This is a genomic window from Formivibrio sp. oc-25 (assembly GCF_055810895.1).
Map to the genome: position 1 here is coordinate 1 of NZ_JBVVOL010000024.1, position 41,592 is coordinate 41,592.

Consider the following 41,592-nt stretch of genomic DNA (forward strand, 5'->3'; position numbering starts at 1 on the left):
CGCATGGAAGCAGACAACCTGAAGGAGATCTTCCAGAAGGGTCGTGGCGAGCAGTATGAGTTCTGCCCGAGAATGGATCACTGCCATATCTTTGATGCAGAGTCCGGTAACAACGTTTCGTTGTAAGTAGCGGTACCAATCATAACCAAGGAGAAGGACTGATGAAACCCATGATGAAAAAGCTGACTGGTGTTGCACTGGCCATCGGCCTGATTGCGCAGGGCGCAATGGCTGCTGACGTTACGCTGCGTTTCGGCTGGTGGGGCGGTGGCGAGCGCCACGAAGCTACGCTGAAGGCGATCAAGGCATTCGAGGCCAAGAATCCGGGCGTGAACATCAAGGCTGAATATGGTGGTTTTGGTGGTTACGCTGAAAAGCTTACTACCCAGATTGCCGGTGGCAACGAGCCAGACATCATGCAGATCAACTGGGCCTGGATTTCCCAGTTTTCCAAGACTGGTGATGGCTTCTATGACCTGAAGAAGAGCAAGGATGTGAAGCTGGATGATTTCAGCGGCGAATCCTGGAAATCCGGTATGGTCAACGGCAAGCTCAATGCGTTGCCGATTTCCTATACCGCCCGTGTCTATCTGTGGAACAAGTCCATGTGGGACAAGGCTGGTCTGCCGTTGCCGAAGACCTGGGACGATTTCCTTGCAGCAGGCAAGGTATTCGAACAGAAGCTGGGCAAGGGTTTCCATCCGCTCGATGGCCAACTGTATGACCGTATCCTGATTTCTCATGCCTACATCCAGCAGAAAACCGGCAAGCCTTGGATCTATCCGAACCAGCCTAAGGTTGCCCTGACTGAAGCTGAAGCACTGGATTGGGTCAAGTTCTTCAACAGCATGGTGACGACCGGTGCGAGCCCCACGCAACAGTACCGCGTGAGTTCCGGCGGTGGTGATTCCGAGCGTCCGACCGAACAGATGCCGGATTGGGTGGCTGGCAAGTTTGCCGGTAACTACACATGGGATTCGACGTTCAAGCCACGCCTGTCGACCCCGCCCAAGACCATGAACTTTGATGTGGGTGATTTCCTGACCATGCCGGGTGCCAAGAACTCGGGCATGTTCGGTCGCCCGTCCATGATGTTCGCGGTGAGCAAGAACTCTAAGAATCCGGAAGTCGCTGCCAAGTTTGTAGCTTGGCTGCTGCAATCGCCGGAAGCGGCCGAGATTCTGGGTACCGTACGTGGCGCCCCGATGTCCAAGACCCAGATGGACGTGTTGATCAAAGAGAAGAAGTTCACCGATCTGGAACTGAAGGCCATGAAGCAGATCCAGTCCATCAAGCACGACTATCCGTCGCCGCTGATGGAGCACAACCGTATCCAGCAATGGGTGCGTGAAGTGTTCGAGAAGGCCGCATTGGGCAAGGTCAGCGAGCAGGAAGCTGCCAAGATGCTGGTCGACGAAACCAACGCGCAATTGCGCCGGTTGCGTTAATCCCAGTCGCCGGATTGTCGCAGGGCAGTCCGGCTGTTACACCAAGGCAATGTCCGCACGATGTTTTATCGGGGCGTTGCCTTTTTTACGCACTTTTGAAAGAGGTCATTATGGCTAAGGGCGACAAGATCAAGCTTAATTTTCAGGAATTTATCGATCAGGATACTGGCGTGCGCGTAACACGCCTGACACCGACCGATGTCACCTGCCATCGCAACTATTTTTATCAAAAGTGTTTCACCAACGACGGCAACAAATTGCTGTTTGGCGGCTGGTTCGATAACGACTGGAACTGTTATCTGCTGGACCTGCAGACACAGCTTGCGACCCAATTGACTGAAGGTTCAGGGGATAACACCTTTGGTTGCTTTCTCTCGCCCAATGATGACTATCTCTACTATGTGAAGAATGAGCGCCAGCTCAAACGCGTGAAGCTCGATACGCTGGAAGAAGAAGTTATCTATACCGTGCCGGAATTGTGGAAAGGCTATGGTACCTGGGTGGCCAATTCTGCCTGTACCAAGCTGGTGGGCATTGAAATGTTCGATGCCGACTATATCCCGCTGACCGACTGGAGCAAGTTTGCCGAGCAGTATCACAAACAGCCGCGCAGCCGCCTGATTTGCATTGATATTGCCAGCGGCAAGGCCGAAGTGCTGCTGGATGAAAAGTGCTGGATGGGACACCCCATCTATCGCCCGTTCGATGATCATACCGTGGCTTTCTGCCATGAAGGCCCGCACGATCTGGTCGACGCGCGCATGTGGCTGATCAACGAGGACGGCAGTAACAAGCGCAAGATCAAAGAGCATGCACCGGGCGAAGCATGTACCCATGAGTTCTGGGTGCCGGATGGATCGAAGATGATTTATGTTTCTTTCGTGAAGGGGCACAAGGATCGCTGGATTCGTGCTGCCGACCCGATCACGCTGGAAGACAAGGAAATCATGACAATGCCGCATTGCTCGCATTTGATGAGCAATTACAACGGCACCTTGCTGGTGGGGGATGGTTGCGATACCCCGGTCGATGTCAGCGATGCCGGTGCACACCAGGTCGAGAATGATCCGTTTATCTATGTGTTTGATGTGGCTGCCAAAACCTGCAAGCCGGTGGTGGCGCACAAGAGCTCGTGGAAGGTCTATCGCAATAACCGTCAGGTTACACATCCGCACCCGTCATTCACACCGGATGACAAGCGCGTGCTGTTTACTTCGGACTTTGAAGGCGAGCCTGCTATTTACCTGGCAGATCTGCCAGCTTGATTGGCCGTGTGGTGAAACGCATGAGAACGCCTGCATTTCGCAGGCGTTTTTATTTGTGTCTGAGAGCCTGCTCACGATTATTTCACCGCAGCGTTCTGTGCAGTGCCGGATAGAGGCCAAGGCACAAACCGTGCCGTGGTACGTGTACCACAAGCGGTTTGTAACGCCGGCGGCTGCCGGCAATGCCCGGAACCCGCCGGGCCAGGCAGGAAAATGGCCATCCACTGCGTTGAACGCCTTGGAAATAACCCGTTATTGCCAGCGTCGTTCGCCTTGTGGCTAACCCTTTTCCTGTCTGGCGCTGCGGTGAAATGATCGTGAACAGGCTCTTGGCCGGAATATTCGGTTTTGTGCTGCCAGGCAATCAATAGCCGCAGCGATTAGCGGGTTGCAGGCGGGGCCGCAACGGGCGGCATCGGTTTTCCCTGAATTTTCAGTGTCTGTTTGAGCTTGCCCTTGAGCGCATCGGATGAATTGCCCAGCTGCAGCGATTTTTCATAGGACTGGCTGGCCAGGCGCAAGTAGATGTCACCCAGATTTTCATGTGCGACCGGGTAACCCGGGTTGGTCTGGATCGCCAGCAGCAAGGCTGTTCGCGCTTTTTCCAGCTGATTTTGCCTGGCATAGAGCACCGCCAGGTTGTTGTAGGGCTCCGACAGATGGGGGAGATCGTTGGCCAGGGCCGAAAATGTCCGGATGGCTTCATCCAGTTGATTCAGTTCGGTCTGGCTGATCCCCTTCAGGAACCGCAGCTGGGCATCCTTGGGATTGGCGCTCAGTGATTGATTGGCCCGCTCCAGTGCTTGGCCATACTGTTTGGACTGGATCAGTTGCTGGATATTGTCAACATCGCTGGCGTGGGCATGGCCTGCGGCAAATAACGCGAGTGCGATCAGGTAATGACGAACTTGCATGGATTTTCCCGATAAGAAATTGCCAGAGTAAACTCCTGCGAGTTTATCAAAACCTTTTATCAGGCGTCGCGGCAATGATCGTTCAGGCAAGGAAATCCCATTGATGACAACCATAACCGGGTCCGGGCTCGCCTGGCAGGATGCCAGCGTGTTTATCGCCATGGCGGTATTTGTTGCAACTTATCTTTTCATGGCCATCGGCAAGCTGCCGGGATTGCACCTGGATCGGGCCGGTGCAGCTTTGCTGGGCGCCTGCCTGATGGTCTGGCTGGGCGTGCTGACACTGGAAGAAGCCTATGCCATTGTTGATTTCAATACGATCGCGTTGCTGCTGGGCATGATGATCGTGGTGGCAAACCTGCGTTTGTCCGGTTTTTTTGCCCTGGTGAATGCGTGGGTGGTGATCCGGGCACGACGTCCGATCGCCTTGCTGACCCTGATCGTGCTGGTCGCCGGCGTGCTTTCGGCCTTTCTGGTGAACGATACGATCTGCATCGTGATGACGCCCTTGGTGCTCGATATTGCCATGCGCCTCAAGCGCAATCCGGTGCCTTATTTGCTGGCACTGGCCATGGCCTCCAATGTGGGCAGTACGGCGACGATAACGGGTAACCCGCAGAACATGATCATCGGCAGCCTGTCGCATATCCCGTATGCGCATTTTGCCGCAGCCCTCTCGCCCGTGGCGATCGTTGGCTTGTTGCTCACGATTGCCCTGATCGCCGGTATCTATCGGCACGAATTTCTGAATGGCCGGCTGTTTCAGCTCGAAACGGTAAGGCCGCCTCGCTATAACCGGCCGATTGTCATCAAGTCACTGCTGGTTGTGGTGGCAATGATTGCCCTGTTTTTCGCGGGCCAGCCGGTGGCCAAGGTGGCCATCCTGGGGGGCGCGATCATGCTGTTTACCCGCCGGATCAAGCTGTACAAGGTATATCGTGAAGTCGACTGGCCGCTGCTGGTCATGTTTTCCGGGCTGTTTGTGGTTGTGGCGGCACTGGAACGGGTGGTGCTGTCGCCAGAGCTGATCGCGAACGTGGCGCAGCAGCATATGAATGGCGCGGCAACCCTGTCGGTGATGACTGCAGTACTTTCCAATCTGGTGAGCAATGTACCCGCGGTGCTGATGCTCAAGCCCTTTGTTGCCAATTTCAGTGATCCACAACAGGCCTGGCTGGTGGTGGCGATGGCTTCGACGCTGGCCGGGAATTTCACGTTGGTCGGCTCGGTCGCCAACCTGATCGTGGCGCAACGTGCCTTGCGTGATGGGGTAAAAGTTGGATTCTGGCCTTATTTCCAGGTGGGTGCGCCATTGACGGTATTGACCATCCTGTTCGGAATCCTGTGGTTGTGAAACCGGTGTCGATATTGACGACTTGCCGGAATCCGCAATGGAAGAGTTTGCTGACTTGGATAGAATCTGCGAGTTTGTCTTGAATGAGGGCTGCGCCGTGCAAATCACCGTTGTCAATCATCCGCTGGTCCAGCACAAGCTGTCTTTGCTGCGCGAAGCCGATGTCAGTACCAACAAGTTTCGTATCCTGACCGAAGAACTGGCACGTTTGCTGGCATATGAGGCCACTCGCGATCTGGAAACCGAAGAAGTCGAAATCGATGGCTGGTGTGGTCCGGTGAAAGTTCGCCAGATCAAGGGCAAGAAACTGACCGTGGTACCGATTCTGCGGGCTGGCCTGGGCATGCTCAATGGCGTGCTGGATCTGGTGCCTTCGGCCAAGATCAGCGTGGTCGGTCTCTATCGCAATGAAGAAACGCTTGAACCGGTTCCCTATTTTGAAAAGTTTGTCGGCAGCCTGGATGAACGCATTGCCCTGATCATCGATCCGATGCTGGCAACCGGCGGTTCGCTTGCCGCCACGATCGACATGCTCAAGCGCAATGGTTGCAAGCATATCAAGGCCATCGTCATGGTGGCTGCGCCTGAAGGCGTAAAGCTGGTGAACGACCGGCACCCGGATGTGGAAATTGTCACGGCTGCGCTCGATAGCCATCTCAACGAGCACGGCTACATCATTCCGGGGTTGGGTGATGCTGGCGACAAGATCTTCGGTACCAAATAAAACCGGAGCTAACGGTCTCATGGCTTTGTCGCGCGCTGCTCGACATCCTCATGGGCAACACGCCCATTCCGGTGTCTGTGCTGCGGGCTTCGCGCCCTGAAACCGTTATCTCCGGTTTTAAATTATTTACTTTCAAATTTGACCGTAAGGGAGTAACTCGATGTTTGCGACCTTGAAGCAAGCCGTCTCCGGCGCACAAATATTGTTCGTGGCGTTCGGCGCGTTGGTGCTTGTACCGTTGCTGACTGGGCTCAACCCCGCCATGGCATTGCTCGGTGCCGGTGTCGGGACTTTGCTGTTCCAGGCCTGTACCGGCCGACAAGTGCCGATCTTCCTCGGCTCTTCGTTCGCGTTTATTGCGCCGATCATCTACTGCATGCAAACCTGGGGGCAGGGCGCGACACAGTTCGGTCTGTTCGCGGCCGGTTTCATGTACTTCGTGTTTGCTGCGCTGGTTCGCTGGAAAGGCATGGATTTCGTGCACAAGCTCCTGCCGCCTGTTGTGATTGGCCCGATCATCATGATCATCGGTCTGACCGTGGCGACAGCTGCTGCCGGCATGGCCATGGGGCAGGCTGGCGGCAAGCAGGTGATGGATTATGAAACCTCGCTGGTGCTGGCCGGCATCTCGTTGGCGACCACCATCATGGTGGCGATCTATGCCAAGGGCATGTTCCGCCTGGTTCCCATCCTGGCAGGGGTCGTGGTCGGTTATATCTCGGCCAGCATGGTCGGCTTTGTTGATTTCGGCGGAATTTCCAATGCTGCCTGGTTTGCCATGCCGCATTTCGTGGCGCCAGAAGTCAACTGGTATGCTGCCCTGTTCATGCTGCCGGTGGCGATTGCTCCAGCGATCGAACATGTTGGCGGTGTGATGGCGATCGGTGGCGTGACCGGTATCGATTACACCAAATCACCTGGCTTGCATCGCACGCTGGCCGGTGATGGCCTGGGTGTCTGTGTTGCTGGCCTGATCGGCGGCCCGCCCGTGACAACCTATGCCGAAGTGACCGGCGCGGTGATGATCACGCGCAACTTCAATCCGGTGATCATGACTTGGGCAGCGATTTTTGCCATCTGCATGGCATTCTTTGGCAAGTTCAACGCATTGTTGCAATCGATTCCGATGCCTGTGATGGGCGGGATCATGGTGCTGCTGTTTGGCACGATCGCAGGTATTGGCCTGAAAACCATGCTGGATGCCAAGGTGGATCTGATGGAGCCGCGCAATCTGGTGATCGTGGCGGTGGTGCTGACCTGCGGCATCGGCGGATTGACACTGAAATTCGGCGCCTTTGCACTGACGGGTGTCGGGCTGGTGAGCCTGTTTGCCATTCTTCTGAATCTGATCCTGCCGCAGAAGTCGGCCAGCCATCAGGGGATTGAAGAAGGCCAGGATGTTTGAAGCCAGCAACACGCATCAAGATGCAACCCCGCTGCGGCGGGGTTTGTTTTTGTGGATTTATACCTTTCGCAGATTCCTTCGGCCTCCGTGATTACATTGTTCCGGTAGAATCACGTTTTGGTTTGATATAACAAGTTTTCGGACATGAGCTCAGAAACCCCTGTTGTCAGCAACTTTATCCGCAATATCATCGATGCCGAACTTGCTGCCGGCAAGTTTGCCAGCCGCCGCTGGGGCGGCCAGCCTGGCGATGCGGCAAGTCACGCCGCTGGTGTGGCCGATCCGGCCAAAATCCGTACCCGTTTCCCGCCGGAGCCCAATGGTTATCTGCACGTTGGTCACGCCAAATCGATCTGCCTGAATTTCGGTCTGGCGCGTGATTACGATGGCGTTTGCCACATGCGCTTCGATGACACGAATCCAGAAAAAGAAGACCAGGAATATGTCGATTCGATTCTGGATGCGATTCAATGGCTGGGGTTTGGCTGGAATGCATTCGGCCAGGAACACCTCTATCACGCCAGCAACTATTTCGATTTCATGTACCGCGCAGCGGAAACGCTGATCGAACGTGGTCTGGCCTATGTGGATCAGCAGACGCCTGAGGAAATGCGCGCCAATCGCGGCGATTTTTCCAATCCGGGCAAGAATTCTCCCTGGCGTGATCGTCCGGTCGAGGAAAACCTGCGCCTGTTTCATGACATGCGCGACGGCAAACACGCAGAGGGCAGCCTCGTGCTGCGTGCCAAGATCGACATGGCATCGCCCAACATCAATATGCGCGATCCGGCGATCTACCGCATCCGCTTTGCCGAGCACCACAACACCGGCGACAAGTGGTGCGTCTACCCGATGTATACCTTCGCACACCCGATCGAGGATGCACTGGAGCAGATTACCCATTCGATCTGCACCCTGGAATTCGAAGACCAGCGTCCGTTCTACGACTGGTTGCTCGAAAACCTGCGCGATGCCGGGCTGTTTACCGATCCGCTGCCGCGCCAGATCGAATTCGCGCGCCTGAACCTGACTTACGTGATCACCAGCAAGCGCAAACTGATGCAGCTGGTTACCGAAAAGCACGTTGAGGGCTGGGACGATCCGCGTATGCCGACTATCGTCGGTCTGCGCCGTCGCGGTTTTACGCCGGAGGCGATCCAGCTCTTCTGCGAGCGCATCGGCGTGACCAAGGCCGATACCTGGATCGACTATTCGGTGCTGGAAGGCGCACTGCGCGACGATCTGGAAGAAAAAGCCGCGCGTGCGATGGTCGTGCTTGATCCGCTCAAGCTCAAACTCACGAACTGGGATGATCTTTTTGGTGCGGGCCATGCCGAGCCGTGTTCCGCGCCGGTGCATCCGCACCACGAAGAAATGGGCAAGCGCGCATTCAATCTCACCCGCGAAGTCTGGATCGAGCGCGAGGATTTCCAGGAAGTGCCGGAAAAAGGTTTCCGCCGCCTGTTCCCGGAAAACATGGCGCGTCTCAAGTATGGCTATGTGATCAAGTGTACCGGTTGCGAGAAGGATGCCGAGGGCAAGGTCACTGCGGTACTGGCCCAGATCGTGCCGGATACCAAGAGCGGCACACCAGGTGCGGACAGCGTCAAGGTCAAGGGTGTGATTACCTGGGTATCTGCCATTGACGGCGTAGCGACTGAAGTGCGTCTCTACGATCGCCTGTTTACCGAGGCCGAGCCGGGCTCGGGCGGACGCGATTTCCTTGAGGCAATCAACCCGGCCAGCATGCAGATCGTGACTGCGTATGCCGAGCCAGGACTGGCGCAAGCGGCTGCCGGTACCAGCTTCCAGTTCGAACGCCATGGCTATTTCGTGGCGGATCGCAAGGATCACGGCAATGGCCGGATCGTGTTCAATCGCACGGTGACGCTGAAAGACAGCTGGGGCAAGTAAACATGGAACTGGCGTATCTGCGCGGCTATCCCGAGCCGGTGTTGCAGCAGGTGCGCCAGTTGCTGGCCAGCGGGAAGCTGGCCGAGCATCTGGAACGCAAGTATCCGCAAGGACATGCGATTCAGAGTGACAAGGCGTTGTATGCCTACGCGCAGGAGCTGAAAAATCGCTATCTGCGCACTGCGCCACCGCTCAACAAGGTGCTGTATGACAGCCGGATCAATGTCGTGCAGAACGCGCTTGGGCTCAATATCGCGATGTCGAGAGTGCAGGGTAACAAGCTTGCCGCCAGGAACGAAATTCGGGTGGCATCGCTGTTCAAATCCGCACCTGCCGATTTTTTGCGCATGATCGTGGTTCATGAGCTCGCGCACCTGAAGGAAAAAAACCACGACAAGGCGTTTTACCAGCTGTGCTGCCATATGGAGCCGGATTACCAGCAACTGGAATTTGATCTGCGCCTGTACCTGACTTTAGGAGCCTTTGAATAATTGCTGCGAAGGCGCATTACTGCGTCGCGCGGTGCTCGAAATCCTCATGTATTCCCATATACATTGCGGTTTCTGCGCGCCGTGCTCCTTGTCCTGCACCTTCTCGCTGACTTATTCAAAATGCTCCCGTTGCAGTTGCAAGTGGTCTGATCCGCACATTTACCGAGTTTCCCCATGACCAAAACCTATGAAGTCCGCCCCGGCCAGTCGGTCGAGCTGCTGAAAGAGCTGCATATCCTCACCCGCGACGGCAAGATGAATCAGGATAGCCGACGCAAGCTCAAGCAGGTGTATCACCTGTTCCAGTTCATCGAACCCCTGTTGCAGGATGTCCTGGCTGATCGCCCCGATATTCATCTGGTCGACCATGGCGCGGGCAAATCCTATCTGGGCTTTATTCTTTACGACCTGTTTTTCAAGGAACGCGCCCCGGCCGGCCAGATCTGGGGGATCGAAACGCGTGACGAACTGGTGACGCATTCGCGTGAGCTCGCTTATCGGCTGGGCTTCGAGGGCATGAGTTTTCTGAATCTCTCGGTCGCCGATTCGATGGTTTCGACCGAGTTGCCCGAGCAGATCGATATTGTTACTGCCCTGCATGCCTGCAATACCGCCACCGATGATGCCATTCGTTTTGCCTTGATGAAAAAGGCGCGATCGATTGTGCTGGTGCCCTGCTGCCAGGCCGAAGTGGCCGCAGAGCTGCGCAAGAACAAGGGCCGCGCACTGAAGTCTCCGCTGGCCGAGTTGTGGCGCCATCCGATCCATACGCGCGAATTCGGCAGCCACCTCACCAATGTGCTGCGTTGCCTGCAACTCGAAGCGCATGGCTATCAGGTGAACGTGACCGAGCTTGTCGGCTGGGAACATTCGATGAAAAACGAGCTGATCATCGCGACCTGGAAAGGGCTACCGGGCCAGCGCGCAGCCGCTCGCCTGGCCGAGATCCTGCAAACCGTCGGACTTGAATCACTCGCCGAGCGCTTCTTCGTGCCGACTGAATGAACGGAGCGATGCGAAACATGAAAACGATACGCTGGGGCATGATCGGCTGTGGTGACGTGACCGAGGTGAAAAGCGGTCCTGGCTTCTACAAGGCAGAGAATTCCACCCTGCTGGGCGTGACGAACCGTACGCTGTCCAAGGCGCAATCCTATGCGCAGCGCCACAATATCTCGCGTGTGTATCCAGATGCCGAGGCATTGCTGGCCGATCCTGAGATCGATATCGTCTACATCGCCACGCCGCCGGCGGAACACAGGGCGCTGACCTTGCAGGCCGCCGCGGCAGGCAAGCATGTCTATGTCGAAAAACCGATGGCCATGAACCATGCCGAATGCGAGACCATGATCGCGGCTTGCCAGGCCGCCGGTGTGCGGCTCTTCGTGGCGTTTTACCGCCGCGCCATGCCGCGCTTCCTGCAAGTAAAGAACTGGATCGATGGCGGGGCGATTGGCACCGTCTGTATGGTCAGCGTGTTGCAGCGCCAGCGGCCGACGCCTGCCGAGTTGTCACCCGAAACCCTGCCGTGGCGATTGAAAGCCGAAGTTGCGGGGGGCGGCAAGTTCCTCGATATGGGCGTGCATGTGCTCGATGCGCTGTCTTTCTGGTTCGGCCCGATTACCGCTGTGCATGGCGAGGCGAGCAATCGCGGTGGTCTTTATGGCGTGGAAGATACTGTTACGGCCAGCTGGCAGCATGCGTCCGGCGTGAGTGGTACTGGCAACTGGTGCTATGTTGGCCATGATGAGGCCGACCGGATCGAGATCACCGGTACGCACGGACGGATCGAGTTTGAATTCTTTGCCGATACCCCGCTGCGCCTGATCACAGCCAGCGGTGTGGAGGAAATGCATATCCCCAATCCGCCCCATGTCCAGCAGCCATTCATCCAGAGTATCGTCGATGATCTGAACGGATTGCGCGCCTGTCCGGGCGATACCCAGGTTGCCGCGCAGATCAGTGTCGCAACAGATGCCATACTGGAGCAATACCGCAAGCAGACAGCCTGATTCATCGTTATGCAGCTTGCATCACTCTCGAAGGAGCCACCCCCATGACTGCCCCGTTGCTGATTGCCAAGAATGCCCACGCCGAATTGAACCTGTTGCCCGCCTTGGCGAACCGCCATGGCCTGATTGCCGGAGCCACCGGCACGGGCAAGACGGTGACTCTGCAGAATCTGGCGGAATCGTTTGCCAGGATCGGCGTGCCGGTGTTCATGGCGGATGTGAAAGGCGATCTGTCCGGTATCGGCGCCGCCGGGGAACTGAAACCGAAAATCCAGGAACGCCTGACGATGCTGGGTGTGACGGACTGGGAGCCGGCCAAGTGCACAACGGTATTCTGGGATGTGTTTGGCGAGCGCGGACATCCGGTACGTGCCACGGTTTCCGATATGGGGCCGTTGTTGTTGGCTCGCTTGCTGGCGCTCAATGAAGTACAGGCCGGCGTGCTGCAACTCGTTTTCAAGATTGCCGACGACAGCGGCCTGTTACTGCTGGATCTGAAAGACCTGCGTGCCATGGTGCAATTTGTCGGTGACAACGCGCGGCAGTTCACCACGCAGTATGGCAATATTTCAGCAGCAAGTATCGGCGCCATCCAGCGCGGCCTGCTCACGCTGGAACAGCAGGGCGCCGACAAGTTCTTCGGCGAGCCCATGCTCAATATCGCCGACATGATGCAGACCGATGCGCAAGGTCAGGGCGTGATCAATATCCTGGCTGCCGACAAGCTCTATCTCTCGCCCAAGCTGTATGCCACGTTCCTGCTCTGGCTGCTGGCGGAATTGTTCGAACAGTTGCCCGAAGTCGGCGACCTGGACAAACCCAAGTTTGTCTTTTTCTTCGATGAAGCCCACCTGCTGTTCAACGATGCGCCGCCAGCATTGCTGGAAAAAATCGAACAGGTGGTGCGCCTGATCCGCTCCAAGGGTGTCGGCATTTATTTCGTGACCCAGAATCCGCTCGATATTCCTGAAACCGTGCTGGGGCAGCTCGGCAACCGTGTGCAGCATGCGCTGCGTGCGTTCACTCCGCGCGACCAAAAGGCGGTCAAGACCGCCGCCGAGACCATGCGCCAGAATCCGAGTTTCGATGCCGAGGCTGCCATTACCGAGCTGGGCGTGGGCGAAGCGCTGGTATCTTTCCTGGATGTCAAGGGGACACCTTGCCTGGTTGAGCGCGCTTTTGTAATCCCGCCCGTGTCGCGCATCGGCCCGCTGACTGAAGATGAGCGCAACGCCGCGATTAATCAATCGCTGGTTTATGGCGTGTATGAAGAAGCGCTTGATCGTGAATCGGCCTACGAAAAGTTGTCCGCTGCCGTGGCGCAAGCCGAGCAGCCGGCCCTGGCACGACAAGGTGCCCCGGCACCTGCTGCAGGTTCCAGCCCGATGGGCGGGCCGCTGGGTGAAATCCTGTTTGGCCGCACCGGCCCGCGCGGCGGTGTGCAAGATGGTCTGGTGCAGACCGCGGCCAAAACCATCGTGCGTACCATCGGTTCGGCCGTGGGTCGGGAAATCGTGCGTGGCGTACTGGGGTCGATTCTGGGCAAGCGGCGCTAAAATTTTTTGGTGTTGTTTTTTGTCACGTTTGCGTCATCAGGTTTTACGAGTGTGGAGCCCGTCCGTAACATGCGGGACTTGATTGACTCCAACGCTGGAGAGGCAGTTTCATGAATCTGGAAAAAGTCATATTTGGTTTCTTTGTCATTCTGGCGTTCACGCTCAACTTTGGTTTTTTCATCGGTGATATTGATGTCCCACAGGTGCATCACCCCGGGCACCTTTTCGCAGCGGTGGTGATCAATCTGGTGGCGCTGATCATGAAGTTCGGCGATCGCACACATATCGGCGCCACCCACCTGGCGACCAGTCTGGTGGCCATGTTGCAATTGCTGGCGGCTGCGCTGGTCTGGATGTGGCACCTGTATATCAGCAACCTGCCGATGGATGGCTCGACCATGTCGTTAGTGGTTTCGCTCAGTGGCGGCGCGCTGGCGGCCAATATCATTTCAGTCATTTTGCTGATCAGCGAAACCTTGCGCCAGACCCGCTGAACGGAAAGCCCGGAACGTGAACGACATTCTGTTTGTGATCTTGCGCCGGCTGCGCCGGCCCTTGATCGTACTGATCATCGCTTATGCGGTTTCGGTCTGGGGCTTGGTGCTGATTCCTGGACGCGATGCCGACGGCAATGTCATCCACCTCGGTTTCTTTCACGCTTTCTATATCATCAGCTATACGGCTACCACCATTGGCTTCGGTGAAATTCCCTACCCCTTTACCGATGCGCAACGGGTATGGACGATCATTTCCATCTATCTATCGGTGATCTCCTGGGCGTATGCGCTGGGGGCCATTTTCAGCCTGTCGCGCGACCAGACTTTCGTCGATGCCATGGTCCGGCGCCGCTTCGCCCGGCAAGTCTGGAACATGGAAGAGCCCTTCGTGCTGATCGTGGGCTATGGTCAGAGCGGCATCATGCTGGCGCGCATGCTCGATCGCACCGGCCAGCGCATGGTGATCGTTGAATCGCGCCGCGACCGGGCTGCACGTATCGAGATCGAAGAGTTCGAACACCCGCCGCTGTTTCTGGCGGCAGACGGACGTTTGCCTGATGTGCTGGTCGATGCCGGTGTCACGCATCGCAAATGCATGGCGCTGGTAGCATTGGCGGGCGACGACGATACCAACCAGTCGGTAGCAATCGGTGGCACGGTGCTCAATCCATCCTTGCGCATCATCGCGCGGGTGCAGTCGCAGATCGCACGCGATAACCTCGAATCCTTCCGCAAGATCGAGCTGATCAACCCGTTTGAATCGTTTGCCAACAATATGAGCCTGGATATGGGCTCACCCGAAAAATTGCGCGTGGTCGAGTGGTTATCCGGCCTGCCCGGTGGCGTGCGCCCCAGCCCATTGAATCTTCCTAAAGGGCATTGGGTGATTTGTGGTTTTGGCCGACTAGGGCACTACATTGCCGCAGCCTTGGACAAGGCCGGGATGACCTGGACTGCGATCGACAATAATCCGCTTATCCATTGCGACGATCCCACCATCCTGCATCATGGCGATGCGCAGGAAAACCTGCTGGCGGCCGGGATCGGTCATGCAGTCGGGATTGTTGCCTGCACCGATCGCGATGCCGTGAATCTGGCCTCGGTTACGCGTGCGCGTGCGATCAATCCGAATCTCTATGTGGTGATCCGCCAGACCAGCGTGGCCAACGCCAGCTTGATCGATGCCTCGATGGCCAATCTGCGCTACATCCAGTCCGAGGTGGTGTCGCATAAGGTTCGCCAATTGCTGACCTCGCCGCTGCTGATCCGATTCCTCAAGCATCTGGATGAAGATACCGGCGATCTGGCGCTACGCACTGCCGACTTGCTGGAAAAGTACGCGGGTGAAAATGTCCCTTATATGTGGGTGTTCGATTGTTATGCCTCGTACAAGGGTTTGCGTGAAGCGCTGGCGCCGGAAGTGGATCCGCCTCTGACCATCGGTGACTTGCTGATCGATCCGGAAAACCCGCCCGAACGGCTCCATGCCATGGCGCTGCTGCTGTTGCGCAAGAAAAAGGAAATCCCGCTGCCGCCCGAGGATACTCAATTGCTTTCCGGTGATCGCATCCTGTTTGCCGGTCGGCGCGGGGTCGAGGAAGCACAACACCGCTTCCTGCTGGAACCTAGCCCGCTGCAATTTGTCCGTACCGGGGTCGAGCCGCCACGCAGCTGGTTGTTCCGCCATCTGCTGCGCAACAAGCCGACTGATTCCGACGCTTGAATCCGACCCTTGTGGTCGATCTGTCCTTGATCGAAATGACTACGCCCTATTTGCCTCCCCCGCATGCCGATTCGCTATTCCTGTATCAGGACGATGCCTTGCTGGTCCTGAACAAGCCTTCCGGCCTGCTGTCGGTTCCCGGCCGGGGCGAAGACAAGGCGGATTGCCTGGCCAGCCGGGTGCAGGCGCGTTTTGCCGATGCGCTGGTGGTGCACCGGCTGGATATGTCGACTTCCGGCATTGTGCTGATGGCGCGCGGCATCGAAGCGCAACGCAGCCTGAGCCGTGCGTTTGAATTGCGCCAGACCGAAAAACGCTATGTGGCGGTCGTGGAGGGAAGGCTGGAGGGGGAGGGCGAAGTGAGTCTTCCCCTGATCACCGATTGGCCCAACCGGCCGCGCCAGATGGTCGATTTCGAACGCGGCAAGCCGGCGCTGACGCGTTGGCGCGCACTGGCCTACGATGCTCACTGCCATGCCACGCGGGTCGAACTCAGGCCGGTAACCGGCCGCTCGCACCAGTTGCGTGTACACATGCTTGCCTTGGGCCACCCTATCCTGGGCGACGACCTGTATGCGCATGATTCGGCACGCGACAAGGCAGAGCGTTTGTTGCTGCATGCCGCCCGCCTGGCCATCGCGCATCCGCAGAAAGGGGAAATCATGACCTTTACCTGTGAACCGCCGTTTTGAGATGATCGATCCATGACGCTGCGCATGCTATGCCCTCTCCCCCAGCCCCTCTCCCGCACGCGGGCGAGGGGAGCTTGGCTAAATCACCGATTTTGCTCCCTCTCCCGCATACGGGAGAGGGTTGGGGAGAGGGTAAATTGATGCTTGCGTGAACGGCATTACGGTGATGAAGCAATGTTTTTCCCGCAATTGATGTATCGCTTGTTCTACAAGGTCCAAACATGAAACTTCCCGCGATTCCCATTCCGCCCAAGGTACGCCACCTGTGGCGGCATTTCTGGCAACTCACCAAACCCTATTGGACGTCTGAAGAAAAGTGGCCGGCATTCGGCCTGCTGGCGCTGGTGATCGGGTTATCGCTCGGGCTGGTATTCATGAATGTCCAGTTCAACAGCTGGTACAACGAGTTTTACGACACACTGCAAAAACTGGATCAGGCCGGTTTCAAGACTGCGATCATCAAGTTCACCTGGCTGGCGCTGATCTATATCGTGATTGCCGTGTATGCGCTGTATTTCCAGCAGATGCTGGAAGTGAAATGGCGCCGCTGGCTGACCGAGCACTACATCGCGCGCTGGCTGGCCGGGCAGGGCTATTACCGCCTGCAGCTTACCGATCAGGGCACGGACAACCCGGATCAGCGGATTGCCGAAGACGTGGCGCAATTCGTTTCCAGCACCTTGTCGATCTCGCTGGGCTTGCTGCGCTCGGTTGTGACGCTGGTATCGTTCATCGGCATCCTCTGGACGCTATCCGGGCCGATTACGCTGGCTGGCATCACCATTCCCGGCTACATGGTCTGGGTGGCGATTGTCTATGCGCTGATTGGTACCGTGTTCACCATCCTGATTGGCCGCAAGCTGGTGGGCCTGAATTTCCAGCAGCAGCGCTTCGAAGCCGATTTCCGTTTCGGGTTGGTACGCATCCGCGAAAACGCCGAATCGGTCGCCCTGTATCGTGGCGAGTCCGTTGAAGGCGAGCGTCTTTCCGCTCGGCTGACGCATGTTGTGGCCAACTTCTGGGCCTTGATGCGCATGCAAAAACGCCTGGGCTGGTTCACTTCCTTCTGGAGCCAGTTGGCGATCATCTTCCCGATCCTGGTGGCAGCGCCGCGTTTCTTTGCCAAGGAAATCTCGCTGGGTGGACTGATGCAGATCAACTCGGCCTTTGGCCAGGTCTACGGCGCGCTCGATTTCATCATCGGCAGCTTTGCTTCGCTCGCCAACTGGAAGGCGGTGATCGATCGTCTTTCCACCTTCCGTGAAGGGCTGGAGACAGTTGAAAATCTGCCGGTGCTGGTGCCGCAGCGTGCCGGATCAACGTTGACCTTGCAGCAACTGCGCGTGCGCAAGCCCGATGGCACGATCCTGCTCGAAGATCAGTCCCTGTCGCTGTACGCAGGCGAGCGCTTGCTGATCCGTGGCCCATCCGGTTGCGGCAAATCCACGCTATTGCGCGCACTGGCCGGCATCTGGCCCTATGCCAGTGGCGACATCGGTTATCCGGAGGAGGGCGAAGTACTGTTTCTGTCGCAAAAGCCCTACCTGCCGCTGGGTACGCTGCGTACCGCGCTCTACTACCCGCATCCGCCAGCGGGAACCGAGGAGGATCTGCAGTCCTTGCTTGATCTGGCTGGCCTTGCGCATCTGGCGCCACGGCTTGATGAAACCGATCAGTGGAGCCATATCCTGAGTCTGGGCGAGCAGCAACGTGTGGCTTTCATCCGCGCCTTGCTGGTCAGGCCGAAACTGCTGTTTCTGGATGAAGCCAGTTCAGCGCTGGATGCCAGGGCGGAAGCTACGCTTTACGATGCGCTGATTGCACGTTTGCCACACAGCATTCTGGTCAGTGTGGGCCACCGCGAGAGTCTAAATGCGTATCATGGGCGGACTTTGACCTGCATTGCCCCGGCGGAATGGCAATTTGCCTGATTACACAATAAAGAGAACCTATGAAACCACTGGAAAACGATACCTTCCTGCGCGCCTGCCTGCGCCAGCCTACCGATTACACGCCAGTCTGGCTCATGCGCCAGGCCGGGCGTTATCTGCCGGAATATCGCGCCACGCGCGCACGCGCCGGTTCATTCCTGGCACTGTGCAAATCGCCGGAACTGGCAACCGAAGTCACCCTGCAACCGCTGGAGCGTTTCCCGCTCGATGCCGCCATCCTGTTCTCCGATATCCTGACCGTGCCCGATGCGATGGGTCTGGGCCTGTATTTTGCCGATGGCGAAGGCCCGAAGTTCGAGCACGCATTGCAGGATGAAGCAGCCATCGCCGCGCTGGCGGTGCCGGATATGGACAAACTGCGTTATGTGTTCGATGCCGTGACCAGTATCCGCAAGGCGCTCGATGGCCGTGTGCCGCTGATCGGCTTTTCCGGCAGCCCGTTCACGCTGGCTTGCTACATGATCGAGGGCGGCGGATCGGACTCCTTCAGCCGCGTCAAGACCATGCTCTATGATCGCCCGGATCTGCTGCACCGCATTCTCGATATCAATGCCCAGGCGGTAACGGCCTACCTCAACCAGCAGATCGCCGCCGGCGCACAGGCCGTGCAGCTGTTCGATACCTGGGGCGGCACGCTGGCGGCGGGCAAGTATCAGGAATTTTCGTTGGCCTATATGCGCCGCGTGATCGCTGGGTTGATGCGCGAAGCCGATGGGCGACGGGTGCCGGTGATAGTATTCACCAAGGGTGGTGGCATCTGGCTGGAGGAAATCGCTGCCTGTGGCTGCGATGTGGTCGGGCTGGACTGGACCATCGACCTGGCTGATGCGCGCCGTCGCACCGGTGGCAAGGTGGCCTTGCAGGGTAATCTGGACCCGAATGCCTTGTTTGCCAGCCCGGCAGCAATCAAGCGGGAAGTGGCAAGTATTTTGACCCAATCTGGCGGGCAAAATCATGTCTTCAACCTTGGTCATGGCATTTCGCAATTCACCAATCCGGAGCATGTCACCGCATTGGTCGAAGCCGTGCATGGTTTCCGACCCTTATCCGCATAATGGCCGGTCTTGGCTTTTTTCCGCTTAAATCATGGAGTTGAGCCGATATTTTCAAGTAGGTTTTTGGCAATGTGCGGCAACTTATGCACAATGGCGGGGCGCACCGCAATGACTTGTCAATAGGCTGCATGCAAAATTGTTGCCTGGTATTGACTTTTGTAAGTCATTGATTTTTATGGATATATATTTTCGGGTTAATTTTTGTGCAACCTGTTTGAAATGGCGCCAATACTGGACTTGACCGTCTTATCTCCCGTCTGTCCACAAAGTTATCCACAGAAAGTGTGGAAAAGCCTGAAGCATGAGTTTGTCAGAGTCTCACCCGAGATTGTCAGGATCAGTTGCAATGAATCAGGTGGCAAAAGTCGCCTTGGATGTGCCTTTGCGCCGGCTGTTCGACTACACCTGCGCCAGCGGATGCGTCCATATCGGTGAACGTGTGCTGGTGCCATTTGGTCCGCGCCATCTTTCCGGCGTCGTGCTGGAGGTGACAGATGTTGCCGAACATGGGGGCGAGTTGCGGGCGATCGACAGCGTACCGGCCGACATGCCGCCACTGCCTGAAGATTGCCTCGACCTGTTCCGCTTCGTCGCCGACTATTATCAGCATCCGCTGGGGCAGGTGGTGGCCACCGCTTTGCCGGGTGTCTTTCGCGCCGGCAAGGCCTTCGTGGAACCCGAGCCGGACTGGATCTACCGCGCCAACGATGCAGCTACACTGCTGCAACAGCTTCCAGCCAGGGCCACCGCGCAGCGGCGCGTGGCTGCTGCACTGGCAATCTGGCAAACCGCAGCACAATTGCGTGCGCTGGCTGCGCCCGCTCTGCGCTGGGTCCGTAGCTGGGTCGATGCCGGGTTTGTCGAAAGATTCAAGCCCAGTGCCGGCGCCGGGCAGGATGCTGAACTGGCACCGCAATTGAATGATGAACAGCAGGCAGCGGTGCAGGCGTTGTCAGTGGCGCAAGGGTTCGCGCCGTTTTTGCTGTTTGGCGTTACCGGCAGCGGCAAGACGGAAATCTATCTGCAAGCCATTGCCGCTACCCTGGCGCAGGATCGGCAGGCGCTGGTGCTGGTGCCTGAAATCAATCTTACCCCGCAACTGGTGGCACGTTTCTGCGCGCGTTTCCCGCAGGCGCAAATCGTCAGCCTGCATAGCGGATTAAACGAGACCGAACGCGCACAGGGCTGGCTGGCGGCCAGTCGCAGTGAGGCGCAGATCGTGCTGGGTACTCGCCTGGCGGTTTTCACACCGCTGCCCAAGCTGGGCCTGATCGTGGTGGATGAAGAGCACGATACGTCCTACAAGCAGCAGGAAGGTCTGCGCTATTCCGCGCGCGATGTTGCGGTGTATCGCGCCCACCAGCGACAGGTACCGGTAGTGCTGGGTTCTGCCACACCCAGTCTGGAGAGTTGGCGCAATGCCGAGCAAGGCCGCTATCGCCTGCTGACGCTGGCCAAGCGTGCGGCCAGCGGGGCGGTGCTGCCGGAATTGCGTTTGCTCCCGATGCGTCGTGCCCCGCAGCGCGAAGGACTGCATGAATCCGCCATCAATGCCATTGCCCAAACGCTGGAGCGGGGAGAACAGGCGCTGATTTTCATTAACCGGCGCGGCTATTCCCCGGCGCTGGTGTGCAATGAATGCGGCTGGGCCGCTGTCTGCAAGCATTGCTCGGCGCGACTGGTTCTGCACCTGTCCGAGCGACGCATGCGCTGCCACCACTGCGGCCATGAAGCCCGCATCCCGCATGCGTGCCCGGATTGCGGCAACCAGGATCTCAAACCACTGGGGCGCGGCACCCAGCGCCTGGAAGTAGCCCTGCAGGATATCTTTGCGCAGCGGCGCATCCTGCGCATCGATCGTGATTCCACCCGACGCAAGGGCAGCCTCGATGCTGCCCTGCAGGCCGTGCATGCTGGCGATGCCGATATCCTGATTGGCACGCAAATGCTGGCCAAGGGCCATGATTTCCCGCGCCTGAACTGCGTGGTAGTGCTGGATGCCGATACCGGCTTGTTCAGTGTCGATTTCCGTGCCGAAGAGCGCATGTTCGCCTTGCTCACCCAGGTGGCCGGTCGGGCTGGCCGGCGCGAGGCGCCCGGCATGGTACTGATCCAGACCCAGTTCCCCGAGCATCCGTTTTATGCGCGCCTCTTGGCACGTGATTTCCGCCAGTTCGCCAATCATGCCCTGAAAGAGCGCCGAGACATGCAGATGCCGCCATTCGCATCCTGGGCCCTGTTTCGCGCCGAAGCCAGGCAACTGGAACAGGCCACAGAGTTTCTGCGTGAAGTCCGCCAATGTATGCCCGATTTGCCAGGCCTGACCGTGCATGAGCCGGTAGCGGCCGGCATGGTCCGCAAAGCCGGCTTCGAGCGCGCACAATTGCTGCTGGCAGCCCACGCCCGCCCGGTCCTGATGCATGCTTTGCGCACCGCCATGCCTGCGATTGATTCCATCAAGAGCCGAAATATCCGCTGGTCGCTGGATGTGGATCCGGTGGAGGTGAGCTGACGCTTCCATGCACTGCCTTCGCCACAGGGCAGGCAAACTACGGAACCCGTGCGAATGAACTAGACTCGAAGAGATACCGATGTTCTCTTCCGGCAATTCCAGCCTGAATTGCCACAGCGGATTCCAAACAAGATGTAGCAGTCACAATGGAGGACTGATATGTCGGATTCATCTCAAGCCAAAACCGCCATACCTGCTTGCAAAAGGGCATGGTCGACGATCAGGCGCACTGCTGGTCGAATACAGGATTGGTTTTCCATCCAGCGAACTTTCGTCAAGCTTCTTGTTCTGGGCTTTCTTGTACTGATCCCGGTTACAGCAAATTATTCGTTTCAACTCAACAAAAAGCAGGCAGCACTGGCTGAACAGATCAAGGCCATGAGCTTGGTTGGGCCGTCCGGCGAAGGGCTATGGACCTATAACAATAAGTTGCCGGTAGTGTTTGGTACGGGTGCCATGCTGAGTTTCCTGGAATCGAACCCAATTGATCGCATTGTGGTGATCTATCAGCCGCTGTTTTGGAATGTTTCCGAGCGCATTTTCCTGATCGAATCGCAAGGCAAGCAGCATGCGTATTATCCAAGCGATATAGAAACCCGAATTTTCTCGGATAAGGTCATGGGCGCGCCGTGGGGCAACAAGCTGCTGTTTGTTCCTCGGGGTGAACTGGACGAAGCAGGCAACGCGCTACTTGGACGCCTGGACCAGCGTTTTTCCAGTGCCCGTCCACTGGTGGAAAAGGATAGCTGGAGGGCTTCTATCAGTGCGCTGCTTTCAGCTGGATTGATACTGGGCCTGCTGGCTTTTCTGTTTTTACAGCTCAAAGGCCAGTTCAAGTCGCTCAAATTCATTGATCCTGGCTTGATACGCGGCTCCATTGGCGATCTGGTCGGCATGGAAGACATCAAGGCTGAAGTTGGGCAGATCAAGGATCAGTACCAGCGGCGTGCGGAATATGCCGAATATGGCATCAGCAAGCCTTTCAATGTGATGTTCAGCGGCCCGGCCGGCACAGGCAAGACCAAGCTGGCCAGTTACCTGGCCAAGGAACTGGATATTCCCATCATGTTTCACTCTGCGGCCAATCTGGAAACCGGCTATGTGGGCGGGGGATCAAATACGCTCACCCGCATCGTTGCCATGGCCAAGCGACGCAAGCGCTGCATCGTGTTTCTGGATGAAGCGCAGGATCTCTTTATGAAACGTGGCGGTCGGCGCAAGTTCGATGACGACACCGCCAATACCCTGCTTTCCGTACTTGATGGTGTGCGCAGCCAGGGCGATACCGAAATCATCTGGATCGTGGCCAGCAATTTCAGCAGCGAATCCATGGACATGGATGAAGCCATGCTGCGCCGCTTCCAGATGAAGGTGGATTTTCGCCTGCCTAACCGGGATGAACGGCTGTCCATTATCCAGCACTACCTCAGCTTGCGTGCCGACAAGGTGCTGCCCGATCTGGATCTGCGCCACTTGGTTGCGATTACGGAGGGGCGCAGCCCGGCGGATTTGGAAACCATCGTTAACCAGGCGGGCATTACGGCAGTGCGCGCTGGTGAAATGATCGGAACCGATACCCTGATGCAGGCAGCCGAACGGGTGCTGGTGGGCAATGTGAACACGGAAACCACCGATGAACGTGATCGTGATCGCCGCATCATCGCCGTGCATGAGTGGGGCCATTTCCTGGTCGATTTCGAATATGAACGCCAGCGTACCCAAGGCAACTGGGAACAGATCCTGGCCGACATGAAAACGATCAAGATATCGCTCAAGGCCAACCCGCGCAGCAATGCCCTGGGTTTTGTCTTTCACAAGCAGGGCGTCAACCTGCTCAAGACCAAGGGCGATATCGAGCACGATATCCGCGTCTTGCTTGGGGGCATGGCCAATGAGGAACTGTTTTTCGGCGAGGAAGGCACCACCAATGGTGCGCACAACGATATCGGCCGGGTAACCAAGCTGCTATACCATGCCGTGGCCGAGATGGGCATGTATCGCAAAACGCGGCTCAACTTTGGCGCACTGACCGCATTGGCAGGGCAGGGCAGCAGTGCTGGCCTGGACGAAGAAACGCGCACCATCATGGAAACACAGAGCGAGCGCTTGTATGGCGAAACCAAGGAAATGCTGGCGCGGCACCAGCTCTTGACCGAGCATCTGGCCAGCAGATTGCTTGAAACCGGTGAAATGACCCTGGCAGAAGCACTGTTTGAAATACGGAATTTTGAAGCGCGGCAAAGTCCAGATTCGGATCAGAAACAACAAAACGCCTGATCAAGGCGTTTTGTTGGGTAACATCGTAACGAGATTACAGTGCAGCGTCGTTGGTCTCACCCGTGCGAATGCGTACCACGTGCTCGACCGGTGTTACAAAGATCTTGCCATCGCCAATTTTGCCGGTATGTGCGGCTTTCACAATGGCTTCAATCGCGGTATCCACGCGGTCATCGGGTACTGCCAGTTCCAGTTTGACCTTGGGCAGGAAATCCACCACATATTCAGCGCCACGATACAGTTCCGTGTGGCCTTTCTGACGGCCGAAGCCTTTGACTTCAGTGACTGTCATGCCGGAGATACCCAACTCCGACAGTGCTTCACGCACTTCGTCGAGCTTGAATGGCTTGATGATTGCTTCAATCTTCTTCATGGTCATTCCTTGGATGCGTGCGGGAGTCAGGATAGAAACGCTGCGAGTATAGCGGCCACCTTCTGGCAAGCCAAGCAGAGAACGGCCTGCTTGCGGCATCCAAGAGTCTTGGTAATGAAGAGATCGGATGCCGTGGCAGGGGGTGGAATCTACTGCATATATCTGTTGACGTGGATGAGGCCGCGTATAAAAGAAACCATGTACCAGCGGATGTATATATCTGCCGGCACATGGTTTGATTTTATGGTGGGTAGCTTCTGCTGAATACGTATGCCCCAACCGTTACACTTGGATAATATCGCCCGTTCACACGATTATGGCGCGGGCTTAGCCTCCTCTGCTGCTGGTTTGGCTGGCTCTGCCGGCGGCGTGACATCTTTTTGCAATGCCTGGATCCGTTTGTGCAACAACAGAATTTCCGCCTGTGTGAGTACTAGAGCCTTATTGGTACGATTCATGTCGACAAGCGTAACGACCAAAGCCAGCAATGCAAGAATAAAAGTGACTGCTACCCATAAGCCTAATCTTTGCGGTTCTATGATGTGTTTTTCATCGGCCATGTTGGAACTCCTTTCCCGTGGTTGTTGTAATTCGTTACTATTACTGCGGAACATCACCCGGCTGGCTGCTGCCCGCCAGCGATCGAATGAAACCTATTTGACAACACTCTTTGCTGCATCACTGCTTGCCATCTGGATCGGCTGAATTGGGGATTCCAGTTGAGCTATCTTTGCCACCATGTCCTTGCCCAACAGCAGACGTGCCTGGATGTCCTGGCGCAGTTTGTCGGTCTGGATCAGTTCGGTTTTACCTGGCAGTGTGGATTGCAGACGCTGCGCCTCATCCCTGAAACCTGAACGGTACTGAATCTGCGAGATGGCAACATTGAAAGGTTTCTGGTTGGTGAGCCGGGCCGTGGGGAACCCGTAATCTTTGAGAGCGCTCCCAATCCTTTTTGCGAATCCTGTTACCCCGTTGCCATTGGAAACCTCAAGTCGCATTGGTACCGTGCTGGCAGACACGGGTTGTGGTTGAGGCACTACTTCTGCCGTTGCCAGTTTTGCCGGGCTTGCCCGTTCGCGTAATTCGTAGACATTGGATGAAACCTGTACCGTCTCGATACGGCTCTTGACCGCCGTGGCTGGAGTAGCGGTATAACCTGCAGCATTTTCCACGACAGGAGCTACGGGCGAATCAAACGTAGCTGCTGGCTCGCCAATCGGTTCGATTACAGCCAGTGCAGCAGACATATCGACAGAACCTGCCGTTGTGTTCTCCGGCAAGATGTCGTCCGTGGATGTGGTCGGTGATTCCTGAAATGCTGCGAGCTCGGCAGGCAATTTTCCGGTGGCCTTTGCCTGCGCATAGGCCTGGGCAAGATTCTCTCTTGCGCGCGCGTTGTTTGGATCGAGTGCGGCAGCTACTTCGAGCGCATAGATCGCGTCGACATAGGATCCTTGTAGATAGAGAGCACGTCCCAGATTGTTGTACAGGTGCACGGCATTGGTGGTGTCATTACTGATGGCAGTACGGAATGCGGTAATGGCATCGTCGTAACGGCCCTGCATGGCGAAAGCTACGCCCAAGCCATTGTGGGCTTCAACAAAACTGGGATCTGCAGCGATTGCGCGGCGGTAGGCGTTCAATGCCTGCTCGTAGCGTTGCTGACCTTGGTAATAACGACCCAGTTGATACAAGGAATCCGGGCTTTGCTTTGTATTGTTCACGCTATAGAGCGGTTCGACCCGCCACGTCTCGTTGTTTGCGACCTTCTGCTGCATGGCGCAACTACCAATAAAAGGGGTGCAGCAAGCCAAGACTAGGGCGACTTTTTTCGTTTTCATGCTGAATCCTCCTTTTAGAGAGATCATTGCCCTGCCATGGTCGGCAGCAGCACGCGATAGATGCTGATAAAAGCCGGGCCAAGCAACACAAGCAGCATTGAGGGGAAAATGCAGAAAATCAGCGGAAACAGCAGCTTGACCGGAATCTTGGCGGCGGCTTCTTCCGCACGCAATCTGCGTTTGGTTCGCAGGCTGTCGGAATGCACGCGGAGCGAATCCGCGATGCTGGTCCCGAATCGGTCTGCCTGAATCAGCATGGCGGCAAGGTTGTCGACCTCCTCCACCCCGGTGCGCAAGGCCAGGTTGCGCAAAGCCCGCGCACGTGTACCGCCTGCGCGCAACTCCAGGTTGATAAGATGCATTTCTTCCGCGAGCGTCGGGCTTTTCAGTTTCATTTCTTCGGCGACTCGCCCGATCGCGGCATCTAATCCCAAGCCGGCTTCGACACAGACTGTCATCAGGTCGATTGCATCTGGAAAGTTTTCAAAGATTTCCCGCTTTCTGTAGGCGATTTTTCGTTCCAGTAGGGCGTTGGGCAGGAAGTAGCCTATGGCCGCCAACAAAACCACCAACAGCATGAACATGTTGGGTTCAAGCTCAAGACGCGATATCCCGCTATACAGCAATAGCACGCCTGGCAGAGCAATGGTCAGTATCGTTTTGGCCGCAAAAAACATGACCGGTGCCGATGGATTGCGATAACCGGCGTTCATGAAGCGCACGCGCAAGGGCGAGTTTTCCCAGCCTTCGGCAGGAAGCGAAAGCTTGGCAAGCGGTCCGGTCAGCTTGACTACACGCTGAACCCAGGCGGGCACATCTGCTTCGGTAGCCGGTTGGCCTGTTGCCGAGAGTTGCTCTAATCGCTGGCGTACCGGGCTGCTGCTGAGTTGCGTGAACGTCACCATGGCAACAACAAATACCACCACGAAGATGACGACCAGATAGATGATTTGCAGGGTGGTCATGATATTGCTCCCTGTTTCGGTTATGGGATCAGACCCTGATCTTGATGATGCGCCACATCCAGAAGATGCCAAGAATCATGATGACAAGTGCGCCGGCAATCATTTGCCTGCCAGCCGGATCGGTCCACAGTATGCCGATGAATGTGGGGTGGATGAAACTGATTACCCCGGCCAGTACGAACGGCAGCAGGGTCAATATCCAGGCAGATAACTTGCCTTCGGCAGACAGTACCCGAATGGTGCCTAGCAGTTTGAAACGGGCACGGATCAGTGCACTGATGCTATCTAGCAGTTCCGCCAGATTACCGCCGGTTTCTCGCTGGATCAGCACGGAAATCACGAAGTAGCGCAGGTCTTCGACAGGTATACGGGCAGCCATGTTGGTCAGGGCATCCTGCAAAGGCACCCCGTAGTTGAGTTCGTCGAAAGTAGTTCGGAATTCACCGGCTATGGGTTCTGGCATTTCTTCGCCAGCCATCTTGATCGAGCCGGGTAGGGCATGCCCTGCCCGCAACGCGCGCGCCATCATGTCGAGGGTATCGGGTAATTGCTGTTCAATCGCGTTGATGCGTTTCTGCCGCTTGTTGGTTACATAGAGCAGAGGAAGTGCCGCGCCCAAGAGGGTAAACATGACCAAGAGAAGCAGAGGGAGAGCAAAAATAATGCAGAGCATCAATACAACGACCGTGCAGAGCAGGGTGATGCCGAGAAACCCTGCCACGTTCATTTTTACATCGGATTGCACCAGAATGCGATCCAGCACATGCACGCGCGGAATCTGCATCAGCAAACGATCCATCGTGGGCGTTTCGCTTAGCAGCCGCTTTTTCAGAATGGTCAATTCTTCTACACGGCCACTGCCAGCGGACAATGCTTGCAGACGTCGTTCGATGCGTTTGGCTTCTGGCCCTTTGTAGGTATTCCAGGCCAGATAGGCGCCTTCCAGAAACAGCACCACTGCCAGGAATCCCAGTATGGCGAACGCGTAATATAGGTAGTCCATGATTGGCTCCTATTCGTCTATTCGTACAGGCGTGTCGGATCGAAGATCTCATCACGCAGCGGGATGCCATGCACGCGTAGCCGTTCGGCAAATTTCGGGCGGATGCCCGTGGCCCGGAAGTGTCCGAGTACGGTTCCATCGGACGCGATCCCCGTCTGCACAAAAGTGAAGATTTCCTGGGTGGTGACAATATCGCCTTCCATACCCGTGATCTCTTCAATGCTCATCACCTTGCGCTTGCCGTCCGACAACCGAGAAACATGAACCAAGGCACTCAACGCAGAGCTGATCTGCTGTCGCATTGCCTTGGGGGGCAGGGTTAATCCGCCCAGTCCAATCATGTTTTCCAGTCGGGTCAGTGCATCACGCGGGCTGTTAGAGTGGATGGTGGTCATGGATCCATCATGGCCGGTATTCATGGCCTGCAACATATCCAGCACTTCCGCGCCACGAACCTCGCCAACGATGATGCGGTCAGGACGCATCCGCAGGCTGTTTCTGACCAGTGCGCGTTGCGTAACCTCACCCTTGCCCTCGATATTGGGCGGTCGGGTTTCAAGCCGCACTACGTGTGGTTGTTGTAGTTGCAGTTCGGCTGCATCTTCGATGGTAACGATGCGTTCGGTGGCAGGGACATAGCCGGAAAGGATGTTCAGCAAGGTGGTCTTGCCGCTACCTGTACCACCGGAAACCAGCAGGTTCACGCGCGCACGGACCAGACCTTCCAGGATTTCCGACATCGGCGGGGTCAGGCTCTTGTTGGTGAGTAGATCATCCATACGCAGTGGAACAACTGCGAATTTGCGGATGGAAAGCAGCGGGCCATCCACCGCCAGCGGAGGAATGATGGCGTTGACGCGGGAACCATCGGGTAGTCGCGCATCCACCATCGGGCTCGATTCATCAATACGGCGGCCGATGCGCGAGACGATCTTGTCGATGATCTTCATCAGGTGCGCATCGTTTTCAAAGGTGATATCGGATTTTTCCAGCTTGCCGCGGCGCTCAATGTATATCTGTCTGTACGTGTTCACCAGGATGTCGGAAATGGTGGCATCGGCCAGCAAGGGCTCCAGAGGCCCCAAGCCAAGCACTTCATGCTGGATATCGCGTACCAGACTGCTGCGTTCTGCCTCGTTGATCGGCATGGTTTCTTCCGCCAGCAGGCGTTCAACCATGGTTTTCAGCTCATCGCGCAGTCGGTCTGCCGAAAGCGTTTCCATGACGGCCAGATCAACCCGATCCAGCAGCTTTCGGTGGATCCGAGATTTCAGTGTCTGATAGGCCTTGTTGTCGGAAACGGATTGCGGGGTGCCAACCGGCGCCAGTGCGGTATCGCTCTGTATGGTTTCCAGTCGTTCTCTCAGTGACATGATCGTACCCCCAATCGTTTGCGGTTCGCCGGTTGCTGCTGCGTCGACCCTGTTGTCTCTCAATCAAATTTCTGTTTTTCGCATCCGTTCAATTTTTCGGCTTGTACCGCTTGATCTGACGAGTGTTCTAATTTTTCTGAAACAAGCGGGAAATCCACCCGGACTGCTTGATTTCCGGGCCGTCATGCAATGTTTTTGCAATCTGGCTCAAAGCTTTGGTTACCGGGTCATTGGGTGCAATTTTCATGACCGGTACCCCCTGGTTTACGGAGGCAGATACCGCCTTGAAGCTGTTCGGTATGGTGTGGGATACCTTCATTCCCAAGGCATACTCCACATCATCCAGGCGGATATCCCCACCTTTTTCATTGCGGTTCACGATGAGCCTGATTTTGTCCCGCCCATAGCCCAGTGTCTGAAATGTGGCGAGCAGACGCTTGGCATCACGGATAAATGGCAGCGTCTCCTGTAGCACCGGAAAAATCAGATTGGTTCTGTCCAATGCTCGAACATTTACTGCATCCAGTGCCCGGCTCATATCCAGGATCACGAAATCATATTGAGATGCAGCTAGCTCAATCAGTGCATCAATATGTTCTGGCTTGATATCTGTAGCCCGATCAGGGCTTTCCGGGGCGGCCAGGATGCCGAAGTTGGGCAACACCTGCACCATGCTGGATGCCAGAAGAGAAGCATCCAGCCGCTGGAAATTGCTGGCCACATCCGCCAGCGTATTGATGGGGGGGTGGTCATAAACAAATAGCGATGCATTGCCGAACTGCAGGTTGAGATCGAACAGGGCAACCCGCTTACCTTCGGCAGCGGCAAGAATGTAGCCCAGATTGACAGCAAGAAACGTAGCGCCGCTCCCCCCTTTGCAGGCAATAAACGCCAGTACCTTGCCCTTGTGGTGCGTTGAGTTCAGCAGCGCAGCTCTTTTCTGGATTCTACTTACGGCATCGAGCAGTGATTGGCCGGTCAGTGGCATACCAACCACTTCCCGTACGCCGACACGCATCGCTTCGGTCAGGAATTCTGGCGATTGCACCTGCGCCAGCAAAATAACGGCCATGCCCGGATGGCGCAGGCTGACCAACTCGATTTCTGCCAGTTCTACTCGATTCCCCTGTGCCGCGTCGTAGATCAACAGATTCGGATGCATCTCGTCCACGGCAGCTTCGGCCTGTGAAATGCCACCTGTAACCAGCGCGATATCCAGCAGACTTTTATCTGCTCCGAGATGCTGGCGCAGATCGTCCAGTGTTTTCGGATTATTAGATGCAGCCACGATTTTCATGGCACCCCCCTTGTTTTTGATTCTTGCATACAGCGATTCTTGATGTTGGGCAGTACAAAACAATGTCTTTATTCTTATTTATGGTCATTTTCAACGGGTCTTACAAGCACACTGGATTGCTTGCACTTGAAAGGCTTTCTCGCAGTAATGATGTTTCAAAGGCCGGAACTGTTAGCGTCATGTTCAGCAACGGGATCAAAGGCGTGATGCTTAATCCTTGCAGGCGCACATAGACACGCTCACAAGTACTCTGGGTGCATGTTTGTCCATTCGAACTCTCATAAGTGACCGCCACGTTTGCAGAGGTGATACTTGGCATAATCCGCTGCATGCGTGAGATGATGGCATCATCATTTAAGTCGCATACCACAGCAGTTCGTACACCGTAGCGTGTAGCTTCAACTGCCGAATTCCATGTGAACAAGACGCGTCCGAACTCAATGATGCCCAGTAGCAAAGTGAAAAAAACTATAGCAATCAAGGCAAACTCAACTGCGCTGACGCCGCTCTGTTTTTTTCCAAGCCTATGGGTACGCATGCTGGCCATTTTCATGATGTAGACCTCCGCGTCACAGTACCTGCCGCATGGTGTTGCTGATTGGCCCGAATGTGATGCCGGGTAGGCCTGCATTCAGCCCCCCGATGGAAAAGTTGATCAACGATTGGAACTGGTAGTCTCGGACCGTTACCGTAACAAGATTGACGACGCCAGATCCCGTCGATATGGAGGCATGTGTGCCCTGACAGCTGAGCGCATCGCAGATGTCGATCATGCTAGTTGTCAGTCCCGGTACCAATGGGCTGCCGGCACAAGTTTTGTTGCCGTAAACCGCAAGGCACTGTGCAGTGCCTGTGCCGGAGCCTGCTGCTTGCGTAGATAGATAGCGCGTTGCGTCGCGGGTGGCTTTGGCCAGCGTGTTGTACTGGTACATGGCACGGCCAAATTCGGTGATGCCAAACACCATGAGCAACATTGGAATGATGACCAAGGCAAATTCCACGGCAACGACGCCGTGCTGTTTATGGTTATGAGGTAAGGTATTCATCATTGCACCAAAACAGAAACCAGAGGGCCTGCTGTACCGCCAGGGACTCCGTAAGAGGCACAGGGGCTGGTCGGGTCATTCGCCATGCCTCTGTATTCCAGAAATACATCATCCGGCCCTTTGATGGGGTTTAACATCAACACACAGGCATATCCCAGAATTGGAATAGGTTGCGGATTTGAGGATGCGAGATCCTGACAATTCACAACCGGGGCAATCGCAATACGGCGGTTGGCACCATATTGAGCATGTTCTGCGGATGTACTTGGATGGTAGGCATTCCCTATATCCGCAGGATCAGTGCCTTGATAAGGCACCCGTGCGTTTTGGCCAGCAAGATAATTGAGTGTCACACCATTTGAAGAGTCTGAATCTGTTCCCGAGTATGCATTTTCTGGTTCTGTATTCGGCCAAGTTATCGAGGTTGCAAACGACATGTCGCTATTGGTATAAGCCAAGCCGGTAAAATCAGGCGGAGCGGTGGTCAAGTTGTATTGCCCGCCATTCTTGTAGATGCCAAAGCGAGAATTCCATGCATCCGACAGACCGGATATCTGGCCTTGCTGACCCACAAGCGCACCTACAGGAGGGAGTTCGCATTGACCTGAGCCTTTCAGTAAATCCTTCAGCTCATTGGCTCCGCCTCCTGCATTTGGTGAAAAATCCAGCCAGTTGTAACTGCCTGTTCCGCCAGGTGTGCTGCTGTCGAATTTCCCGGAATACCAGTATCCAAGATTGAATCCAAAGGGGGCTGGTGTGCTTCCTTGTTGGCACAGCCCGATCGGAATTGCACAGGTGGTTTGTGAGGGGGCCAGAGTTGCCACTGCCTGTGCCGCTACGGTCTGATCTCCGAAACCCAGAACCTGCATAAACCACATCGCGATGCCAGTGCGATTGAGTGTACACATGACATATTGCGAATTTGTCGGGGCGCCGCTCGCTCTTGTCAGATAGCCACTGTTCGGGCTAAGCGAGACACTGAAGGTAATGTTCTCTGGCCCAATGGTGACAGGGGTGGATTGCAACGCCGTATTGTTTTTTCCTCCTACCGTGATACCTGCATTCTCTGCACGCAATAAGCCATCCGTGCCACCATCCAACTCCCTTGCAGCCGCCAATGCACAGGAATCCGCAGCATTTTGTAATTCAGTCTTGGTGACAAACATGTGCCCAAGGTCAACTACCAAGCCAATCATGCCGATCAATACCACAATGCAGATGCCGACGATGATTGCCACCGCACCGCGTTGACGCTGATTGGAGCGGGGCAAGTTGAATACTGTTGATGTTTTCATCGCGATTACCTCCTGCATCTAGAGGGCCTGGTTGTATTGGGAGGCTTCAGCCCCGCAAGCTGATGTGCTTTAAAATTTGCTTGCAGGGCTTGGGCGAGCTGAGCACTGTGTTGATTTTCTTACTTAGAACCCCCTCCAGAACCAACGCCGATCGTGAAGGTATTGGCAGCCGCAGGCGGTGATTCGAACGACTTGTAGTATTTGTCGATCACCGCATCGCCGCCCTTGCCATCCAGCCCGATTGGAACTTCCGCGATTCTTGTTCCGTCCGGATTCAGGGTCTGCTGGGCCTTGATGGTGTTGAAGGCTTCGCCGAATTTGCTGTCGAGCACCGGGGCCGGGGCCACGCAGCCGGTCAGCATCAGTGACATTCCCGCACCGGCCAGCAGCAATTTAATGGATAAGGTTTGCATGGCTGTCTCCTTCACTTCATTTCAAAGCCGCCGGCAGCGGGTGCCTGTGCGGGCGTGCTGTTGGTCTGAGGTGTTGATGATTCTGCGGGCTGTTCCTTTGCGCCTTCATGCGTGCCTTTCAGCATGCGCTGGAAGCGATTGGGCTCGACAAACGAATCGGTGGGCAGTGTGTAGTTGGCTGGCAATGGCTTGACCAAGCGAGGTGTTACCACGATGACCAACTCGGTTTTATCGGTTTGGTATTCATTGCTCCGGAATAGCGTGCCTAACACCGGAATTTCCCCAAGAATCGGGAAACGATCGATTTGATGCTTGGTTTTATCTTGTAGCAAGCCACCAATGGCCAACGATTGGCCATCCCGCAGTTCCACGGATGTCGATACTCGCCGTGTAGTGAGGCTTGGCACCAGTGTGGCTGCACCGCTTATTGATGTTGCCACCGTGGTGAAACCAACCAGATCAGTCACCTCCGGGGCCACGCGCATCTGGATCAGACCTTCTTCCAGTACGGTAGGCGTGAATTTCAGTCCTACGCCAAATTCCTTGGTTTCCAGTTCGATGCCGCCATCGCCATCGGCAACAGGGATGAGAATTTCACCACCTGCCAGGAAGCTGCCTTCCTGACCGCTGATGGCCACGATACTGGGCTCTGCCAATATCTTGACCAGACCATCGCCTTTCTGGGCATCGATACCTAATGCCGTTAGAGGGTTGCTAACGGTAGTACTGCCACCGTAGCGGATGAATTCCGCTGCGGCGCCACCCAGTATTCCTGAGAGTAGGTAACGGCCATTGGCCCAGGAGAAATCCAGACCCAGTTTTTCTAGCAGCGTGCGGTTGATTTCGGCGATCTTTACTTCCAGCATCACTTGCTGAACGCTGGAAACCGCCAGCATGTTCACTACTTTCTTGCCTCCAGAATAGGCTTCGGCCAAAGCCACGGCGCGGTCTGCTTTGATGGCATCTGTCACAGTTCCGGAGAGTACAACCGTATCGGCGGCAGTCATGACCTTGATATTTTTGTCACCCGGCAGAAGCTGGGAGAGCTTGCTCTGCAGTGCGGTGGTATCCATGCCGACTACTACATCAACCACTGTGCTCTGGCCGCTCTTGCTCCACATGATCAGATTGGTTGTTCCGACCTTTTTGCCCAGCATGTAGATTTCACGCGGGTTGAGCAGGATCACATCCGCAATATCCGGGCTGCCCACGGAAATTCGCGTTACAGGTGCAGGGATACGCAATAGCGTGGATTTGCCCACGGTGGCGTTCACTTGCGAGGCAAATTCAATCGGCCCGCTGGTGGCTACATCGACAGGCGCCGCAGCAGCCTGTTGTACCGTCACGGGCTTTGTGGCCGGCTTTTTGGCAGCGGGCTCTGCTGCTTGCAGAGGCAAAGCCAGTGCCATTGTCGTACCCATCAGGATTGCCAGGGTTTTTATGCCAGCACCTGGCAATATCGTGTACCGCGTTTCCTGTTTGCTCATTTCAACTCTCCCCATGGCGAAGACTGTATTGCAGTCAAATTTGGGTGCCGGCAGGCAGTCCGGCTCATTCATGCTTTTGTTCGGTCAGCCCTTCAGAATTCACTGCTGGACTGCGACAACCCCTTGATGATTTCAACCTTTTCCTTGGCCGGCGCCCTGGGGGCTACCGGCTTGGGTGCGACAACCACTCTTCTCACCACAACCTTGGGCGCTGTTTGCGGCTGTGAGGCCACGATGACGATCGGCTCGGGCTGGCGATTCAGCAGGTCGCGCTTGTAGATGCCATCGGTGGTAACTGGGGAGGTGTCTACCTGGTTTCTAAGCACCAGAGACAAAGTGCCGATGCTGCGGGCCAGATCGAGTTTTTCAGCTTGATCTGGTGTGACTTCCAGCGTGACGGCATTGACCACTTTCGGTTTGGTTTCATCCCGACCGGATTCCTGAGCCACTGCCAGCACTAGGATGCGTTCAAGCACGATCTTGGAGATGGTCTTGTCTTTGTTGGCGCTCTTGGCTTCTTCATCCACCGTGTTGACGAGCACATCCACGTAATTGCCAGGCAGTGCAAAACCGGCTACGCCGACCACATCGTTCACTCGTACGGTAATGGCGCGTTTGCCTTCCACGATGACTGCGGATAGCCCACCCTTGGTGCCAACCGGCGCCAGTTTCGGCTCCATGATCGGCTCGCCCTTGAGCACGGTGGTTTTCAGTACACGAGGTTCTTGTGTGCCGGGGTCTTTAAGTAGCTTGCCCAATTCGACTTCGCCTTGTAGCGCACCTGAAGGAATGCTGCCGCTTGGCCATTCAACCAAAGCCAGCCCTTCCGGTGTTAGCCGCGTGCCCAAATCCATATCCTTGGCGGCAACCACCACTTTGCTGGTGTTCATTGTTCCCTGTTGTCTGATCCAGTTAGATGCCAGAACAACGGCGGCCAGTCCGATGATCACGGAGATCGCGATCATGACCACTGCTCTTGTGTTTTTCATCTCGTTTCCCCTTGCCTGTCGTTGAGATCTCTGCCGTCCTCATAATCGCGGGCGTAGTAATTGCTCCATGCCCAGTCCAGCAATTCCTGTGTCATTTCAGGTTTTTGTCCGCTATATCTGGCGATATCCCGAACCTGGCCGATGATGTCGCGCGGGATGCACGCATAAAGCGGCCGACCTTCCTTGTAGTGATGTTCATGCACCAGGTAATCGATACCATCTTTGGAAAACGGCACGCTTAATTCTTCACAGACCTGTTTTGCGATATCACGGTAATCCTGCTCATCCAATGCCCCGATATAGATCTTGTAGCCAAGCCGGCGCAGGAAGGCTTCGTCTGCCAGTTGTTTGGGGGGCATGTTGGTGGAAAACACCACAATCACATCAAACGGCACCATGAACTTCTTGCCGGTATGCAGTGCCAGGTAATCCACACGCCGATCCAACGGCACAATCCAGCGGTTCAGCAGGGCCAATACGGGAGTCAATTGCCGCCCAAGGTCATCAATGATCAGCAGGCCGTTGTTGGCCTTCACCTGCGGTGGCGCCTGATAGAAGCGGGAACTGGCATCAAAATCCAGATCCAGCATCGGCAAAGTCAACTCCCCGCCAGTGGTTACGACAGGGCGGTGGCAAAGTACCCAGCGTGCATCGCAGGCGCGACGGCCATCCAGGCAGACGCTGGCATCCGTTTGCGGTGTGGGAATGTGCACCAAAGGATCGAAAACCTGGATCACGGCCTCGTCCACGACCACGGCATAAGGGATGGCGATATCGCCGGAGAGCAAGCCCACCAGATGCTCCGAGATGAAACTCTTGCCACTGCCGGCTGGGCCATAGACGAAGATCGCGCGGCCAGAATTCATCGCGGCACCAAACTGCTTGAGAATGTTTTCTTTCACCACGATGCCATCAAATGCCTTGACGATATCCTGGTGAGTAACCTGCATATTCGAGACGGATTGCTGCTGAATCTGTTGAATGTAGGATTCCAGGCTGACAGGCGCAGGGCCGGCGTATTGGCTTTTTTGCAGAAAATCTTCTGCGCGCAGACGGCCCAAGTCAGTGAGATTGTAGGAAGTGGAAGTATCACTGCTGGTGCTGCGGGAGACTTCGCACATGCGCTCTGTACGCAAGAACGTAAGCAGTGGTTCCAGCACACCAATCGAAAGTTTCAGATGATCAGATAGCTCGATCAGACGCAGTTGCCCGCGCAGAAAAAGCACTTTGGTCAGCAGCTCTATCATGAAGAGGAAATTCAGCCCGGTATCACCCACCGTTCGCGGCTGCGGAGGAATCGGGCCGGTAACCTGCCAAGCTTCGGGAAGTTCTGCAGGCTTACTTGCTTTGGTGGCCATCATCATGATTTTTCTCCACCTGCATTTTTCTGAGTTGTCCGTATGAAATCACCGGGAAACGCGATATCACCGGTTTCCACTCTCCATTTCACCGTAGGCTTGGTTTTGATGCGGCGCAACCGGGAATTTTGTATCTGTACGTCTGTCGGGTCGATATCAAAAGATTACACAAAATGCATATCGCACCAACAAACTGTATTTCTAAATCCAGCCTGCATATTGCAAGGCCAGGTAGCCTAATGTGCCGGAGGCAATAGCCACGGCATAGGGCAACTTGCCTACGGATTGCGGGCCAACATCCAGTGTTGGCATCTGTTTTAGATGCACATCAATCAACCCGCCAAGTAATATTGATTTGGTATTTATGAGCATCTGACGAATTTTTCCGGAACATGCCGTCACCGCAATCGCCAGAATGCCACCTGCGATAAGCGTTCCCGCAATGGCTCCCCAGAATTGACCTGATGGCCATAAAAAACTGCCCACCATGGCCATCAGCTTCACATCGCCAGCACCGAGCGTGCGTAGCAAGTAAAACGGCAGGAACAAAAGTAGTCCAAGGAAAAATCCACCACATGCAATCAGTAAGCCGTAGAGGCCGGATATCCATAGATTGATGGCAAATGCAAGAATGGCGCCGATGCCAACCAATATGTTCGGAATGCGATGATTTTTGATGTCACTCACAGCTGCAATGAGCAGAAAAATTGCGAGCACGCCAATATTGATGTGATTCATAGATCATGCCTCAGTTCGTTCATGATCTCATTTATAAATGGGGTTGAGCGCCAATCAAGCACAGCCAAGATTTACAACGCAACCTGCAACCCAGTTCCATAAGGAACCGAGAATTCCACCTAGGGTGGAGACACTTATTACGATCACCATGGCGATCAGTGATGCCAGGAGTGCATATTCAATTGAGGTGACGGCTTGTGTGTTCTGACAAAAGGAGCGGAATGATTTGTAGAAGCGCTTCATTAGTGCTGCTCCTTGTCGGTTTGAAGTTGGTAGCAATAAATGTCGTATTAACCAAATCCAACCCCTCGATGATTAGAGACTGGATTTGGTGTTTTGGGTCAGTAATGCTAAGCATTAAGCCGATTGTAGTGCAGCACCAATTTTATCAAACACTTTGTCAAGCTCTGTACCAACCAGCTTGACTGCGGCAATGATAACAACGGCAATCAATGCGGCGATCAAGCCGTATTCAATTGCTGTAACGCCTTCTTCATCGTTGATGAAATGGGAGAATTTTGTTTGCAAGGCTTTCATGATGCTCTCCTTTATATGCTAAAACAGATCAAGCTGGCTTGATCTTTATGAAGCAGCTCCCCTCCCTGGTAATCCTGCAAGCCGTCCTGCAGAATTGCGTGCTTGTTATAAGGAATAGTGTTTCTGAAGGGCTGCTGCCTGCCCTACAGTTCCAACGTAGAACGGTTTGGTGGGTTTGCAAGAAAAAAATGTTATTGGCACCAGACCGTCGGCAGTATGCTGGTTTTGTTGCAGGTATCTTGGTGTTGTGTTCATATAATTGATTGATTATATTGATAATTATTTGATTTTTGTAAGTAGTTTATTGGTTTTGCGTATAAATGTTGTAAGTATTAATGTATTTTGGTTTGCTATTTATAGTATTGAAGTAACGCATTGCTGTGGCATAAGTTGATGTATATATAAAATATAAATACGTAGTGCTTGAGGCGGGTGAGGTTGTGGGTGGAAATCAATTTAAATGGAGGGCGATCATGGGCAACTGCAGCGATATGGTGATGCCTTCTTGCTTGAATGAAAATACCATATGGAAAATTTTTCTGTTTTCTTTGATGGTTTTGCCGCTATCTGGAATGTTGACATTTATTCCACCCTGGCAGATGTATGCAACAGATAGGTATCGTTTATTGGGTGTTGCGGTCCTGTTGGCTGTTGCTTTTTTAAATATTTTTATAAATTTTACTCGGCAAAGAGGCTTTTGTTGGTTTGGGATTCCTTACGTTATTGGATTGTTTGTTTTTTCTGTTTTTGGATTGGTTTCTGCGTGGATGGCTTTGCTTTCTCGATACGCTCTATTGGAGTGGGCTTACTTCATTGGTTGTGGTTTGCTTGGGTTAGGTGTGTATCGGGCTGTACAAATTCGCGGTTCTATGGGGTTGAAAGATCTGATTTTGGCGGTATTCTTTTCTGCATATATGTATACTATTTTTTATAGTATCTGGTATTTGACTGTTGTCAATTGTCAAGAGTTGTTTTGTGTTCAGCTCAGGTTTCCTGGGTTTGATAATCCACGTACTTTTGATTCTTTTTATCTGCCATTCTTGTTTTTGTATCCGCTGGCCAATCACTATCTTCCAGTTGGTAGGTTAGTCAAATGGGCTTATTGGGGATTAGGTGCGGTGTGGTTTTCATTAATTTATGTGTCGAGTTCGAGAACAAATTATCTGGCTATCATGCTGGTTTGCCCACTGATTTATGTTCTATCACCAGGGCTGGCGCTGTCTTGGTTGAGACGGTTTACATTTTTTCTGATTATGGGAGGGATGGGGTACGGCGTAATGCACGGATTGTGGCCTTTGTTGAATGGTGCTTCTCTTGATGTTGCGTCGTCATCCTCGTTGTTTGCCACTGGGAGTGTGCATTCAAGGCTTGAGTTGTGGCGCAGGGGGTTGAGTATCTTTGGGGAGTATCCCCTTCTGGGCGCTGGGCCAATGCATTTTGCCTACTATGGGGATATTCCACATATTGGCGAAGGTGCCAACCCACACAACTTGATAATACAGTTGCTCTCAGAATGGGGTGTTTTCTGTACTTTTCTATTCTCGGTCGGCGTGTTGTGGTTATTTTTCAAGGCGGCTGTATATTTTCGGCAATCTACCGATCAATTGGATAGCTTGGCAGGTACTCAGAAGTTGGTCTTATTCGCCGCATGGGTTGCTATGCTGCTGGCTACCCAAACATCGGGAACCAATTTACCAATACTGACTGGTCTTGGTGGAGCCCTGGCGGGATTGATCTTGCAAGAAAATTCGAAGGTGGAACAACCACCCTGCTACGGCCATATTGGCCGAGTTGGGGTTACGCTATTGTCGATAGCGGTCATCGGCTTTTTGATAAATGGCTTGTATCCAGAAGTTACTTGTCGGCGAGAGGAGGCCTCAGCATATTTGAAGGCATATCCTGACGACAAAATACCGTCCCCACGTTTCTGGTCTCAAGGAAAGATTGCCTTTAGTGATACGTACTTGGCTCAGTGCTATAAAGATGCCGAACGGCTCTTTGTTGAGAAAGGCTGGCGCAGTGAACCTATGTCTGAAAGCTCATCCCCGTAAGATGTTGTGTAAATGCTGACGCTGCGCATCACTCAGTGGGGCGAGTGATGCCGTAAACTTGCCTAATGTCGCATAAACTTTACCTAGTTCTGGGTTAAGGATATTCAGTGCAGCATATTGGTGAGCAACCGTTTGCACATCACCCCGCGCAATCGGCCCGGTTAGCGCGCCTTCTGTTCCGAGCTTATCTATATTAGAAAGCGTTCCGTCAATCAGTGGACGCAACGCCGGCCAAGCTGTCTCTGGCGGTACGCCCGCAGTAGCCATGCTCAGCAGTGCGGCATGCATCAGGGCAACCATTGCGTTGCAGGCCAATACGGCGCTAGCGTGGTACAGCGTTTTCTGCGCCGGGTTGATGGCAAAGCAGTTGGCGCCAATGGCTGAGAAAAGCGGCAGCAGAGTTTCCAGTGCTTCTGCATCGCCTTCCTGGCCACAGTACGTCCCGGCAAAATTTTTGATGGCCAGAGATGGCGTGGCAAATGATTTGAGCGGGTGAATGCTGGCAACGTGCACACCACAATTTTTCAATGAAGCAAGAATAGTGCTGGCCAGTGCGCCGCTGCAGTGCAGGGCTATATCACCGGGGCGCATGCAGCCACTGCTTGCCAATCGATTAGCTGAGGCTTCCAGCACATCATCTGGCGTGGCGATCAGGGTAATGTTGGCGGGTGCTAGGTGTTCCCAGGTGGTTGCGGTGCCGGCGCCGATGAATTCGCAAGCAGCACGGGTCCGCGCCCATGTATTGCCCACTATGCTATTTATGCTAACAAGGCCCTGTTCATGCCACAGGCGGGCCAGCGTTTGGCCCAAACGGCCAGGGCCAATCAGGTTCAGGGAATAGGGTGGCGTCAGGGTTTTCATCGGGGCTGAGAAAAAACGATTGGTTCGGATGCGTTTAAAAACAGGGGTTTAGCGTTTTGGGGCTGGAATTTTGCGGTGCGGGTGTTGACGAGTATTTGGGAGGTGGGTATAGTTCGGCCTCTCTGCTGCAGACGCAGCGAAGTTTGAAGCGCGAAACGTTGATTTTACAGT

At 55.1% G+C, this 41,592-nt stretch carries 37 protein-coding genes; 18 read left to right on the plus strand and 19 right to left on the minus strand.

Going from position 1 to position 41,592, the window contains the following annotated elements; all coding sequences use genetic code 11:
* Positions 1-161 precede the first annotated feature (161 nt).
* Both AC0KVQ_RS13245 and AC0KVQ_RS13250 read left to right on the plus strand, forming a co-directional pair.
* The gene (locus tag AC0KVQ_RS13245; protein WP_473421642.1) at positions 162-1,448 is read left to right on the plus strand and encodes an ABC transporter substrate-binding protein; all 1,287 of its coding nucleotides are present in this window, start codon (positions 162-164) and stop codon (positions 1,446-1,448) included.
* A gap of 110 nt (positions 1,449-1,558) precedes the next feature.
* Positions 1,559-2,713 (plus strand): oligogalacturonate lyase family protein, encoded by a 1,155-nt coding sequence (locus AC0KVQ_RS13250; RefSeq protein WP_473421643.1) that lies wholly within the window; start codon positions 1,559-1,561, stop codon positions 2,711-2,713.
* 380 nt (positions 2,714-3,093) lie between these two features.
* Here the strand turns inward: AC0KVQ_RS13250 and AC0KVQ_RS13255 are convergent, their stop codons facing one another.
* Positions 3,094-3,627 carry a tetratricopeptide repeat protein gene (locus tag AC0KVQ_RS13255; RefSeq protein WP_473421644.1) on the minus strand — a complete coding sequence of 178 codons (534 nt, stop codon included), beginning with the start codon at positions 3,625-3,627 and terminating at the stop codon, positions 3,094-3,096.
* Between the two features lie 103 nt (positions 3,628-3,730).
* Here AC0KVQ_RS13255 and AC0KVQ_RS13260 point away from each other — a divergent pair, with 103 nt between their 5' ends.
* The 15 genes from AC0KVQ_RS13260 (at position 3,731) to AC0KVQ_RS13330 (ending at position 23,791) form a co-directional block, all read left to right on the plus strand.
* The gene (locus tag AC0KVQ_RS13260) at positions 3,731-4,981 is read left to right on the plus strand and encodes an anion transporter (protein WP_473421645.1); all 1,251 of its coding nucleotides are present in this window, start codon (positions 3,731-3,733) and stop codon (positions 4,979-4,981) included.
* A gap of 97 nt (positions 4,982-5,078) precedes the next feature.
* On the plus strand, positions 5,079-5,705 hold the full coding sequence (upp, locus tag AC0KVQ_RS13265; protein ID WP_473421646.1) for a uracil phosphoribosyltransferase: 627 nt from the start codon (positions 5,079-5,081) through the stop codon (positions 5,703-5,705).
* A gap of 160 nt (positions 5,706-5,865) precedes the next feature.
* The gene (locus AC0KVQ_RS13270) at positions 5,866-7,110 is read left to right on the plus strand and encodes a uracil-xanthine permease family protein (protein ID WP_473421647.1); all 1,245 of its coding nucleotides are present in this window, start codon (positions 5,866-5,868) and stop codon (positions 7,108-7,110) included.
* Positions 7,111-7,254: 144 nt separating this feature from the next.
* Positions 7,255-9,024, plus strand: coding sequence for a glutamine--tRNA ligase/YqeY domain fusion protein (locus AC0KVQ_RS13275; RefSeq protein WP_473421648.1), 1,770 nt, complete (start codon positions 7,255-7,257; stop codon positions 9,022-9,024).
* A 2-nt stretch (positions 9,025-9,026) separates the two neighbouring features.
* Complete coding sequence (locus AC0KVQ_RS13280; RefSeq protein WP_473421649.1) at positions 9,027-9,515, plus strand: M48 metallopeptidase family protein; 489 nt, start codon at positions 9,027-9,029, stop codon at positions 9,513-9,515.
* 174 nt (positions 9,516-9,689) lie between these two features.
* Positions 9,690-10,520, plus strand: a complete 831-nt coding sequence (locus tag AC0KVQ_RS13285; RefSeq protein ID WP_473421650.1) for a class I SAM-dependent methyltransferase — start codon at positions 9,690-9,692, stop codon at positions 10,518-10,520.
* A gap of 17 nt (positions 10,521-10,537) precedes the next feature.
* Positions 10,538-11,527, plus strand: a complete 990-nt coding sequence (locus AC0KVQ_RS13290; protein WP_473421651.1) for a Gfo/Idh/MocA family protein — start codon at positions 10,538-10,540, stop codon at positions 11,525-11,527.
* 44 nt (positions 11,528-11,571) lie between these two features.
* Complete coding sequence (locus AC0KVQ_RS13295; protein WP_473421652.1) at positions 11,572-13,083, plus strand: helicase HerA-like domain-containing protein; 1,512 nt, start codon at positions 11,572-11,574, stop codon at positions 13,081-13,083.
* Positions 13,084-13,193: 110 nt separating this feature from the next.
* The gene (locus tag AC0KVQ_RS13300; protein ID WP_473421653.1) at positions 13,194-13,577 is read left to right on the plus strand and encodes a DUF6394 family protein; all 384 of its coding nucleotides are present in this window, start codon (positions 13,194-13,196) and stop codon (positions 13,575-13,577) included.
* 16 nt (positions 13,578-13,593) lie between these two features.
* Positions 13,594-15,303, plus strand: coding sequence for a potassium channel family protein (locus tag AC0KVQ_RS13305; RefSeq protein ID WP_473421654.1), 1,710 nt, complete (start codon positions 13,594-13,596; stop codon positions 15,301-15,303).
* Complete coding sequence (locus AC0KVQ_RS13310) at positions 15,300-15,995, plus strand: pseudouridine synthase (RefSeq protein ID WP_473421655.1); 696 nt, start codon at positions 15,300-15,302, stop codon at positions 15,993-15,995. Before AC0KVQ_RS13305 ends, AC0KVQ_RS13310 begins: the two co-directional genes overlap by 4 nt.
* A gap of 221 nt (positions 15,996-16,216) precedes the next feature.
* A complete protein-coding gene (locus tag AC0KVQ_RS13315) occupies positions 16,217-17,926 on the plus strand; it encodes an ABC transporter ATP-binding protein/permease (protein WP_473421656.1) in 1,710 nt (569 codons plus the stop codon).
* Positions 17,927-17,946: 20 nt separating this feature from the next.
* Positions 17,947-19,002, plus strand: coding sequence for a uroporphyrinogen decarboxylase (gene hemE / locus AC0KVQ_RS13320; RefSeq protein ID WP_473421657.1), 1,056 nt, complete (start codon positions 17,947-17,949; stop codon positions 19,000-19,002).
* Positions 19,003-19,348: 346 nt separating this feature from the next.
* Positions 19,349-21,514 carry a primosomal protein N' gene (locus AC0KVQ_RS13325; RefSeq protein WP_473421658.1) on the plus strand — a complete coding sequence of 722 codons (2,166 nt, stop codon included), beginning with the start codon at positions 19,349-19,351 and terminating at the stop codon, positions 21,512-21,514.
* A gap of 378 nt (positions 21,515-21,892) precedes the next feature.
* The gene (locus tag AC0KVQ_RS13330; protein WP_473421659.1) at positions 21,893-23,791 is read left to right on the plus strand and encodes an AAA family ATPase; all 1,899 of its coding nucleotides are present in this window, start codon (positions 21,893-21,895) and stop codon (positions 23,789-23,791) included.
* A 34-nt stretch (positions 23,792-23,825) separates the two neighbouring features.
* Here AC0KVQ_RS13330 and glnK read toward each other — a convergent pair whose 3' ends face one another.
* The 17 genes from glnK to AC0KVQ_RS13415 all read right to left on the minus strand — a co-directional run bounded on the left by glnK (position 23,826) and on the right by AC0KVQ_RS13415 (position 38,509).
* Entirely contained in the window at positions 23,826-24,164 is a 339-nt protein-coding gene (glnK, locus tag AC0KVQ_RS13335; RefSeq protein ID WP_473421660.1) for a P-II family nitrogen regulator, read from the minus strand.
* Between the two features lie 314 nt (positions 24,165-24,478).
* On the minus strand, positions 24,479-24,724 hold the full coding sequence (locus AC0KVQ_RS13340) for a hypothetical protein (protein WP_473421661.1): 246 nt from the start codon (positions 24,722-24,724) through the stop codon (positions 24,479-24,481).
* A gap of 93 nt (positions 24,725-24,817) precedes the next feature.
* The gene (locus tag AC0KVQ_RS13345) at positions 24,818-26,008 is read right to left on the minus strand and encodes a LytR C-terminal domain-containing protein (RefSeq protein ID WP_473421662.1); all 1,191 of its coding nucleotides are present in this window, start codon (positions 26,006-26,008) and stop codon (positions 24,818-24,820) included.
* 23 nt (positions 26,009-26,031) lie between these two features.
* The gene (locus AC0KVQ_RS13350; RefSeq protein ID WP_473421663.1) at positions 26,032-26,973 is read right to left on the minus strand and encodes a type II secretion system F family protein; all 942 of its coding nucleotides are present in this window, start codon (positions 26,971-26,973) and stop codon (positions 26,032-26,034) included.
* A gap of 28 nt (positions 26,974-27,001) precedes the next feature.
* Positions 27,002-27,976, minus strand: a complete 975-nt coding sequence (locus tag AC0KVQ_RS13355; RefSeq protein ID WP_473421664.1) for a type II secretion system F family protein — start codon at positions 27,974-27,976, stop codon at positions 27,002-27,004.
* Positions 27,977-27,993: 17 nt separating this feature from the next.
* On the minus strand, positions 27,994-29,349 hold the full coding sequence (locus tag AC0KVQ_RS13360; RefSeq protein ID WP_473421665.1) for a CpaF family protein: 1,356 nt from the start codon (positions 29,347-29,349) through the stop codon (positions 27,994-27,996).
* 127 nt (positions 29,350-29,476) lie between these two features.
* The gene (locus tag AC0KVQ_RS13365; RefSeq protein ID WP_473421666.1) at positions 29,477-30,646 is read right to left on the minus strand and encodes a CpaE/TadZ family protein; all 1,170 of its coding nucleotides are present in this window, start codon (positions 30,644-30,646) and stop codon (positions 29,477-29,479) included.
* Positions 30,647-30,746: 100 nt separating this feature from the next.
* Entirely contained in the window at positions 30,747-31,199 is a 453-nt protein-coding gene (locus AC0KVQ_RS13370; protein ID WP_473421667.1) for a TadE/TadG family type IV pilus assembly protein, read from the minus strand.
* A gap of 16 nt (positions 31,200-31,215) precedes the next feature.
* Positions 31,216-31,695, minus strand: a complete 480-nt coding sequence (locus AC0KVQ_RS13375) for a TadE/TadG family type IV pilus assembly protein (RefSeq protein ID WP_473421668.1) — start codon at positions 31,693-31,695, stop codon at positions 31,216-31,218.
* Complete coding sequence (locus tag AC0KVQ_RS13380) at positions 31,692-32,987, minus strand: pilus assembly protein TadG-related protein (RefSeq protein WP_473421669.1); 1,296 nt, start codon at positions 32,985-32,987, stop codon at positions 31,692-31,694. Before AC0KVQ_RS13380 ends, AC0KVQ_RS13375 begins: the two co-directional genes overlap by 4 nt.
* A 119-nt stretch (positions 32,988-33,106) precedes the next feature.
* Positions 33,107-33,400: a hypothetical protein gene (locus AC0KVQ_RS13385; protein WP_473421670.1), complete on the minus strand. Its 294-nt coding sequence runs from the start codon at positions 33,398-33,400 to the stop codon at positions 33,107-33,109.
* Between the two features lie 11 nt (positions 33,401-33,411).
* The gene (locus AC0KVQ_RS13390) at positions 33,412-34,887 is read right to left on the minus strand and encodes a type II and III secretion system protein family protein (protein ID WP_473421671.1); all 1,476 of its coding nucleotides are present in this window, start codon (positions 34,885-34,887) and stop codon (positions 33,412-33,414) included.
* 92 nt (positions 34,888-34,979) lie between these two features.
* On the minus strand, positions 34,980-35,876 hold the full coding sequence (gene cpaB, locus AC0KVQ_RS13395) for a Flp pilus assembly protein CpaB (protein ID WP_473421672.1): 897 nt from the start codon (positions 35,874-35,876) through the stop codon (positions 34,980-34,982).
* Complete coding sequence (locus AC0KVQ_RS13400) at positions 35,873-37,240, minus strand: P-loop NTPase family protein (RefSeq protein ID WP_473421673.1); 1,368 nt, start codon at positions 37,238-37,240, stop codon at positions 35,873-35,875. The genes cpaB and AC0KVQ_RS13400 overlap by 4 nt, the downstream gene beginning before the upstream one ends.
* 195 nt (positions 37,241-37,435) lie before the next feature.
* Entirely contained in the window at positions 37,436-37,972 is a 537-nt protein-coding gene (locus AC0KVQ_RS13405) for an A24 family peptidase (RefSeq protein ID WP_473421674.1), read from the minus strand.
* Between the two features lie 54 nt (positions 37,973-38,026).
* Positions 38,027-38,215: a Flp family type IVb pilin gene (locus tag AC0KVQ_RS13410; RefSeq protein WP_473421675.1), complete on the minus strand. Its 189-nt coding sequence runs from the start codon at positions 38,213-38,215 to the stop codon at positions 38,027-38,029.
* A 114-nt stretch (positions 38,216-38,329) separates the two neighbouring features.
* Positions 38,330-38,509 (minus strand): Flp family type IVb pilin, encoded by a 180-nt coding sequence (locus tag AC0KVQ_RS13415; protein WP_473421676.1) that lies wholly within the window; start codon positions 38,507-38,509, stop codon positions 38,330-38,332.
* Between the two features lie 473 nt (positions 38,510-38,982).
* Between AC0KVQ_RS13415 and AC0KVQ_RS13420 the strand changes: the two genes are divergently transcribed.
* Positions 38,983-40,560 carry an O-antigen ligase family protein gene (locus AC0KVQ_RS13420; RefSeq protein WP_473421677.1) on the plus strand — a complete coding sequence of 526 codons (1,578 nt, stop codon included), beginning with the start codon at positions 38,983-38,985 and terminating at the stop codon, positions 40,558-40,560.
* Here AC0KVQ_RS13420 and AC0KVQ_RS13425 read toward each other — a convergent pair.
* Positions 40,549-41,421 carry a Rossmann-like and DUF2520 domain-containing protein gene (locus tag AC0KVQ_RS13425; RefSeq protein ID WP_473421678.1) on the minus strand — a complete coding sequence of 291 codons (873 nt, stop codon included), beginning with the start codon at positions 41,419-41,421 and terminating at the stop codon, positions 40,549-40,551. The genes AC0KVQ_RS13420 and AC0KVQ_RS13425 overlap by 12 nt on opposite strands.
* Between the last annotated feature and the right edge of the window lie 171 nt (positions 41,422-41,592).

What these genes read in the sequence shown, in the direction of transcription:
- AC0KVQ_RS13245 (WP_473421642.1), top strand. Translation starts at nt 162, where the DNA reads ATGAAACCCATGATGAAAAAGCTGACTGGTGTTGCACTGGCCATCGGC.
- AC0KVQ_RS13250 (WP_473421643.1), top strand. Translation starts at nt 1,559, where the DNA reads ATGGCTAAGGGCGACAAGATCAAGCTTAATTTTCAGGAATTTATCGAT.
- AC0KVQ_RS13255 (WP_473421644.1), bottom strand. Translation starts at nt 3,627, where the DNA reads ATGCAAGTTCGTCATTACCTGATCGCACTCGCGTTATTTGCCGCAGGC.
- AC0KVQ_RS13260 (WP_473421645.1), top strand. Translation starts at nt 3,731, where the DNA reads ATGACAACCATAACCGGGTCCGGGCTCGCCTGGCAGGATGCCAGCGTG.
- AC0KVQ_RS13270 (WP_473421647.1), top strand. Translation starts at nt 5,866, where the DNA reads ATGTTTGCGACCTTGAAGCAAGCCGTCTCCGGCGCACAAATATTGTTC.
- AC0KVQ_RS13275 (WP_473421648.1), top strand. Translation starts at nt 7,255, where the DNA reads ATGAGCTCAGAAACCCCTGTTGTCAGCAACTTTATCCGCAATATCATC.
- AC0KVQ_RS13280 (WP_473421649.1), top strand. Translation starts at nt 9,027, where the DNA reads ATGGAACTGGCGTATCTGCGCGGCTATCCCGAGCCGGTGTTGCAGCAG.
- AC0KVQ_RS13285 (WP_473421650.1), top strand. Translation starts at nt 9,690, where the DNA reads ATGACCAAAACCTATGAAGTCCGCCCCGGCCAGTCGGTCGAGCTGCTG.
- AC0KVQ_RS13290 (WP_473421651.1), top strand. Translation starts at nt 10,538, where the DNA reads ATGAAAACGATACGCTGGGGCATGATCGGCTGTGGTGACGTGACCGAG.
- AC0KVQ_RS13295 (WP_473421652.1), top strand. Translation starts at nt 11,572, where the DNA reads ATGACTGCCCCGTTGCTGATTGCCAAGAATGCCCACGCCGAATTGAAC.
- AC0KVQ_RS13300 (WP_473421653.1), top strand. Translation starts at nt 13,194, where the DNA reads ATGAATCTGGAAAAAGTCATATTTGGTTTCTTTGTCATTCTGGCGTTC.
- AC0KVQ_RS13315 (WP_473421656.1), top strand. Translation starts at nt 16,217, where the DNA reads ATGAAACTTCCCGCGATTCCCATTCCGCCCAAGGTACGCCACCTGTGG.
- hemE (WP_473421657.1), top strand. Translation starts at nt 17,947, where the DNA reads ATGAAACCACTGGAAAACGATACCTTCCTGCGCGCCTGCCTGCGCCAG.
- AC0KVQ_RS13325 (WP_473421658.1), top strand. Translation starts at nt 19,349, where the DNA reads ATGAATCAGGTGGCAAAAGTCGCCTTGGATGTGCCTTTGCGCCGGCTG.
- AC0KVQ_RS13330 (WP_473421659.1), top strand. Translation starts at nt 21,893, where the DNA reads ATGAGCTTGGTTGGGCCGTCCGGCGAAGGGCTATGGACCTATAACAAT.
- glnK (WP_473421660.1), bottom strand. Translation starts at nt 24,164, where the DNA reads ATGAAGAAGATTGAAGCAATCATCAAGCCATTCAAGCTCGACGAAGTG.
- AC0KVQ_RS13340 (WP_473421661.1), bottom strand. Translation starts at nt 24,724, where the DNA reads ATGGCCGATGAAAAACACATCATAGAACCGCAAAGATTAGGCTTATGG.
- AC0KVQ_RS13345 (WP_473421662.1), bottom strand. Translation starts at nt 26,008, where the DNA reads ATGAAAACGAAAAAAGTCGCCCTAGTCTTGGCTTGCTGCACCCCTTTT.
- AC0KVQ_RS13350 (WP_473421663.1), bottom strand. Translation starts at nt 26,973, where the DNA reads ATGACCACCCTGCAAATCATCTATCTGGTCGTCATCTTCGTGGTGGTA.
- AC0KVQ_RS13355 (WP_473421664.1), bottom strand. Translation starts at nt 27,976, where the DNA reads ATGGACTACCTATATTACGCGTTCGCCATACTGGGATTCCTGGCAGTG.
- AC0KVQ_RS13360 (WP_473421665.1), bottom strand. Translation starts at nt 29,349, where the DNA reads ATGTCACTGAGAGAACGACTGGAAACCATACAGAGCGATACCGCACTG.
- AC0KVQ_RS13365 (WP_473421666.1), bottom strand. Translation starts at nt 30,646, where the DNA reads ATGAAAATCGTGGCTGCATCTAATAATCCGAAAACACTGGACGATCTG.
- AC0KVQ_RS13370 (WP_473421667.1), bottom strand. Translation starts at nt 31,199, where the DNA reads ATGAAAATGGCCAGCATGCGTACCCATAGGCTTGGAAAAAAACAGAGC.
- AC0KVQ_RS13375 (WP_473421668.1), bottom strand. Translation starts at nt 31,695, where the DNA reads ATGATGAATACCTTACCTCATAACCATAAACAGCACGGCGTCGTTGCC.
- AC0KVQ_RS13380 (WP_473421669.1), bottom strand. Translation starts at nt 32,987, where the DNA reads ATGAAAACATCAACAGTATTCAACTTGCCCCGCTCCAATCAGCGTCAA.
- AC0KVQ_RS13385 (WP_473421670.1), bottom strand. Translation starts at nt 33,400, where the DNA reads ATGCAAACCTTATCCATTAAATTGCTGCTGGCCGGTGCGGGAATGTCA.
- AC0KVQ_RS13390 (WP_473421671.1), bottom strand. Translation starts at nt 34,887, where the DNA reads ATGAGCAAACAGGAAACGCGGTACACGATATTGCCAGGTGCTGGCATA.
- cpaB (WP_473421672.1), bottom strand. Translation starts at nt 35,876, where the DNA reads ATGAAAAACACAAGAGCAGTGGTCATGATCGCGATCTCCGTGATCATC.
- AC0KVQ_RS13400 (WP_473421673.1), bottom strand. Translation starts at nt 37,240, where the DNA reads ATGATGATGGCCACCAAAGCAAGTAAGCCTGCAGAACTTCCCGAAGCT.
- AC0KVQ_RS13405 (WP_473421674.1), bottom strand. Translation starts at nt 37,972, where the DNA reads ATGAATCACATCAATATTGGCGTGCTCGCAATTTTTCTGCTCATTGCA.
- AC0KVQ_RS13410 (WP_473421675.1), bottom strand. Translation starts at nt 38,215, where the DNA reads ATGAAGCGCTTCTACAAATCATTCCGCTCCTTTTGTCAGAACACACAA.
- AC0KVQ_RS13415 (WP_473421676.1), bottom strand. Translation starts at nt 38,509, where the DNA reads ATGAAAGCCTTGCAAACAAAATTCTCCCATTTCATCAACGATGAAGAA.
- AC0KVQ_RS13420 (WP_473421677.1), top strand. Translation starts at nt 38,983, where the DNA reads ATGGGCAACTGCAGCGATATGGTGATGCCTTCTTGCTTGAATGAAAAT.
- AC0KVQ_RS13425 (WP_473421678.1), bottom strand. Translation starts at nt 41,421, where the DNA reads ATGAAAACCCTGACGCCACCCTATTCCCTGAACCTGATTGGCCCTGGC.